Below are 57671 nucleotides of genomic sequence, written 5' to 3' on the forward strand. Positions count from 1 at the left end.
ACCATCCACGCCACCACCGCCTACGGCGACATCACCGCCCGCAGCCTCTGAACCACCACCCACCGCACCGCCACGGCGCGCCACGGCGGGCACGCCGCCCGCCGTCCCCGACCCACTTCCGACTCCGGACCCTGGAGAGACGCAACCATGACGATCATCGAGCACTCCCCCTGGACCGGCATGGTGCCGGTCGACGACACCGCCCTGGCCGTGACCGACACCGGCGGGCCCGGCCGTCCCGTGGTCTACCTCAACGGCTCCTACGCCGACCGGTCGCACTGGCGGCACGTCATCGCCGAACTCGGCGACGGCTACCGGCACATCAGCTACGACGAGCGTGCCCGCGGCAGGTCGCGGCGCGCGTCGGACTACTCGTTCGAGGCCTGTCTCCGCGACCTCGACGCCGTCCTGCGGGCCCGCGGGGTGGAGCGCCCGATCCTGGTGGGCTGGTCCTACGGCGCGATGCTGGCGGTCCACTGGGCCGCCCGGAACCCGGACCGCGTGCTGGGGGTGGTGTCCGCGGACGGCGCGCTGCCGCACGACTGGCTGGACGACGCGGCCCGGGCCCAGATCCGTACGCTGTTCCGCCGGCTGAGCGTGCTGTTCCCGGTGGCCCGCCGGCTCGGCCTGGCCGCGCGGATGAGCGCCGCGCAGCACGCCGAGATCAACATCGAGATCAACGAGCTCTGCGCCACCGCCGCCCTCGGCCCGGTCCTCGACCGGGTCACCGCGCCGACCCGGTACGTGCTCGCCTCCGGCGGCAATCTGGGCGGCGAGGCGGAGCTGATGGAGCAGATCCGCGGCAACCTCGACCCGGTGCTCGCCCGCAACCCGAACATACGGCTCAGCGCGAAGGTCCCGAGCAACCACTCCAAGATCCTGCGCAAGGACTTCCGGGCCCTCGCCGACGCGGTCCGCGAACTCACCACCACCACCGCCACCGCCCACGGGGCCGGGTGAGCCGCGACCGGTCAGCGGGCGCTGCCGAGGTTGCGGTCGGCGTCCGACCCCTCGAGCATCAGGGTGGTCTCCTCGATCCGCCGGAAGCGGCCGTCGGGGGCGAGGTCGGCGAAGACGTAGACCTCCATGCTCACGGTCGAACCGTCCTTCTTCGTGATGCGGCAGGTGTGCCGGTCGGCGTACTTGCCGCCGTCGTAGAGCTCCTCATGGACCTCGACCTCGCCGCCGGCGACGAGCGTGCGCAGGTGGGCGATGTGGTCGAGGAACTCAGCCCGGTCGGCCCACTCGCCGTCGGTGCGCTGGCGGTAGTCGGGGGTGAAGTGGAGGTCGGCGGCCGCCTCCAGGGTGATGGACTCGTTGAGGAGCAGGTCGGTGAGGGCGGCCTTGATGCCGGTGCGGGTCATGAGAAGTCCTTGGTGCGGATTCGGATCGTGGATTCGGAACGGGTGCGGGGGCTAGCGGGCCGAAGCTCAGGCGTTGGCGGCGGTGGTGTTGAGGGTGTCGTCGAGCCAGTCGTAGATGCGGGCCTGGGTCAGGCGCATGGCGCCGGGGTGGCAGTGGGCGCCGGCGCCTTCCTCGGCGGTGAACACCATCAGGGTCTTCGGGCAGGTGAGGTGCTCGAAGAGCTGCTCGGGCTGGCCCTTGAAGAACATGTCGTCCTCGGCGTCGCAGACCAGGGTCGGGCACTGGATCTGCTCGGCGATCCCGCCGGCCAGGGTGTGGTCCAGGTACGAGGCGTTGAAGGCCCGGGGGGTGTCGACACCCATGACGTACATGCCGTGGTTGATCGCCCAGCGGGCGATCGGGTCCTTGCCCATGATCTGCTCGAGGGCTGCGTCGAGCTCCGGCGCGGCCTCGGCGCGCAGGAGCCGCTCGGCCTCCTCGCGGGTGCCGGGGATGTTGCGCACGGAGGTCTCGCCGAGGTCGTAGAGGCCGTCGACGGCGACCAGCGCGGCCAGCCGGTGCTCGAACGCGGCGGCCCTGGGCGCGAGGATGCCGCCCATGCTGATGCCGAGCAGCGCGATGCGGCTGCTGTCGACGTCCGGGAGGGTCTCGGCGAAGTCGACGACGGGGGTGATCACGTTCTCCCAGTCGGGGCGGAAGACCATGTCCTGGTGGTGGCGCGGGCCGGGCATGCCGGGGCCGTCGAAGACGAGCACGGTGTAGCCGCGCTCGACGCCGGCCATCGCGCCGAAGAAGTGCAGCTCCTCGGCGGTGCCGTCGAAGCCGTTGTGCATGATCAGGGTGGGCCGCGGGGTGCCGGAGTCGTCGACGCGGTACAGGTAGCCGGGCAGGGTGGTGCCCTCGTAGGGGATCTCGACCGGCTCGATGACCGGGGTGGTGAAGAGTGCGGCCGCCGCCCGGAAGCAGGCCACGCTGCGGTCGTAGGCGTGGTCGTGGCGCGGGTCGCAGGGGTGGCCGTGCAGGAAGAACTCGGCGGAGCGGTAGTAGTTCGACGCCCGCAGGAAGCCGTCCCGGGCGCTGACCCGGTGGCCGGCCTTGAGGGCCTTCGCGGCCTCGGCGGACACCCGGTCGGCGGTGGCCAGCCACTCGGTGTACCAGCTGTCGTAGTCGCCCTCGGTGATGCGCTCGCCGGTGGCGACGACCTCGCCGAAGTCGGCGCCGCCGTAGGCGATGTGGCTCATCGAGCGCAGGGTCTCGTACCAGAACTGGATGTTGTTCGGGAACAGCAGCTGCTTCATGACGGTCTCCTCCATCGCTAAGCACCGATCTGTGCTTACGGCAGAACTGTAGACCCATCAGCCGCCGGGAAGCAAACATCTGTGCTTAGGATGTGGGTGTGACTCCGAAACAACCTGCTGAACGCATCCGCAAGAGCCCCGAACAGGTCCGCGCCGCCGTCCACCAAGCGGTCATCGACCTGCTCTCCGCCCCCGACGGCGCCGAACCCACCATCCCCGCCATCGCGCAACGCGCCGGCGTCAACCACACCAGCATCTACCGGCGTTGGGGCAGCCGGGAGGCGCTGCTCGCCGACGTCGTCACCACCCGCCTGGAACGCACCTCACCACTGCTCGACACCGGCAGCCTGCGCGGCGACCTCCTCGCCTGGGCCCGGGCCAGCGTCGACAGCATCCGCACCCCCGAGGGCCGCGTCCTCATCCGAGCCGTCGCCCTGTCCATGCCGACCGACCCCGACACACAGGGCGATCGCGAAGAGCAATTCCGACGCCGCGTGAGCTCCATCGAGCAGATCCGCCAACGGGCCACCGCCCGCGGCGAGAACCCACCGCCCCTGGAGGACATCTTCGACCAGCTCCTCGCCCCGTTCTACGTCCGCGTCATCTTCGGCATCGACCCACCGGCCACCGGCTACCCGGAACTCCTCGTGAACCGCCTGCTCGGCACCCCGGCCCCACCGGACACCGCTTGACCCGTCCGTGCGCGCCGCGCCCCACGGACACAACAAAAGGACCCCAGGCCAGCCAATGGCTGACCTGGGGTCCGACTGAGCCGCCTGCGGGATTCGAACCCGCGACCTACGCATTACGAGTGCGTTGCTCTGGCCAACTGAGCTAAGGCGGCACCGCTGCCGGCTTGTCCCCGGCCCCGGAGGGCTGAGCATCGCACCAACAACGCGGGTCAGTCTACACAGTTTCGGACCGTGCTCCGCACCGCCCCCCGACGGAGGTCCGCAGCTCCGGCCACCTCCGGGGGCGGCCCGGATGCGACCCGGATGCGCCCCGACTGCGTCAGGCGGAGGAGACCGCCAGCTTGGCCGCGAAGCCGGCGAACAGGACGGCGACGCCTCCGGTCAGTCCGGCGGACAGCCGCTTGCGGCGGCGGAAGGCGGTGGCCAGTGCCGTTCCGGCGAAGATCAGCATGGAGAGGTAGAGCACGCTGAAGGCCTGGAGGATCCCGCCCAGCAGGGCGAAGGAGAACACCGGCTGACCGTAGGACGGGTCGACGAACTGGGTGAAGAAGGAGAGCAGGAACAGGATGGCCTTCGGGTTGAGCAGGCTGATCACCAGCGCCCGCCGGAACGGCCGCTCGGAGCTCTCCCCCTCCGCCGTCCCCACCGCTTCGGACTCGGCCGCGCCCGCGCCGACCGCCGCCGCCGCCGCGCGCCGCTCGCGCCACAGCTCCCTGGCAGCCCTGAGCATGCCGAAGCCGATCCACAGCAGGTAGGCGGCGCCGCCGAACTTGACCACCGCGAACACCGCGGGGTTGGCCTTGAGCAGCGAGGAGGCACCCAGCGAGGTGAGGCTGATCAGGGTGAAGTCGCCGACGAAGACGCCGGCCGCGGCACGGTAGCCGGTGCGGACGCCCCTGCGGGCGGCCACCGAGAGGACGTACAGCGAGTTGGGGCCCGGCAGCAGGACAATAACCAGGGCCCCGAGGACGTACGTCGTGAGGTCGTTGACTCCGAGCACGGATGCGCTCCTACAGGCAGGCACGGAACAGGGGGGCGCACCATGCTAACCAGAAGGACCATCATGCTGGAACGGTCCTGACATTCCCCCCGGAGACAGCCGCGCCGCCCCCGCCTCAGGCGCCGCAGCGGGTCCCGTTCGCCGGGGCGTCGCCGCCCAGCAGGTAGCGGTTGACCGCGGTGTCGATGCACTCGCTGCGCCGCCCGTACGCGGTGTGGCCGTCCCCTTCGTAGGTCAGCAGCCGCCCCGACTCGAGCTGACCCGCCAGCGACTGGGCCCAGGCGTACGGCGTCGCCGGGTCCCGGGTGGTGCCGACCACCACGATCGGGACCGACCCGGCCGCGCGGACCGTGTGGGCGGCGCCGGTCGCCTTGACCGGCCAGTAGGTGCAGCCCAGCGCCATCCAGGCCATGTCCTGGCCGAACTGCGGCGCCGCCTTCTCGAACTCGGGGAGCGCCGCGCGGACCGCGTCCGGGCCGGTGAAGGCGGGCGGCAGGTCGACGCAGTTGACCGCCATGTTGGCGAACATCAGGTTGGGGTAGCTGCCGTCCGGCGCCCGCTCGTAGTAGTCGTCGGAGAGGTCGAGCAGGGCGCTGCCGTCACCGGCCTTCGCGTCGCTGATCGCGCTGCGCAGCTTCGGCCAGAGGAACTCCGCGTACATCGCCTGGATGGTGCCGGTGGTGGCGAGCGACTCGGTGAGGGTGCGGCCGGATTCGGTCGGCAGCGGGTGGCCGTCGATCTGCCGGAACAGCTCGGTCAGCTGCCGCCCGGCCTCCCCCTCGTCGGTGCCCAGCGGGCAGTCGTCCCGCTTGACGCAGTCCTTGGCGAAGGCCGTCCAGGCGGTCTCGAAACCGGCGGCCTGGCCCTTGTTGCCGCCGGTGGAGTCCAGCGACGGGTCCATCGCGCCGTCCAGCACCATCCGCCCGACCTTGCCCGGGTAGAGCCCGGCGTAGGTGGCGCCGAGGAAGGTGCCGTAGGACTTGCCGAGGTAGTTCAGCCGTCCGTCGCCGAGCAGCGCGCGCAGCACGTCCATGTCGCGGGCCGCCTCCACGGTGCTGACGTGGCCGAGCAGTGCCCCGGAGTGGTCCTGGCAGCCCTTCGCGAACTCCTTGTCGGCGGCGACCAGGGCGTCGGTCTCGGCCTGGTCGTCGGGGGTCAGGTCGACGGCGGTGAAGGCGTCCATCCGGGCGCCGTCGAGGCAGCGGACCGGGCTGGAGCGTCCGACGCCGCGCGGGTCGAGGCCGACCAGGTCGTACTTGGCCCGCACCCCCGGGTCGAAGGTGCGGGCGGTGCCCTCCAGGTACTCGACGGCGGAGCCGCCCGGGCCGCCCGGGTTGAGCAGCAGGGAGCCGAGCCGGTCGGCGCCGCCGGTGCTGCGCTTGCGGGCGGCGGTGAGGGTGAGGTCGCCGGCGGCCGGGTCGGCGTAGTCGACCGGGACCTTGAAGGTGGCGCACTCGAAGTCGCCGTCACAGCTCTGCCAGCCGAGCTGCTGCGCGTAGTACGTGGCCAGCGCGGGCGGGATCTCGGTGGGCAGGGGTTCGAGCGGGGTCGCGGCGGGTGCCGCGGCGGCCACGGGGCCGTGGCTGTCCGAGGAGGAGCCGGATCCGCTCACCGGCCCGTTGGCCGGGCCGGAGGTGCAGCCGGCCGCCAGCAGCAGGCTCACGGTGGCGGCCACGGGAGCGAACCGTCGCAGGGGCCGGGCAGCACGCATGGTGTTTCTCTCTCCCTCGGACGCGTACGCGGGCGCGGACGCAGGGGCGGGCTCGGAGGCGGGCACGGGAGGCGAACGGCGCCCGGTCCTGGCCCGGTGCCACTGCCGGCCTCGTGGCCGGGCCAGCCTGCCGCTCGCGGCGATGATCACCCGGCGGCTGTCCCGAGCGTATCCGGCGCGCCCCGCGTCCGCCGGACCACCTGCGGCCGGGGACGGAATCAGCACCCGGTCGCCGCGCATCCGGCGCACCCGCACCCCTCTCGGTTGCCCCCTCCCGGGCCCGCCGGCCCCGAGGCCTCAGGCGGGCTTGGCCAGGGTCTCCGCCAGGTACTGGACCGCGACCCGGACCAGCCGCAGCCGTTCCCGGTCCGGCGCGAAGTCCTCCACGATGTCGGAGATCCGTACGTCGGCCTTGGCCGCCCGGCCCTTGCCGCCGTGCAGCGTGCTCTGCAGCTTGCGGGCGGCGGCCAGGCCCTCGGTGTCCTTCTTCGCGGCGGCCAGCAGCAGGCGGGCGGGCGCCGTACCGGGGATCTCGGCACCCGCTTCGGTGAGGGCCGGGGCGTCGTAGCGGCCGGAGACTGCGGCCGCGGCCCCGTACAGGTCGGGGCGGGCCAGCCCGGCGGCGGCCGCGCAGGGTGCGCCGCCCTCGACCCCGAGCACCGCCCAGCCGCCCGGGCCGGCGGGTGCCGTGCGGAAGTTCTCGTTCACGGCGGTGCGCAGGACCGTGTCGTCCGCGACGGCCTGCGGGGCGGCGGCGATCAGGTCGCACGGGTGGCCGGTGCCGTTCGGCGCTTCGGGGGCGACCACCACGAACGGCCTGGCCTTGCCGAGCTGGACCGCGGAGGCGACGCCTTCGAAGACGTCCGGCAGCTCGCTGTCGGCGGTGCGGCCGGCGGTGCCGGAGTGCAGCACGATCACCGGGAAGGCGGCCTTCGGATCCTTCAGGTACTCGGCGGGCAGCCACACCCTGACCTTGCGGGGACGCCCGTCCGGCGCGGCCACCACGGCCTCCAGCAGGTTGCCGCCGGCCGGGTGCCCGACCGACTCGAAGCGGGTGACCACCGGCAGCAGCCCGGGGGTGGCGCCCGGCGACTCCGCCGGCGGCGCGGCGGGCCGCGGCCCGGCGGTGGCCAGCGCTTCGTCCGCGACACCCCGGACCGACCGGCCCGACAGCAGCAGCGCGACGGCCAGCGCGGTGACGCACATCCCGCAGAGCACCGCGCCGCCGGCCCGCAGCAGCATCGGCCGCTGCTCGGCGGTCAGCTCGTAGGTCTGCGCGGCCCGCAGGTCACGCCAGCGCAGCAGCGCACCGCGGGCGAGCCAGGCGGCGGCCAGCGCCGAGATCAGCAGGGGCACCACCAGGAGCGGACGGAGCATGCGCGCACCACCTCGGAGGAGGACGGGCCGCCGGTACCGCGGCGGGCTCAGCCCTCAGGGTGCAAGACGAGCAGCCCGGGCGGGCCGGGGCCGTACGGGCGGCGGGCGACGTTCACTCGAACGAGGGAGCAGCCGATCCGGCACCGGGCCCCGGCCCCGCGCGTGGGGCGCGGCCCCGGCCGGGGTGGCTCAGCCGGCCCGCAGCGCGACCGTCATCGCCTCGACGGCGAGCAGCGGGTCGACGTTGCGGTCCAGCGCGCGGCGGCAGTCCAGTACGGCCTCGATCCGGCGCAGCGTCTGTTCCGGCACCCCGGCCGCGGCGACCTTGCCGACGGCCGCCCGCTGGTCCTCGTTGGCCAGCTCTCCGGTGGCGCCGAACTGCACCGCGAGCACGTCGCGGTAGAAGCCGAGCAGGTCGTTGAGCGCCGTGCCGAGCGTCTCGCGGCGGGTCCGGGTGGCGCGGCTCTTCTGCCGCTTCTCCAGCTCCTTGACCGCGCCGGCCATCCCGCGCGGCGCCCGGCTGCCCTCGAGTGCGCCGTAGGCGGCCCGCAGGTCACCGGTCTCCTTGGCGTCCTGGGTCTCGGCGAGCGCCTCGGCGTCGGCCTTCGCGGTGTCGACCAGCCGCTGCGCCGCCATGAGGCAGCCGCCCAGGTCGGCGACGTCCAGTGGGATCCGCAGGACATCCGCGCGCCGGGCCCGTGCCTGGTCGTCGACGGCCAGCCGGCGGGCCCGTTCGATGTCGCCCTGCCCGGCCAGTGCAGCCACCCGCGCCGTCCCGGGCTCCACGCCGTCGCGGCGCACCAGCATGTCGGCGACCGCCTCGGCGGGCGGAGTGCGCAGCACCAGCAGCCGGCAGCGCGAACGGATGGTGGGCAGCACGTCCTGCACGGACGGCGCGCAGAGCAGCCACACCGTCCGGGGCGACGGCTCCTCGACGCCCTTGAGCAGCGCGTTGGCGGCGGCCTCGGTGAGCCGGTGCGCGGCGTCCACCAGGATCACCGACCAGCGGCCGCCGGTCGGGTAGCTGGACGCCCGCAGCACCAGGTCGCGCATGTCGCCGACGCCGATCGACAGGCCGTCGGTGCGGACGTACTTCACGTCCGCGTGGCTGCCGGAGAGCACCGTGTGGCAGCCGTCGCAGAATCCGCAGCCCGGTGTGCCGCCGAGTTCCAGGTCGGGGCTGGAGCACTGGAGTGCCGCGGCGAAGGCGCGGGCGGCCGTGGTCTGCCCGGCCCCGGGGGGGCCGGTGAACAGCCAGGCGTGCGTCATCAGCGAGGCGTTGGCCCCGGGTTGCGGCCCGGCGCCGCCGCGGCCGGCCAGCACGCTCGCCCGGGCGGCGCGGGCGGCCGCCTGCAGCTGCTCCACCACCCGGTCCTGGCCGACCAGGTCGTCCCACACACTCACGCCGCACTCCCTGCCGCCGACTGCCTGCCGACCCGTCCGCCCTGCCGCTCCTGCGCACCCGGCTCCGCCCACCGAGCCTAACGCCCGCCCCGGACACCTCCTCGCGTTCCGGGCGCCGCAGCGGTCCCGGACACCGTGGTGCCCCGGACGCGGACCGGTCCGGCCCCGGCGCGTACGCGGGGACCGGACCGGTGAAGGGGGTGCGGGCGGCAGCCGGGCTCAGTCCCGGCGGCGCTTGCGGAACAGGCCGCGCGGCGTCCCGGAGTCGGGCTGCTGCTCCTCGGACTCCCAGTGCGACCACTCGTCGCGCGAGCCCAGCAGGCTGTCCGTCAGGCTCGGCAGGTCGTCCATCGGGGTCTCCTCGGCCCAGTCCGGGCGCGGCCGCGGCTCGACGGCCGGCAGTTCCCGGGTGGTCTCGACGGCGGGCTCCGGGTCGGCGGCCTTCGGCTCGTCCCGCCACAGGCCGGGCGGCACCCGGTCCTGGGCGGAGGCGGCCGGCGGCCTGGGCGACGAGGGGCCGGCCGGCTCGACGGCGGGCAGCACCGCGGTCTCGTCGACGGACGGGACCTTGGGCAGGACGGCGGTCTCACCGGCGGCCGGCACCGGCGGCAGTACCGCCGTCTCGTCCGCCGGGGGCGTCTTCGGCAGTACGGCGGTCTCGTCCGCGGGCACCTTCGGCAGCACCGAGGTCCGGGCGGCCGCGGCCCGGACGGCTGCCGCCCGCTGTTCCTCGGAGATCTCCTGGGTGGTCTCCTCCGGAGCGACCGGCTCCGCCTTCGAACCGGACTCCCCCGGCTTCCCCGGCTCGACCTGCGGCAGCTCCGCGGTCACGGCCTCGGCCGCCGGGGCAGCAGCAGCAGCCGCCGCAGCGGCCGCAGCCTCGGCCTCGGCCCGCAGTCGGGCCTCCTCCGCACGCTGCAGGGCCTCCTCGGCCCGGCGGCGCTGCTCCTCCCGCTGCAGTTCGCGCCGGCGCTGGAGTTCGGCCTGCGCGGCCGCCTCGGCCTCCTGGCGCTTGCGCTCCTCGGCCTCGACGGCAAGCCGGGCCTCCTCGGCGGCGCGGCGGGCGGCCTCCGCCTCCGCGCGCTGCCGGGCCTGCTCCTCCTCGCGGAGCCGGGCCTCCTCGGCCGCCTTGCGGGCGGCCTCGGCGGCGACCCGTTCGGCCTCCAGCGCGGCCAGGCGGTCCTTCTCGGCCTGCTCGGCGCGCAGCTGCTCCAGCAGTTCCTGGCGCTTGCGCTCGGCCTCGGCGGCCTCGGCCTGCTTGCGGGCCTCCTCGGCGGCGCGGCGCTCGGCCTCCTCGCGGGCGAGGCGGTCCTGCTCGGCCTTGGCGGCGCGTTCCTGTCCGGAGAGCGGCAGCTCGCGGTCGAGCCGGTGACGGATCGCGGTGGTGACCACCGCGGGCTGCTGGCTGCCGTCGACGACCAGGTAGCGCGCCGGGTCGGCGGCGGCGAGGGCCAGGAATCCGGCCCGGACCCGCTGGTGGAACTCGGTCGGCTCGGACTCCAGCCGGTCCAGCGCCTCGGTGAAGCGCTCGCGGGCCGCTCCCGGGTCGACGTCCAGCACCACGGTGAGGTCCGGCACCAGGCCGCCGGTGGCCCAGCGGGAGATCCGCGCGACCTCGGTGGCGGCCAGGTCGCGGCCGGCCCCCTGGTAGGCGATCGAGGAGTCCATGTAGCGGTCGGTGATCACGACGGCGCCGCGGGCCAGCGCGGGCCGGATCACGTTCTCGACGTGCTCCGCCCGGTCCGCCGCGTAGATCAGCGCCTCGGCGCGGTGCGAGAGGCCGGTGTTGCCGACGTCCAGCACCAGCGCGCGCAGCCGCTGCCCGATCGGGCTGCCGCCGGGCTCACGGGTGAGCACCACCTCGTGGCCCTTGCTGCGGATCCACTCGGCCAGCGCCTGCGACTGGGTGGACTTGCCGGCGCCGTCGCCGCCCTCCAGGGCGATGAAGAAGCCGGTGCCGGTGGTGCGGTGGGCGGGCAGCGTGGTCGAGCCGCGCAGGGCCCGGACCAGTTCCCGGCCGAGCGGCACGGTGCCCCGGCGGTCGTCGGTCTTGAGCAGGACCACCCCGGCGAGCACCAGGGTGAGCAGCCCGGCGGTGGAGACGGCCAGCGCGGCGCCGCCGTGGATGAAGGTGAAGCCGCCCGGCCGGACCTCGCCGTACGCGACCTCGCCGTACGCGGCGGCGATCAGCGGCAGGCCGACCAGCGCGGCGGCCACCACGGCCCGCAGCACGGCGTACAGGTGCTCGGTGACCTTGGGGAGCCGGATCTCCTCGATCTCCTGGGCGAGCAGGGTGCGGCCGGTGGCGACGACCACGCCGGCCGCCAGTGCGGCCACCACGGTGAGCAGCAGCACCAGGACGAAGTCCAGCACCAGCCCGGCCAGGATCAGCGTGACGCCCTCGACCAGCAGCGCCAGCGCGAGCAGCCGGCGGCGGGAGAGAGCGGGCAGGGTGGCCCGGGTCAGCCGGACGCCGACGGCCGGGGCCCCGGCGGCGGCGAGCACCAGCAGCCCGTACCCGATCGGGCCGGCCCGGTGGTCGAGGGCGGTGAGCAGGCCGAGTGCGGCGACCCCGGCCATCGAGGCGTAGGCGGCGGCGACCGCGAAGGTGAAGAAGGGGGCGGAGCCGGTACGGCCCTTGCGCAGCGCCGAGCCGCCGGGGGCCGCGTCGGTGGGGGCGCGCAGGCCCTGCAGCGGGGAGCGCGGCGCGGTCGGGCCGGCCGACGGCAGCTGCTGCAGGTAGATCAGTACGGCGGAGGCGGCGAACAGCAGCGCGGCGCCGATCGCGGCGGCGGTGATCTGGTTGTCCCGCAGCCAGTCCGAGCCGAGCGCGGCGAGGACGTTGTTCAGCAGGGTGAGCGCCACCAGCGCGGTGGCGGCCAGCGGGAGGGCGGCCCAGCCGGTGCGGGCGTCCAGGGTGCGGACGGCGTCCAGGCTGGCGGCCGACGGGCGGCGCTCGGCGGCGGGCGCGTACGGGTCCGCGGCCGGGAGCAGCCCGGGTACGGCGGCGGCCTTGCCGATCGTCCAGACCCGCTCGGCGGCGCCGGTCGCGAAGGCGGTGGCGAGCAGCGCCCAGACGGCCGAGCCGGGGGCCCAGGTCACCCACCAGGGGGCGATGCCGATCAGGACGGCCCTCAGCGCGTCCGCGCCGAACAGCGACCAGCGGCCGTCGAGGCGGCCGCCCACCAGCCGGTGCACCGGTCCGAGCAGCACCGCGCCGAACAGCAGGGTGGCCAGCAGCCGGGCGCCGAACGCGGCGGCCAGCGCCAGGGCGAGCTGCCGGTACCCGTGGCCGAACTGCCCGCCCACCAGCGCGGCGATCACCGTCAGCGGCAGCAGCACCAGCAGCGCCAGCCGGTCGGCGGTGCCGCCGACCAGTTGCGCGGTCCACAGCCGCCGGTACGGGCGCAGCCGCAGCAGCGCCCGGGCGCGCTCGCCGGGGGTGCCGGCCGGGGCCACGTCTGGCAGGTCCGGCGCGCCGGGGCGGTTGGTGGGCTGCTCCTCGCTCGTCATACCGTCAGCGTAGCGGTCGGCCCAAGCGCCAGTAGGGGTGCGGGCCCCCGTGGGGCCGGCTCATGACAGGGTTGTGACGCACCGCGGGCCCGCACCGGAGGTACGGGCCCGCGACGGGAGGACGGTCAGCTCTCCTCGGACTCCGCGGCGCTCTTGGCGGCGGCGGCCGAGGTGGCCGTGGTGGTCTTCTTGGCCGCCGTCTTCTTGACCGCGGTCGCCTTCTTGACCGTGGTGGTCTTCTTCGCGGCGGTCTTCTTGGCGGCCGTCTTCTTGGCCGCGGTCTTGGTGGCGGTGGTCTTGGTGGCCGCCGCCTTCTTCGCCGGGGCCTTCTTGGCGGTCTTCTTCACCGGCCCGCGGGCCCGCTTCTCGGCGAGCAGCTCGAAGCCGCGCTCGGGGGTGATGGTCTCGACGTCGTCGTCCTTGCGCAGCGTCGCGTTGGTCTCGCCGTCGGTCACGTACGGGCCGAAGCGGCCGTCCTTGACCACCACCGGACGCTCGCTGACCGGGTCGTTGCCGAGCTCCTTGAGCGGCGGCGCGGCGGCGGCCCGGCCGCGCTGCTTGGGCTGGGCGTAGATCGCCAGCGCCTCGTCCAGGGTGACGGTGAACAGCTGGTCCTCGCTGGTCAGCGAGCGGGAGTCGGTGCCGCGCTTGAGGTACGGGCCGTAGCGGCCGTTCTGCGCGGTGATCTCCTGGCCCTCGGCGTCGGCGCCGACCACCCGCGGCAGCGAGAGCAGCTGCAGCGCGTCCTCGAGCGTGACGGTGTCCAGCGACATCGTCTTGAACAGCGAGGCGGTCCGCGGCTTGACCGCGTTCTTGCCGGTCTTCGGGGTGCCCTCGGGGAGGATCTCGGTCACGTAGGGGCCGTACCGGCCGTCCTTGGCGACCAGCATGTTCCCGCTGACCGGGTCCGTGCCCAGCTCGAAGTCGCCGCTCGGCTTGGCCAGCAGCTCTTCGGCCAGCTCGACGGTGAGCTCGTCCGGCGGCAGCTCGTCCGGGATGTCGGCGCGCTGACCGGGCTCGCCCTCGACCTGCGAGGCCTTCTCCACGTACGGGCCGTAGCGGCCGACCCGCAGGGTGATGTCCTCGCTGAGCGGGAACGAGCTGATCTCCCGGGCGTCGATCGCGCCGAGGTCGGTGACGAGCTCCTTGAGGCCGCCGAGGTGGTCGCCGTCGCCGTTGCCCGCGTCCGCGGCACCGCCCGCGGCGGGCAGTCCCTCGCCCTCGCCGAAGTAGAACCGCTTCAGCCACGGCACGGACTGCGCCTCACCGGCCGCGATCCGGTCGAGGTCGTCCTCCATCCGGGCGGTGAAGTCGTAGTCGACCAGCCGGCCGAAGTGCTTCTCCAGCAGGTTGACCACGGCGAAGGAGAGGAAGGACGGGACGAGCGCCGTGCCCTTCTTGAAGACGTACTTGCGGTTGATGATCGTGTCGATGATCGACGCGTACGTCGACGGGCGGCCGATCTCCCGCTCCTCCAGCTCCTTGACCAGCGAGGCCTCGGTGTACCGGGCCGGCGGCTTGGTCGCGTGGCCCTCGGGGCTGAGCCGGTCGGCGGCGAGCGGGTCGCCCTCGGTGACCTGGGGCAGCCGGCGCTCGCGGTCGTCCAGCTCGGCGTTGGGGTCGTCGGCGCCCTCGACGTAGGCCTTGAGGAAGCCGTGGAAGGTGATGATCTTGCCGGAGGCCGAGAACTCGGCGTCCCGGCCGTCCGCGGCGCGGCCGCCCACCTTCACGGTGACCGACTGGCCGACGGCGTCCTTCATCTGCGAGGCGACGGTACGCATCCAGATCAGCTCGTAGAGCCGGAAGTCGTCACCCGCGAGACCGGTCTCGGCGGGGGTGCGGAAGCGGTCCCCGGAGGGGCGGATCGCCTCGTGCGCCTCCTGGGCGTTCTTCACCTTGCTGGCGTAGACGCGCGGCGCGTCCGGCAGGTAGGCCGCCCCGTAGAGCTGGGTGACCTGGGCCCGGGCGGCGGCCACGGCCGTCTCCGACAGCGTGGTGGAGTCGGTACGCATATAGGTGATGAAGCCGTTCTCGTACAGCTTCTGGGCCACCTGCATGGTCCGCTTGGCACCGAAGCCCAGCTTGCGGCCGGCCTCCTGCTGGAGCGTGGTGGTGCGGAACGGCGCGTACGGCGAGCGCCGGTACGGCTTGGACTCGACGCTGCGCACCGAGAACGCCGTCTGCTCCAGCGCGGCCGCCAGCGCACGGGCCGCCTGCTCGTCGAGGTGGAGCGTGTTGGCGGTCTTCAGCCGGCCGTCCTGGCCGAAGTCACGGCCGGTGGCGATGCGCTTGCCGTCGACGGCCGACAGCCGGGCGCCGAAGCTCTCCGGGTTGGCCGCGTCGGCCGCGGTGCGCCCGGTCGAGAAGGTGCCGGTCAGGTCCCAGTACGAGGCCGAGCGGAACGCCATCCGCTCCCGCTCCCGCTCGACCACCAGGCGGGTCGCCACCGACTGCACCCGGCCGGCCGAGAGCTTCGGCATGACCTTCTTCCACAGCACCGGCGAGACCTCGTAGCCGTAGAGGCGGTCGAGGATGCGGCGGGTCTCCTGGGCGTCGACCAGGCGCTGGTTCAGCTCGCGCGGGTTGCGCACGGCCTCCTGGATCGCGTCCTTGGTGATCTCGTGGAAGACCATCCGGTGCACCGGCACCTTGGGCTTGAGCACCTCCTGCAGGTGCCAGGCGATCGCCTCGCCCTCGCGGTCCTCATCGGTGGCGAGGAAGAGCTCGTCGGACTCGGCGAGCAGCGACTTCAGCTTGGAGACCTGGGACTTCTTGTCCGCGTTCACCACATAGATGGGTGCGAAGTCGTGGTCGACGTCGACTCCGAGGCGGCGCACCTCGCCGGTGTACTTGTCCGGGACCTCGGCGGCCGTGCCGGGCAGGTCGCGGATGTGCCCGACGCTGGCCTCGACGATGTAGCCGGGGCCAAGGTAGCCCTTGATCGTCTTCGCCTTGGCCGGCGACTCGACGATGACGAGTCGCTTGCCGTGCGCGGTCTCGCTGCTCGGGGACACCTTCGCTCTTCTCTCCCGGTCGTTAATCTCTGCTGGCGGCGCCCGGCAGCAGACAGGAATCTCACCCTGTCTTCCCTCCCGGTCCGCCGTCGGAACAGGAGGGGCCCTCGCCCCGGAGGCAGCCGCTGTGCGACGGCCCCACCAGCGGAGTGTGACCGTACCCTGGCCACCCTTGTCAAACGGACGGATCCAGCTTTTTCACCGGCTAGGCCGACCGACGCCACTCGAACGGTAACCCGATGCCGTGCCTTTGCGCTGCGCAGATGGGGCTTTCCCCTCCCGGGAAGCCACCCAGGAGCACCTCGGCGGCCGAATCCGACAGGGCGGTGGCTGACGGGCGATCAGCCCGGCGCGGGTCCCTCCGAGCCGGGCGGGAGGGTCGGGGCGGCGGGGTGCGAGGGTCCGGGCGGCGGGGTGGGGGTGGTTCCAGGGCTGGGGGCGAAGGCGGTGTCGGGGCCGGGGAGGAGAGGTCGCGGGCGGCGGGGAAGCGGGTCCGGGTGGCGCGGTCAGCGGGTGAAGGCCGCACCGAGCAGGCTGAGGCCACCCGCCAGCGTGCTGGTACCGAGCAGGGCCCAGAACAGGTCGCTGAGCAGGGCCGACGCCGAAGCCGAGTCGTGGCCCGCCAGCACCACCCGCCCGGGCCGCCGGGCGTCGTAGGCGACCTGCACGTCCGTCCCGGGCACCAGACGGGCCGGGCGGCGCAACGGGGTGTGCCCGCGGGGTCGCGCGAGCACGGTCCCGGTCCCGGTCCCGGTCCCGGTCCCGATCCGGTCGTCGCCGGCCCGGCCGCCGAGGACGTGGCCCGCGCCGGAACGGTCCGCCGGGTCGGGCACCGCCCGCAGCACCCCGGCATCGGCCCGGCCGGCCACCGGGTACGCCAGCAGTGGGGCGCTGTCCAGCTCACCGGAGGCGTCGCCGTACGGCTCCAGGTACGGATCCGCGCCCGGGGTGCCATCGGCGACCACCCGCGCGGTGACACGCACGCCGTGCCGACGCAGACGGTGGCGAAGGCGCAGTTCGACGGCGCACCAGAGCAGGAGTGCGCTGCCGAACACCGCGAGCACCACCCCGGCCGCCAACGTCGTCGGCTGCTCCACCCCGCCGCTCCCGTCTCTCTGTCCACAAGCCTGTGGACAGAGAGTTCCAGCCCGCGGACAACCCCGGACCGACGTCCGACGTACACCGGGCAACGTCAAGCCGTCCAACGGGTGAACGGCACCGGCGCGCGACGCACCGCACGGTAATGACGGTACGTCACCGAGCCGCCCCGACAGGGAACTCGGGCCGGACCCTTGTCCGCCCCGTCACAGAGCGGCACCGGGCGTCACAGCCTTGCAACCGCCGCAACCTGGCGGCGGCCCCCACCCGTATCCCCGGACGACATCGGCCTTTCCACAGGGGGATACCGCCATGAACCGCCGCCACCGCCTCCTCGCCCTCGCCGCGCTGCTGGCCACCACCACGCTCGGCCTGACCGCCTGCGACCCCGACGGCGCCGCCCCGGCAGCCGGTTCCTCGGCGGCCTCCGGCGTCCCGAACCCGACCGGCGCGACCACCCCGGGCACCGGCACGGGAGGGGCGGGCGGCGCGGCCACCGGCAGCGCGAACCCCTCGGCCAAGCCGTCGGCCAAACCCTCGGCCAAGCCTTCCGCCAAGCCCACCGGGTCCCCGTCGGCCGACTGCACCACGGCCGCCCAGAAGCCCGGCCACCAGGTCCTGCACGCCACCGCCGCCGCAGCCGGCCAGCTGACCGCCCAGAAGACCGTGTTCACCTGCGGCCCGACCGTCGACAACGACGGCTACTACACCCCCCAGGGGCCGGCCGCCGCCTACCCGTTCGCCGCGGGCGCCACCGCCCGCCTGGTCGACCTCACCAACGGCAGCGGCACCCGGACCGTCCCGCTCCCCACCCTGGTCGGCCACCTCGGTGACTGCCTGGCGCACCGCACGCCGGCCGACGGCTCGAACTGCTACGGGGACTACTACGACGTCGCCCTCGACGGATCCGGCCACATCGCCGCGATCAGCGAGCTGTACCACCCCTGACCTGCGCCCGGACCGCCGCCCGGACCTGCGGGCCCGACGCCGGACCTGGCCCTCCGGGCCGGAGCCCGGGCCCCGGCCCCTGGATTCTGGATCCGGGGGCCGGCGCCGGCCGGGTCAGGCCGTGACCGGGTCGATGAATCCCTGCTCGGTGAGCATCCGCAGCGACTCCGGCACCCGGTCCCGCAGTACCACCCGCTCCTCGCCGAGCAGCTGGGCGATGGCATCGACGATGTCGCCCGCCGGCAGGGTGCCGTCGCAGACCCCGACGAAACCGGCGCCCACCGTGTCCACCTTGGTCGCCCGCCGCATGCCCCGGTTGTGACGCAGGATCACATGCTCGGGGTCCTCCGCACCGGGTGCGCCCACCTGCTCCTGGACCACGTCGTCGACCAGCACGTACTTGGCGGCCAGCAGGGCGGCGTCGTCATGTGCGCGCAGGAAGTCCTGCCGGTCGAACCAGCGCTCGATGTGCGGGCCGAGCGGCTGCTCGACCGGGTGCGGCCACTCCTCGACCCGGACCACCGGATCGGCGGCGCCGCCGGCCCGGAGCGTGATCCAGCCGAACCCGACACCCTCGACGTCCGCGGCCTCGAAGGCGTCCAGCCACTCCGCGTACCGGGCCTGGTAGTCGGCGCCGGGGCCGCGGTGGTCGCCGCCGTCGCGCAGCCACAGCTCGGCGTACTCGGCCACGTCCTGGACCTGACGCTGCACCACCCACGCGTCCAGTCCGGTTCCTGCCACCCACCCGGCCAGCCGGTCCTGCCAGTCCTCGCCCTTGACGTGCTGCCAGTTCGCCAGCAGATGGCAGTAGCCGCCGGGCTCCAGGTGGGCCGCGGCGTTGCGGACCAGGCTGCGGCACAGCCCGTCGCCCGCCATCCCGCCGTCGCGGTAGACGAAGCGGCTGCCGGGCGAGATCACGAACGGCGGATTGGAGACGATCAGGTCGAACTTCCGCCCGGCCACCGGTTCGAACAGACTGCCCTCCGCCGTCTCGGCGCCCTCGAAACCGGACAGTGCCAGGGTCAGCCTGGTGAAGTGCAGGGCGCGCGGGTTGAGGTCGGTGGCGGTGACCCGCTGGGCGTGCCGGGCCGCGTGCAGCGCCTGGACGCCGGAACCCGAGCCCAGGTCCAGCACGGACCGCACCGGCCGCCGAACGGTCAGGTTCGCCAGCGTGGTGGAGGCACCGCCCACGCCCAGGACCAGGTCCTTGCGCGCGACCCCGGCGGCCGTCTCGCCGGAGCCGATCCCGCCCGCGCCACCGACCGCGCAGCCCAGGTCGGACACCACCCAGGCGTCCGCACTGTCCAGACCGGCCACCTCATTGGCGTACGGCCGGATGTCCACGGCCGCGCGCAGCTCTCCGCCGTCCGCCACCAGCCAACCGTCGGCCAGGCAGTCGGCCACCGGCAGCGCGGCCTCGGCCGCGGCGTACGACACCGGCTGCTGCAGCAGGAACAGGCGCACCAGCGTCTCCAGCGGCGTACCGCCGCGGGTCGCCCGCAACGCGGGCACCGCCTCGCTGCGCGCCAGGGCCGCATAGCCGGTCGGCCCGAGCAGGTCGAGGCAGCCGTCCGCGGTGAACGAGGCGGCGAGCAACGCCTCGCGGAGCTTGGCGAGACGGGAGGCATCAAGAGTGGGGCTACTGGTCACCCCGCCATTGTCCCCCGCCACCGCGGCTCCCCGGCCGCAACCACGGCCACGGCCATGGCCACGGCAGGCGGGCTCACTCCGACCGGCCGGCCCAGCGCCCGGCCCAGCACCCGGCCCAGCTCGGTCGGCCGACCACTACGGGCCTGCTGGCTCGGCCTGCCGGCCGAATTCAGCTCGCGCTCGGCGACGGCGCGGCGGAGGACTGACCTGCGGCCGGGGCGGCCGGGGAGGCCGAACCGGCGGGAGGTGCGGCGGAACCGGCAGCGGGAGAGGCGTTGGGATCGGCGGCCGGCGGCACAGCCGCACCGGACCCGCCGGACCCGCCGGGGGCGCCGGTCGCGGGCGAGCCGGCGGGCGAGCCCGTCTTGCAGCCCGGCTGCTTCTTCATCGCATCGCCGAGTTCACCACTCTGCAGCCGGGCCAGCGCCTGGGTGGACAGCTGGGAGAGCCGCTGCACCTGGTCGCCCACGCTGCGCAGCCCGTCCGCGAACTTCGCCTGGTCCGTGGTGGGCAGGCCCTCGAGCTTCTTCTGCGCGTCCTGATACCCCTGGGCCGCCTGCTTCAGTTCGCCGACCGCGTCCTTCTGCATGGCCGCGCCGTCGGTGACCTTGGGCGCACCGGCCTTGTCGATGGCGTCGGCGAGCTCCTGGTTGGTCTTGCCGAGCGCCGCCAGGTCAACCGCGAGCCGCTTCTGGAGATCCGCCGGGGGCTCGGCGGGCTGGACCTTGGCGGTGTCCGCGAGAGCCGTCCGGGACTGGGCGATCGGCGCCTGCGCCGCGTCGCAGACACCCTTCGCCCAGGTGCCCAGCTGTGCGCTGTTGTCGTCATCGCTGCACGCGGCGGTGCCCAGCGCGAGGACCGCGCCGAGTGTGGTCACGGCCAGCAGTCGCTTGTTCACCAGTGGGCCCTTTCGGCGGTCCGGGTCATCGACCTGCGAACCTACACGGCCGTCCGCCCCCGCCGCACAGGCCAGGGGCCGGACGGTACCGAAGCCGCAGATCAGACGCCGGTCAGACGCCGGATACCCGTTCCACCGGCTCCACCGGCCCGGCCCGCTCGACCCTGATCGGATCGCCGCTGCGCACGGTCCGAAGGACCTGCGCGTCGCCCTCCAGCGCACCGAGGACGTTGCAGGGGCCGGCGAGTCGACACTCCCCGCCTCGCGAGATCGGGGTCGGCCCGTACGGCAGTGCCAGGCTGTCGCCGTCCGTCCAGAACGCCACCGTGCCCGGCTCGACCACCTGCTGCGCATCGGCCTCCTGCGGCACGCGGACGGGCGTGCCGAAGTAGACCTCCTCGCCCCAGGTACTGGCAGAGGAAGCGATCGGCAGCGCGGCCCAGAGCGCCTCGGAGGTGGGGGTGGAGCGCAGCACGGCGGTGGCCTGCCCTGCTGGCCAGAGAATGCGTATCCGCATGGGGTGTCCTCTCCCGGACGTGGTGAGACCTCACCGATCGCGCCGGGGAGCAGCGAACCGCCTGCTTCAACAGATTGTCAATCAATGCCCGAAGGGTGGGCGCCTGCCCAGGCATCCGTGCGCCCCGAGGGCACAGCGATTCCGCCTGACACGCACCCACTCGACGCGGCACAGCCGACCGACACCGACCGACTGCGAAGCACGGAGAGCCGCAGGCTGACCCACAAGGGCCGGAGCCAGGGTGGGACGGCAGGGTGTCAGGCCTCGACCGGAACGTTGGCGATCGGCCAGCTCATCTTGACCAGGCCGCCCTCGGCGCCGTTGTCCACCTCGACGTCCTCGACCAGGCCGGTGATCACGGCGAGGCCGAGATCATCCTCACCAGCCTCGGGTTCGGCGCCGGCGTCGCGCTCGGCCGTCAGGATCGGACCTGCCTCGTCCTCGACCTCGATGAGGAAACGCTTCTCCAGGTCCGTCAGAGCGACCCGGATCGTGCCCTCGACGCCGCTGCGCTGGTGCAGGCCGACAGCGCGCGAACACGCCTCGCCGACCGCCAGTCGGACCTCGTCCAGCACCGACTCGTCGACCCCGACACGTCTCGCGACAGCTGCCGCCACCAGGCGGGCCGTGCGCACATGCCCTGGGAGCGCGCTGAATCGAAGTTCGACGGTTGCCATCAATCCCCCTCCGGGGTTGCACCCCGTGCGCGGCGGCGGAACGCTCGGCTCCGGACCGACACGGGCAGAGTCGGCTCCCGGACCGGCGGGGCGGCGGACAACGCCGCGCCCCGCCGGTATCCGGAGAGCGATCAGTCGGTCGCCGAGACAGCCTCTTCCACAGAGGTGTGGATCGGGAACACCTTGGTCAGACCGGTGATCCGGAAGATCTTGAGGATTCGCTCCTGGTTGCACACCAGGCGCAGCGAGCCCTCGTGCGCCCGCACCCGCTTCAAGCCGCCGACCAGCACACCGAGGCCGGTCGAGTCCAGGAAGTCAACGCCTTCCATGTCGACGACCAGGTGGTAGCTGCCGTCGTTGACGAGCTCGACCAGCTGCTCGCGCAGCTTCGGGGCGGTGTACACATCGATCTCGCCGCCAACCTCGACGACCGTGCGATCGCCGACTGTACGGGTCGACAGGGACAGGTCCACGGAACCTCCAGCACCTTGCCTTGCTACGTCATTGCGATCTTCGGCCAGGTGGCCGCCACCGCGTGGTCGCAGGCCAGGGGCGTGGCAAGCCGCGGCTCGGCCTCGACTTTGCGACCCTCGGCCATGCGGCCGTCACGGCCTCATTCAACCACTTGTGACCATGCCCGCACGATGGCTTAGGGCGATTCTCCGTCACGCCGGTGACACACTGGGTCCTCATGCCGCCCCGTCATCACCAGCCCGAGGCTCTGCTCGAGACCCTGTCCACCGACCGGGGCCGAGCGGACCGCCTCACCCATACGGAGCATCTGCCCGCCCGCGCCGCACGTTACGCACCCTGGCCTCAGGGAATCCGCGCGGAAGTGGTGGAGGCCGCCGCCGCCCTTGGCGTGTCGCAGCCGTGGACGCACCAGGCGGAGGCCATGGACCTCGCCCGGTCGGGCCGGTCCGTGGTGATCGCCACGGGTACCGCCTCCGGCAAGTCGCTCGGCTACCTCGCCCCCGTTCTGAGCGCCCTGCTCGACGGCACCGAGGCCCGCAACGGCCGCGGCGCCACCGCCCTCTACCTGGCCCCGACCAAGGCCCTGGCCGCCGACCAGCGCCGGCGCGCGGCGGAGCTGGTGCCCGGCCGGGTACGGGTGGCGCTGTACGACGGCGACACCCCCGGAGAGGAACGCGAGTGGGTCCGCCAGTACGCCTCCTACGTGCTGACCAATCCCGACATGCTGCACCGGGGGATCCTTCCCGCCCATCCTCGTTGGTCCTCCTTCCTCAAGGCGCTCGAGTACGTCGTCATCGACGAGTGCCACAGCTACCGGGGGGTCTTCGGCTCGCACGTCGCCCAGGTGCTGCGTCGGCTGCGGCGGCTGTGCGCCCGCTACGGCTCGAACCCGACCTTCCTGCTCGCCTCGGCCACCACCGCCGAGCCGGCCGCCACCGCCGAGCGGCTCACCGGTCTGCCGGCCGTGGCCGTGACGGACGACGCCTCCCCCCGCGGCCCGCTGGTCTTCGGGCTCTGGGAACCGCCGCTCACCGAGAACGTCGGTGAGCACGGCGCCCCGGTCCGGCGCACCGCCACAGCGGAAGCCGGGCACCTGCTCACCGAGCTGGTCCAGGCCGGCACCCGGACCGTGGTGTTCGTCCGCTCCCGGCGGGGCGCGGAACTGGTCGCGCTCCAGGCCCAGGACCAGCTCGGCAGCCCGCTGGCCGGGCGGGTCGCCGCGTACCGGGGCGGGTACCTCGCCGAGGAACGGCGGGCGTTGGAGAGCGACCTCCAGTCCGGGCGGCTGCTCGGGGTGGCCTCCACCTCCGCGCTGGAACTCGGTGTCGACGTGTCGGGCCTGGACGCCGTGCTGATGGCGGGCTACCCGGGTACCAGGGCCTCGCTCTGGCAGCAGGCCGGGCGGGCGGGCCGCGAGGCCCAGGGCGCGCTCGCCGTGTTGATCGCCCGGGACGACCCGCTGGACACCTACCTGGTGCACCACCCGGAGGCACTGTTCGCGACCCCGGTCGAGGCCACCGTGCTGGATCCGGACAACCCGCACGTGCTGGCCCCGCATCTGTGCGCCGCCGCAGCCGAGCTCCCGCTGAGCGAGCCCGACCTGGCACTGTTCGGCCCGTCCGCCGCTCCCTTGCTCCCCGTGCTGGAACGACGTGGCCTGCTGCGGCGCCGCACGGACGGCTCCTGGTACTGGACCCGTCGCGAGCGGGCAGCCGACCGGGTGGACCTGCGTGGCAGCGGCGGAAACCCCGTTCAGATCGTCGAGGCGCCGACCGGCCGACTGCTCGGCACCGTGGACGCCGCAGCCGCCCACACCACCGTGCACACCGGTGCCGTCCACCTGCACCAGGGCCGGAGCTACCTGGTGCAGGACCTGGACCTGGAGACCTCGGTCGCCCTGGTCGAACGGGCCGACCCGCCCTACACCACGGCCGCCCGGGACATCACCTCCATCTCGATCCTGTCCACCGACACCACCGAGGAGTGGGGCGAGGCCCGGCTCAGCTTCGGGTCGGTGGAGGTGGTCAACCAGGTGGTCGGGTACCTGCGCAAGCGGATCTCCACCGGAGAGATCCTCGGCGAGAGCAAGCTCAACCTTCCTCCCCGCACTCTGCGAACCCGGGCCGTGTGGTGGTCCGTCACCGAGGACCAGCTGCTCGACGCCGACATCCCCGTCGACCAACTGCCCGGCGCCGCCCACGCTGCGGAGCACGCCTCGATCGGTCTGCTTCCGTTGTTCGCCACCTGCGACCGCTGGGACATCGGCGGCGTGTCCGTGCCGCTCCACCCGGACACCGGCCTGCCGACCGTCTTCGTGTACGACGGCCACTCGGGCGGCGCCGGGTTCTCCGAGCGCGGGTTCCGGCGGGCGGTGGAGTGGCTGACCGCCACCCGCCACGCCATCGCCGCGTGCGAGTGCGAGCGCGGCTGCCCGTCGTGCGTCCAGTCGCCCAAGTGCGGCAACGGGAACGACCCGCTGGACAAGGCCGCGGCCGTCCGCCTGCTGGGCATCCTGCTGGCGGGTGCGCCGAACCACCGGGAGGCCTCCGGCGGGGCACGGCCGAACGACGACGCGCGGGCAACGACGACGGACCAGGCAACGGCGGTGCGGGCGGGGGAGGAACAGCCACCGGCGGAGCGGCCTGCGGTGGAGCAATCGGCGGCCGAGCAACCGGTGGACGGATCGGCGGGCTGAACCAGGCAGGCCGCGGGTGGGTCGGCCGCCGCTGGCCCCTGGCCGGGCGGTCCCAGCGGACTCTGGGCCCGAGCCGGCCCGTGGGCCAGCGGCTTGGCCGGTGCCTTGACGGGCGTCTTGGCGGGTGTTTCGTCGGGCGGGAGCGGGTACGTCCGGGATTCGACCGCCCCCGTTCCCATCGCCCACACCGGGCCGGCCCGTGACCGCGCGGTAGCCGGTCCGACCGGCACGGACAGCCCTCGCACCGGGACCTGGACCTTCACCTCGACGCTGTCGTCCTCGGTCGAGGCCGAACAGGACACCAGTTCGGCCTCCTGGAGTCGGGCAACCAGCGCCGCGTGCCCGCAGCCTCCGTCCGGGTCGATCAGCAGACGGTCGGCGGCGGCCAGCGCCGCCAGATCGGCCGCGGACTCGGCCCGGTGCCGAGCTGCGACCACCGCCCCGACCTCCACGCTGACGGCGAAGAGGGCACAGCCGAGCAGGCCCACGGCAACCAGCCAGATGGACGCCGATCCCCGGTCCGCGGCCGCGGCGCCCCACCGAGTGGCCCGTCGGGCGCGGAACCGGCAGCCGGCTCGGGCCCAGCCTGTTCCGGCACGCCTGGGCGTCGGCCTCCGAATCAGCGTCGGTATCGGCATCGGCACCCGAATCCGTGTCGGCCTCCCACTCAGGACGGCCATGCGGCGCCTCCTCCGTCCGAACCGATGACGTCCTCACGCGCCGCGACCGCACTCGCCCCGAGCCGCACCGCGAGGAGGGCTCGCAGGCTCCCTGGCCCGGGCCACGGCGCCTCCACCGTGACCCGGACGGTCCGGTCGTCGGTCACCACGCGGACCTCGGCTCCGGCCGGGGCCGCTTGCCTCGCCAGCGCCTCCGCATCGGGATCACCGCGGGCGGCAGCCCGCGCGGCGACCCTGGCCGCGTCGACGCAGCGGATCTGCCCCGCGGCAGCCACCACCCCCCACACGAGCATCACGGCGAGCAGGACCAGCGCTGGAAGCGCCACCGCGGTCTCGGCCGTCACGTACCCGGCGTCCCGTCCCGACCGGCGCAGTCGGTCGCACCGCATGGAGCGCCCGGTCGAGGACGTCGGACAACGCACCCGAGACGGTGTCACTGGTCACCACCCGGTACAGGATCGCCGCGAAGGCACAGGCGGCGACCGTTCCGATGGCGTATTCGGCGGTGGTCATGCCGGCGTCCCGGCCGCCCGCCCTCATCCGCCGCAGCCCGGACCGAGGCCAGGATGTCAGGCGTCCGAGGACGCGGCTCAGGGTGTGGGACAGCTGGCGCGGACCCTGGATCTGGGACATGGCGAAGCTCCTTCAACAGTCGTAGGAGGCTGTCGGCCGGCCGGGCTGCTGGCCGGGTATCTGGCTCGGCATCGGCTCCGGTCCGGCCGTCAGATCCGCCGGGCGAAGAGGGTGGTCAGTCCGACCACGACCGGGACGACACCGATCAGGACGAAGGCCGGCAGGAAGCACGCCCCGAGCGGTGCGGTCGCAAGGACCCCCGCCCGGCGGACTCTGGCATGTGCCGCACGGCTCGCCGCGGCTCGTTGGGCGTGGGCGAGTCCGCTCAGTGCCTCGGCGGGTGGGGCACCGCTGAGACTGGTGCGGATCAGGCATCTGGTCAGCGGGGCCAGTGGCGGACAGTCGGCCGCCAGCTGCCCCCAACAGTCCTCCGGCGCAGCGCCGAGGGAGAGCTGTGCCGCCACTCCCCCGAGGCGTGTGCTCATGGGGGCGCCGACGCTCCGGGCGACTGCCGCCGCGGCCTCGGCCGGTGACGGGCAGGTGCCCAGGCATGCGGCCAAGAGGTCTGCGGTCAGGGGCAATTGCCGGACGATGCCATCCTGCTCGCGTGCAGCTCGGCGGGCGGACGGCGAGCGGATCGCGGGCGCCCACCGCCACAAGGCCAGTCCGACCAGAGTTCCGGCCGGCAGGCCCAACCGGCCGCCGAGCAGGGCGGCCGTCCCGAGCAGCGCGACCAGTGGCATAACCCAGCGGTTCGCCAACACCGCGCCCGCCCCGTCCTGCAGCGACCCGGCACGGCGCACCCAGCGGTGAATCGGTCGCCGCTGCGGTCGGAAGGACCGACCTGGCCGCAGGATCCACGCCGCTCGGGCACGGGCCTCGCGCCTCCTGACGACCCGATGGGCCTGGACGGCCGTGCCGGCCAGCCCGGCAAGTCCGGCCGCTGCGATCAGCCCGACCGGCAGAAGCGCCACGGCATGCCGCCAGGGGGCACCGGGCGAGGGCGACGCGATGATCAACTCGGCTCCTTGACCAGCACGGCCCGGGTACGGGCCAGCCCGCACCCCGACGGAGCGCCGGAGCCTGCTGCGACCACACGCCGTTCGCCGGCCCCGTGCCGTAGCGGCTCGGCGCCCTGCACGGCCTCCGCTCCCCGGATGATCCGCGCGGTCCAGTACAGTCCTGCCGCCTCCAGCAACACCCCGCCGAGCAGGCACGCCAGCCCCGCGGGGGTGTGCAGCAGGATCCGCACCGGCTGCACACCGAGCGCGAACCCGAGCAGCATCCCGACCAGGGGTAGAGCTGCGAGCATCGCGACCGTCGCCCGCGGCCCGGCGAGCTCCCCGGCGATCTCCTCTGCAAGGGCCCGCTCGGCCCGCAACGCGTCCGCGACGTGTTCCAGCCCAGCAGCCAGGCCTGTCCCGCTCTCGGTGGCGACCTGCCAGCAGGCCGCGACCGCCGCGGCACCACTGCCGCCGGGCAGCTCTGCCACCAGCCGCAGAGCCGCCGGTACATCGGCGCCGTACGGGGCTGCGGCCAGCCGGGTGGCCGGTTCCGCCCCGAGGCTGCGGCGCAGCCGTGCCCCGGCTCTGGCGATGACGGCCTCCAGTGCCTGTCCTGCGGTCGCGCCGCTGCGCAGCTCGGCGGCAAGCCCGGCGCAGAGGTCGATCACCGCGGCCGACCTGCGCCCGGCCTCGACTCTCGTCCGACGTCGGCGCCGGTAGCCGTGGAGTGGCCGGATGCTGGCGAGTGCGCCCAGTACCGGTACGGACGAGCGGGCGAGCACGCCCAGCAGCAGGCCGGTGGGCAACAGAAGCAGCTCGGGTACCAGCCACCGCGGTCGGGTGGCCGACAGCCGCCCCCACAGCCGTACGGCTCGAGCCGACAGGCCGGAACCGGCGGCGGGGACGCGGCCGAGGAGCAGCCGGGTGCGGCGCCTCGCCCGGGCTCGCTGCCGTAGGCCGCCCAGCCCGATCCGGAAGCCCACCACGACGCCTCCGATACCCGCGATGAGCGGTAGCGTCCCGACCGCGGGGGCCGGGGTCACCGGATCCCCCTGACGGCCGAACGCAGCAGCCACCAGGCGGTCCCTGCCACCGCGCAGAGCAACACCGAACACAGCAGAGCGATCTGGCGGTCGGTCATCGCAGGCTCCTCGGCAGCTCGACGCCGCGGGCCTCGCACCGTTGCCGCAGTCCGTCCCATCCGGGTCCGGGCACGCTGGTGCCGTCCGGGCCGAACCCGACCGCGAGCGTGGTCCGGGCGAGTCCGTGGTCGTCGTCGGTGAGGGTGTGCAGGGCGGTGACCCGGCGGGTACCCGTTGCCGGGTCGCGGGCCAGGTGGACCACCACGTCCAGCGCGGCTCGGAGCTGGCTGTGCAGCGCCGGGCGGTCCAGGCCTGCCAAGGCGCCGAGCGCCTCCAGCCTGACGGGGACATCGGAGGCGGAGTTGGCGTGGACGGTTCCGAAACCCCCGTCGTGCCCGGTGTTCAGGGCAGCCAGCAGGTCCACCACCTCGGCGCCGCGCACCTCTCCGACCACCACCCGGTCCGGACGCATCCGAAGGGCCTGCCGGACCAGATCCCGCAAGGTGAGCTCGCCGAGGCCCTCCTGGTTGGGTGGACGGCTCTGCAGCTGGACCACATGGGGGTGGTCGGGCCTGAGTTCGGACGAGTCCTCGGCCAGGACGATCCGCTCGTGGTGGGCGACCAGGCCCAGCAACGCCGAGAGCAGCGTGGTCTTCCCCGTGCCGGCGCCGCCGCTGACGAGCACCGAGAGCCGGGCCCTGACGGCCTGCGCGAGGAGCTGTGCACCGGTGGGCGGCAGCGATCCGCAGGCCACCAGGTCGTCCAGGGTGAAGGGTTGCGGGCGGCTGGTCCGCAGCGAGATGTGGGTGCATCCGGCGGCGATCGGCGGGATCACCGCGTGCAGCCGGGTGCCGTCCGGCAGTCTGCCGTCCACCCACGGCCGGGCGTCGTCGAGCCGTCGTCCGGCTGCCGAGGCCAGCCGGTGGGCGAGCCGCCGGACGGCGTCGGGGTCGGGGAAGCGGATGTTCGGCACCCGTTCCAGGCCCGCGCCGCGGTCGACCCAGACCTGGTCCGGCGCGTTGACCAGGACGTCGGTGACCTCGGGTGCGGAGAGCAGCTGGTCCAGTGGACCGGCGCCGATCAGTTCGGCGCGCAGCCGCCGGACGGCGTCGAGGGTGTCCCCGCCGCCCAGCGGCGGGCGGGCCGATCGCAGGGCGGCGGCCACGGATCCGGCGGTCGGCCGAGCGCCCGTCTCGGCGAGTCGGAGCCGGACGGCATCGACCAGTGCCGCCGTCCGGTCCGTGTCCCCTTCCGGCCGGAGCGGGGCGGATCGGGACAGCCCGGGGCCGATCACGACGGGCCCGACGGGCACCGGTCCGGCGGAGCCACGAGTTGCGCGGCTCGGCCGGCCTCGGACCCGGCCCGCCGCGACTGACTCGCGCTGCTCCCCGGCCTCGTCCCGGCCCTCCACGGCGCCACCGGCTCCTGGGGGGCCGGGTACGGCGTCGGCGGACGCGGAGCGGTCCTCTGCGGCGGCCTTCGCCGTGCCGCTGGCTCCGTCCAGGTCTTTCCGCGCCCGCCGGGCGGCTCCGGCCGTCGCGTCCACGGGCGGGGTCAAGCCGGGCGCGTCCGCCGTCCGCGCCACCACGGCCTTCGCAACAGCCTCCCCCGTGTCCACCGTTCTTCCGTCCGGCTCTCCCCCGGAGGCGGAGCGCGGGGCTACGGGCGCCGGGGCGAAGGGGCCGAACGGCCTGGCCCGGTTCCTGTGCTCGTCCCCGGGTCCCCGTCCGATGGGGCGGCGGGACAGCGTGACACCTCGGTGCGGCGCACCGGGGCTCCGGTCCTTGGCGCTCTTCCGCAGGCTGGGCCTGCGCAGACGATCGGTCACTGGGCACCTCCTCCGGCCGCTGCCACCGGGGGCAGGGCCTCGTCCAGGAAACTGCTGCAGAAGCGGGCAAGCGGGCCGTGTTCCCTGCTGCCCGGCGGCGCGCCCCGCTCCACGTCCACGGTCAGACCCGGCTCCAGTGGCAGCTCCCCGGCCAACCGCAGGCGAAGTCCCTTGGCGATCTCGCTGCCGGCCAGGCCGACCGGCCCCGGCACCCGTACCACCGCACGCAGGTCGGACAGCCGCATCCGCGCGGCTGCTGCCACCCGGTCCGCGGCCGCCATCGCGCGCAGCTCGGCGGGGATCACCAGCAGGCCGGTGTCCGCCTGCTCCAGGGCTTGTCCCGCGGCGGCATCGAGGTGGCGCGGCAGGTCGAGAACGACCAGTCCCCCGCGTCTGCGGGCGGCGGCGAGGACGCTGCGCATCGCCTCGGGCGGGATGGACAGCAGGTCGCTGCGGTCCCAGGACAGGGTGGTGAGGCGGTGGAGCTCGGGGAGCGCGCCGGCCAGTTCGGCGCCGCTGACCCGGCCGCGGGATCCGGCGAGGTCCGGCCAGCGCAGTCCGCCGGCCTGTTCGGCTCCGAGCATCACGTCCAGGCCCCCGCCGAGCGGGTCGGCGTCGATCAGCATGGTGCGGTGTCCGGCTCGGGCGGCAGTGACGGCCAGTGCGCAGGCGAGCGTCGACGCCCCGGCGCCGCCGCGGCCACCGAGGACGGCCACGGTCAGTGCCGGGGGGCCGACGCCCTCGGCCGCGTCGGCGATCCGGTCCAGCAGCCAGGTCTGTGCGTCCGGGAGGAACAGCACGTGCTCCGCGCCGAGTTGGACCGCGCGGACCCAGATGTCGCCGTCGTCGAGGTCGAGGCCGAGCAGGAGTACCCCGCTCCGGCGGGTGAGGCCGGCGCAGCGCTCGGCGAGGTCGTCGCCGACCATGACGAGGGGCGCGCCCTCCCACAGGTGCCGCGGTGGCGGGGCTGCGGACAGCAGGTGCGGTTCGGTGCCCGCGGCGGCGCAGATCCGCACCAGATGCTCGGCGAGCGCCTCGTCCCCGGTGACGATGAGCGGCCCCGAGGGGGTCGGCTGGTCGGCGAGGTCGTGATCGGTGATCGGTGTCGACATGACGGTCTCCCCCGGTGAGGTGGTGTCCGGTTCCGGCGGCCGGAACCGGCCGACGACGGGGCGCGGCCGCTTCCCTCGGCGAGGGTTGCGGCGGCTGCCCGGGCACCACGGTGCTGGGCGGAGCGGATTCCGTCATCCCCTTTCCGAATCCCTGTGGACAAGTCGGGGTTGTGGATAACTTTGTTCACTCGCCAGGGGGGTATTGGCATGCAGAATTGACGCGCGAAGGCGTCGGAGAACGATCTCGGAGCCCCACGGGCGCCACACAATGGGGCATTGACTCTGATCACTTAGCGTGATGCCCCGATCCCGATCGGACGGGGCTCGAAGATCATCGCTCGACTTAGCCGGGGCTGCCGTCAGCTCTCCCGGACCGCCCCCAACTCGCCGGTAAAACGGCCCCGGACGTGCGACGACCCCCGCCGGGGGGGAGAGCGGGGGTCGTCTATCCACGGCCCGACTCGGGGGGGGAGGAGCCGGACCGGGTTAGCACGGTCGCGAACGATCCGTGACTTCAATGGTGTACCCGAGCGGCCAGAAACACAAACCCGCGCGCCTACGAGTACGCCGAATGGCGGGGTCCCGGGGCGCGCCCTCTATCCTCAGTTCCCGTGGACACCACCGAGAACGCCGACATCGCCGACCAGGGCGGGAACACGCCACCGGGCACCGCGAACCGTTCCTCCTCGGAAAGCACCGAGCCTTCCGCCGGACGGCGCGCATATCCGGCGCCGCGCACCGCGGCCTTCTTCGACCTCGATAAAACGATCATCGCCAAGTCGAGCGCGCTTGCGTTCAGCCGCCCGTTCTACCAGGGCGGTCTGATCAACCGTCGAGCCGTCCTGAAGAGCGCCTACGCCCAGTTCATGTTCCTGCTCGGCGGCGCGGACCACGACCAGATGGAGAAGCTGCGCGCCTACCTGTCCACCCTCACCAAGGGCTGGAACGTGCAGCAGGTCCGCGAGATCGTCGCCGAGACCCTGCACGGCCTGATCGATCCGATCATCTACGACGAGGCCGCCTCGCTCATCGAGCAGCACCACGCGGCCGGCCGGGACGTGGTGATCGTCAGCAGCTCGGGCTCCGAGGTCGTCGAGCCGATCGGCGCGCTGCTCGGGGCCGATCACGTCATCGCCACCCGGCTGAAGGTCGAGGACGGCCGGTACACCGGCGAGATCGAGTACTACGCGTACGCCGAGAACAAGGCCTCCGCGATCCGGGAGCTGGCCGCGGTCGAGGGGTACGACCTCCCCAACTGCTATGCGTACAGCGACTCGTCGACCGATCTCCCGATGCTGGAGGCGGTCGGCCACCCGTCCGCGGTCAACCCCGACCGGGCGCTGCGCAAGGAGGCGCTGTCCCGGGAGTGGCCCGTGCTGGTGTTCAGCCGCCCCGTGGAACTCCACCGCAGGCTGCCCGAGTTCCACGCGCCGAGCCGATCGGTGGTCGCGACGGTCGCGCTCGGGACGGCCCTGCTCACCGTGGGCGTGCTCTGGTACGCGTCCCGACGGCGCAGGTCACAGGCCTGATCATGGAAGCGGGGCGGGCCTTCGGGGCGGCTCCGACACATCCTTGAGCATCGAAACGGACAAAAAGTAAAAGCTTCGCCATTTCGGGTTCCGCTTTCACCCAAAGCGCGATACAAAGGACATAACGGCCCGCGAGACCCGGTCAGGACCCTACGGGGTCGCTCCGACAACGCAGTTCAGGCCCACGGACCGAGTACGGATGACTGAGAACCCACATGCAGCCGACCCGCTGTCGGGCCGCCGCACCAGGTGAACGGGCAGGATCCCCGCCTGATGGGCACTTTCCGGTGCATGCTTGGTAACCCGGCATCCGTGCCAGCGGCGGCACCAGGCAGGATCAGGTGCCGCCGCAACCACGTTCGGACCAGGACGCACACCACGGGCCGCCCCTCACGGGGCGGCCGCCGGCTCAGACCATGCCGCGCTGCATCGCCTCGCAGACCGCCGTGCTCTCCCGGACGCCGAGCCTGAGCGCCGCGCCGCAGTGCGTGATCCAGCGGGCCATCCCCTCCGGCGTCCCACCCAGGTAGCCGAGCAGGGCGGTGCGGTAGGCCTCGGTGCCGAGTTCGGCGAATCCCACCTCCGCCGGGCAGATCGCCTTGGGGTCCAGCCCTTCGGTGATCAGGACGATCCGCTGCGCGGCCCGCGCGATGACCCCGTTGTGCTCCCCGAACGGCCGCAGCGCCAGCAGCTCACCGTGCACGACAGCCGATACGACCAGCGCCGGCGTTCCGCTCGCGGCGCCCTCCGTCCGCGCTGCCAGCAGTTGGGACAGCTGGTCCAGCCGCGCCGCAGCCTCCTCGGGCGACGGTGCCGGCGGCAGTTCACCGCCCCGTTCCACGGCCTCGGCCGGCTGACCGCCATCACCGAACACGCCTTCGGCGGCCGGGAGCTCCACCGGGAACAGCACGCCCGCCGACTCCCCCGCGCGGCGCGGCCGGCCTGCCGACGGATCGGCATCCCCGACCGCCAGCAGGTGCAGCCTGGCCAGCACCTGGAGCGGGGAGTGCCGCCAGGTGCTGAGCAGCTGCCCCGCCTCGGCGGAGATCCGCAGCGCGCCGCCGACCGTCCGGGCCTGCGGATCGGCACTGAAGTCGCTGCGCCGGCGGACCTCCTCCAGCGGCCAGTCGGCCCCGTCGAGGGCCGCCGAAGCCCGCGCACCACGGAGCGCCGCCTCCGAGGTCACCTCCTGGGCGCGCCGGCGCATCACCCGGTGGCCGTAGAGGCGGTCCACCGCCTTGCGCACCTCGACCACGGCTTCGGGCACCCCGGGGAGATCGGCCAGCGGGGCGAGGGGATCAGTTCCAGTGCTCACCTACCCGAGGGTAATGACCCCCCGGTCGACTCCTGCACAGCAACCCCGGCGTCACCCGTTCGAGGCAATCCGACTTTCCCGCATGTATCGCACCCCGAACCGCCGCTAGCATGCCACTATCGGTGACGATAACGATTTCCAACAGCCTTCCAGCCTGCCGCTCGGAGCCGCAGCCCGCTGGAGCGAGAGCCGGAGACCCAGATGAAGATCGCCTTCGTCGGCAAGGGCGGCAGCGGGAAGACCACGCTGTCCGCACTGTTCATCCGCCACCTGGCCGCCGCGGGCTGCCCGGTGATCGCCGTCGACGCGGACATCAACCAACATCTCGGCCCGGCACTCGGCCTGACGGACGCCCAGGCGGCGGAACTCCCGTCGCTCGGCGCCCACCTCCCGCAGATCAAGGAGTACCTGCGCGGCAGCAACCCGCTGATCGGGTCGGCCGACGAGATGATCAAGACCACGCCGCCCGGCCGCGGTTCGCGGCTGCTGCGGATCGTCGAGGAGAACCCGGTCTACGCGGCGTGCGCCCGGCCGGTCGCGCTCGACGAGGGCTCGGTCCGACTGCTGGCCACCGGCGCCTTCACCGAGGAGGACCTCGGCGTGGCCTGCTACCACTCGAAGGTCGGCGCGGTCGAGCTCCTGCTCAACCACCTGATCGACGGTCAGGACGAGTACATCGTGACGGACATGACCGCGGGGTCGGACTCCTTCGCCTCCGGCCTGTTCACCCGGTTCGACCTGACCTTCCTGGTGGCCGAGCCGACCCGCAAGGGCATCTCCGTCTACCGCCAGTACAAGGAGTACGCGCAGGACTTCGGCGTCCGGCTGCGCGTGGTGGGGAACAAGGTGCAGCACCCGGACGACCTGGCGTACCTGCGACGCGAGGTCGGCGACGACCTGCTCACCTCCTTCGGGCAGTCCGACTGGGTCCGCCGCCTGGAGCGGGGCGAGGAACCGGCACTGCAGAGCCTGGAGCCGGCCAACCGCGCGATCCTGGAACGGCTGCGGGCCGAGGCGGACGCCACCCACGAGCGGCGCGATCCCGAGCGGTACACCGCCCAGGCCGTCCACTTCCACCTCCGCAACGCGGAGAGCTGGGGCAACGCGAAGGTCGGCATCGATCTCGCCGCCCAGGTGGACAAGGGATTCGTGCTCTCGGCGGACGGAGCCGACGCCGCCGCGTCAGCCCGCGCCTGACGCCGGATCCCCCACGGACGACGGCCGGTGGCACCCCGGGGGCGGGGCGCCACCGGCCGTTGCCGACCCCTGAGTTCCCGGCCGGTTCGCGCACCACTCATAGGAGTGAATGCCGGGGACCGACCTTCCGTTCGACTGTACGCTGTGCAAAGGTTTCATTACTCTCAGTTTACCGACTCTTGATGGTCGCGGGCCGCCCACGGAGACTCACCGCTGCTGCGCCCAAGCCATCCCGCCGTACCGTCGCGACCCACGACAGCCACTCCGACCCCGAGTTCCACCGCCGGACCTGACTGCGTTCGTTCCCCGGACAGACGGGAAGACCATGACCCTCGACATCTCCAGCGCCCCCACCCCCTCGGACACGACCGACCACGCACCGCCGTCGGCACCGACCGGGCCGCCCCCGCCCGGAGCGCGCCGCGCACAGCTGCTGCGCGATGTGCCCGCCTCGCTCGCGGTCTTCCTGATCGCGGTCCCGTTCTCCCTCGGCATCGCACTGGCCACCGGGGCGCCGCTCACCGCGGGCCTGGTGTCCGCCGCCGTCGGCGGGCTCGTCGTCGGCCTGCTGGGCGGCACCCCGCTCCAGGTGAGCGGCCCCTCCGCGGCACTGACGGTGGTCACCGCCGGACTGCTCGCCCAGTACGGCTGGCAGATCGCCTGCGCCGTGACCGTCGCCGCCGGGCTGCTCCAGCTGCTGCTCGGCTCGCTGCGGGTCGCCCGGGCGGCCCTCGCGGTCTCCCCGGCCATCGTGCACGGCATGCTCGCCGGGGTCGGCCTCACCATCGCCCTCGCCCAGCTGCACGTCGTCCTCGGCGGTTCACCGCAGAGCTCCACGGCCGCCAACCTGGTGGCGCTGCCGGCCCAGCTGGCCGGCCCGCACCTGCCCGCCCTCGCGGTCGGTCTGGTCTCGATCGCCGTGCTCTTCGGCTGGCCCCGGCTCGACCGGCTCCCCGGGCGAGCCGGCGAGCTCGGCGGACGCCTGGCCAAGATCCCCGCCGCCCTGGCCGCCGTCGCCGCGGCCACCGCGCTCGCCGTCTTCGCGGGCCTGCGGCTGGCCCGGGTCGAGCTGCCCGAGTGGGACCACCACGTACTCGCCTCTATGCCGCCCGCATCGCTGCTGGCCCAGCAGTGGCCCGCCCTGGTCGCCGCGGTCCTGACGGTCACCGCGGTCGCGAGCGTCGAATCGCTGCTCTCCGCCGTCGCGGTGGACCGGATGTCGCACAGCAGCAGCGACCTCGATCGAGAGCTGCGCGGCCAGGGAGCCGCCAATCTGCTGTCCGGCCTGCTCGGCGGTCTTCCGGTGGCCGGCGGAGCCGTGCGCAGTACGGCCAACATCCAGGCCGGGGCGGCCACCCGGATGTCCACCGTCCTGCACGGTTGCTGGGTACTGCTCGCCGCGGTGGCGCTGACCGGCGGGCTCCGGCACATCCCGCTCGCGGCGCTGGCCGCGCTGGTGCTAGTGGTCGGCGTGCAGATGGTCAGCTTCGCGCACATCCGCCGGGTGCACCGGCACCGCGAGTTCCCGGTCTATCTGGCGACGGTGCTCGGCGTGGTCCTGCTGGGGGTGCCCCTCGGCGTCACCATCGGCGGCGCGGTCGCCGCGCTGCTCGCCCTGTACCGGCTGACCCGGGCACACGTCGACGTGGTGGCCGAGGCCGACGGGTCGTACGCGGTCCGCACCCACGGCCCGCTGACGTTCGCCGCCGTGCCCAAGCTGAGCCGGGCGCTGGCGCGGATCCCGGTCGGATCCTCGGTCACGGTCTGCCACGACGGTTCCTTCCTCGACCACGCCGCCTACGAAGCGCTCCACGTCTGGCGGGCGGGCCACCAGGCCACCGGCGGCCGGGTCGCGATACTGACGAAGCGGCAGGAGGGCGAGGTCCTCGATCCCGACGGCACCCTGCGCTCCGGAAGCTCGACCGGTCCGCACCGCTGCCGGGCGTGGACGCCCTGGGTCGGCCATCACTGCATCGAGCAGGGCTCCGACGATCCGCACGGCCGGCTGCTCGACGGGGTACGCGGGTTCCAGCAGCACACCGCCCCCCTGGTCCGGAAGGAACTGGCGCGGCTCGCGCGCGACGGCCAGACACCGTCGCAGCTCTTCCTGACCTGCGCCGACTCCCGGATGGTGACCAGCATGATCACCAACAGTGGCCCGGGAGACCTGTTCACGGTCCGCAATGTCGGCAATCTCGTGCCGGCACCGCACGAGCCGGGCGCGGCGGACGACTCCGTGGCGGCCGCGGTCCAGTACGCCGTCGAGGTCCTGGAGGTCGGGTCCATCACGGTGTGCGGGCACTCCGGCTGCGGGGCGATGAAGGCACTGCTGGACGGCGTCCACGAGCAGCCCGGACCGCCCACCGCGCTGACCCGGTGGCTGCGCAACGGACGCGGCTCGCTGGCCCGGCTGCGCCGGGTCCCGGCCGAGTTCGAAGGGCGCCCCGTCGTGGACACGGTCGAGCAGCTCTGCATCACCAACGTGGTGCAGCAGCTCGACCAGCTGCTCGCCAACCCGGCGGTCGAGCGCCGGGTGGCCTCGGGGGAACTGCGCCTGGTCGGGATGTACTTCGACTTCGCCACCGCGCAGGCCTACGTCCTGGATCAGGACAGCGGCCGGTTCGTCCCGGTCTCCGCCGGCCCGGCCGGGCTCCCCGAGGGGCAGGACGGCCCGGACGGCCAGGCGGAGCAGGAGCTCGCCGCCTAGGCGCCGGCGCCACCGGTGTACGCCCGGAATGCGTGCGGCGCGGCCGGCCGGACCACCGCGGCCCGGTCGGCAGCGCGACACGAAAGCGACATCCGAGCTCAGCAACATCCGGGCGAGGCTGCAGCCGGTGGACGCCGCAGCCGGCAGAGGCGGTTTCCGGCGGCCCAACCGGCTGCCGGAAGCACCGGCCGGAGAGCCGGCACCGGCCGTAGCCGCCACCCCCGGCAGCAGCAGCTCCCAGTTCAGAGGACGGTCAGGAGGTGTGGCCCAGCAGACGGTTGACCAGATCGGCGGGCGTGACGTAACCCGGCCACCGCCCATCGGCGAACAGCCGGACCCCGGCGTCCTGGTAGCACTGGTCGACCAGTTGCGAACAGATCATGTGCTTGGTCGACGCCACATAGCCCTTCACCAGCGGACTGATGGGCAGGTGGAAGCGGTGGGTCGCAAGCGCCGCGTAGTCCGCGAAGCTGTACGGGACACCCAGGTAGCCGCGTGCGGCGGTGACGATCGCCGCCCGTTGCCCGTCGGTCAACGGGACGATGCCGGTCGACCACAGGATCGGGTGGTCCTGGTAGGCGCTGAGCGGCAGCAGCTGAGCGCCTCCGGGCTGGGCCTCGACCAGTTGGTCGTCGTCGACGAGGACGAAGGCGTGCTCGAAGTCGGCGAACCCGTCGCCGTTCAGCCACTGGCCGACCCGGATGAGGCGGCCGACGCCGCCCTTCATCCGGACCGCCGCGAAGTCGCCGGCGCGGGGCAGGAGGGGAAGGAGGGGAGGGATGGCAGGTGTTTCGGGCATGGCTCGACCCCCGGAGGAAGGAGGGAGGGCTGAGACGCGGGCCGCCTCGGAAGCGGTGGGCCCGCCGTGCTCCACGAGGTCCTGACCACCTCTGGAACTGCTACTGGCACGACTTACCAGTGAGGTACCCGAAAATGCGCTCTCCAAGGCCTTGAGCCGATTGATCGTCAGATCTGGTTGCGGCAGGGCCCCCAGGCGCCTTGCACCGCCGCACACCTGCCCCTCCCCGCCCGCCCGGGGCCGGCCGGGCGCCGACGCGGCAGATCTTACGGAAAAAGGTCTACACCAATTCTCGGAATCTCCTCTTGTCAACAGACCCGTTCGCCTGGTGAGCTGTGCGCTGGGACACAAGGGACAATCCCTCCGCAGGGATGCCCTGAAGAAGAGAACTCGATGAGGAGTACGCGTTGAGCAACGAGAGTCTGGCGAACCTGCTCAAGGAGGACCGCCGTTTCGCGCCGCCGGCGGAGCTCGCCGCGGCCGCGAACGTGACCGCTGCCGCGTACGCGCAGGCTTCCGAGGACCGGCTCGGGTTCTGGGCAGAGCAGGCCCGTCGACTCGACTGGGCCGTCGAGCCGACCGAGACCCTGGACTGGTCGAACCCGCCGTTCGCGAAGTGGTTCGCCGACGGCAAGCTCAACGTCGCGTACAACTGCGTCGACCGCCACGTCGAGGCCGGCCACGGCGACCGGGTGGCGATCCACTTCGAGGGAGAGCCCGGCGACTCCCGCGCCCTCACCTACGCCCAGCTCAAGGACGAGGTCTCCCGCGCCGCCAACGCGCTGCTCCACCTCGGCGTCACCGCCGGCGACCGCGTCGCCGTCTACCTCCCGATGATCCCCGAAGCCGTCATCGCGATGCTCGCCTGCGCCCGCATCGGCGCCACCCACTCCGTCGTGTTCGGCGGTTTCTCCGCCGACGCCGTCGCCTCCCGGATCCAGGACGCCGACGCCAAGCTCGTCATCACCGCCGACGGCGGCTACCGCCGCGGCAAGCCGAGCGCGCTCAAGCCCGCCATCGACGAGGCCCTGACCAAGGTCGACGGCGTCGAGCACGTCCTGGTGGTGCGCCGCACCGGCCAGGACACCCCCTTCACCGAGGGCCGCGACGTGTGGTGGCACGACCTGGTGGACAGCCAGAGCGCGGAGCACAACCCCGAGCCGCTCGACGCCGAGCACCCGCTGTTCATCCTCTACACCTCCGGTACCACCGGAAAGCCCAAGGGCATCCTGCACACGTCCGGCGGCTACCTCACCCAGGCCGCCTACACCCACCACGCCGTCTTCGACCTCAAGCCCGAGACGGACGTCTACTGGTGCACCGCCGACATCGGCTGGGTCACGGGCCACTCGTACATCGTCTACGGCCCCCTGGCCAACGGCGCCACCCAGGTCATCTACGAGGGCACCCCGGACACCCCGCACCAGGGCCGCTTCTGGGAGATCGTCCAGAAGTACGGCGTCAGCATCCTCTACACCGCGCCCACCGCGATCCGCACCTTCATGAAGTGGGGCGACGACATCCCCGCCAAGTTCGACCTGTCGTCGCTGCGCGTGCTGGGCAGCGTCGGCGAGCCGATCAACCCCGAGGCGTGGGTCTGGTACCGCGAGCACATCGGCGCCGGCAAGACCCCGATCGTCGACACCTGGTGGCAGACCGAGACCGGCGCCATGATGATCAGCCCGCTGCCCGGCGTCACCCACACCAAGCCCGGCTCCGCCCAGCGCGCCCTGCCCGGCATCAGCGCCACCGTCGTCGACGACGAGGCCAACGAGGTCCCCAACGGCTCCGGCGGCTACCTGGTCCTCACCGAGCCGTGGCCCTCCATGCTGCGCACCATCTGGGGCGACGACCAGCGCTACATCGACACCTACTGGTCCCGCTTCGCCGGCCGCTACTTCGCCGGCGACGGTGCAAAGAAGGACGAGGACGGCGACATCTGGCTGCTCGGCCGGGTCGACGACGTCATGCTGGTCTCGGGCCACAACATCTCCACCACCGAGGTGGAGTCCGCGCTGGTCGGCCACCCCGCCGTCGCGGAGTCCGCGGTCGTCGGCGCCACCGACGCCACCACCGGCCAGGCCATCGTCGCGTTCGTCATCCTGCGCTCCACCGCCACCGACAGCCCCGAGCTCATCGCCGAGCTGCGTGACCACGTCGGCCGCACCCTGGGCCCGATCGCCAAGCCCAAGCAGATCAAGGTCGTCAGCGAGCTGCCGAAGACCCGTTCCGGCAAGATCATGCGCCGTCTGCTCCGCGACATCGCCGAGGGCCGTGAGGTGGGCGACACCACCACGCTGGCCGACTCCTCGGTGATGAACCTGATCCAGGCCCAGCTGCCCACGGGCGGCGACAGCGAGAGCTGATCCGGTCCTGCCCGGCCCCGATCACCGTGTGTGGCCCGCTCCGAGTCCCGGAGCGGGCCACGCACGTCTCCGCGCTGTCCCCCTCGCCCGACCCGCCGAGCACCGCGTCCGACGCGCCAGTGGACCAGCGGGCCGACGGGCCGACGGACCGGCGGACCGAACGGCCAGCGCCGGTCAACAACCGTCAGCGCTGCTCGTCCGCCAGCCCCAGGAGTGCCTGGTAGGCCGCCTGGGTGAACTTCCGCCGCGAGGACGGGTGGGTGTTCGCCATCGCCACCAGCCCCACCTGCGCCGTCCGGTCGAAGCCCGCGAACGTGGAGCAGGTGCGGGTCGAGCCCGCGCTGTAGAACAGTTCGCCCTCCGCGAGCTGCCGCTGATCCCAGGTCAGGCAGATCCGTGGCCCGGAGCGGCGGCGGGCCACCCGGGGGAGGCAGACGTCCTTGAGGGCGGCCCGCAGGCTGGTCGCGGCGCCGCCGCGTTCGGGGATGGGTACGACGTCGACCGCCAGGTGTGCCTGGAGGTACCGGAGCATGTCGTCCGCGGTGGAGCGCAGAGCGGCGGCGCCCGGCAGTGCGGGGATGCGGAAGGAGGGCAGGTTGCGTCCGCGCCGGTAACTGGTGACCTCCTCCCCTCCGGTTCCGCAGGAGGTGTCGATCAGGCCGAGCGGGCCGCAGATCCGGCTGCGGAGCAGATCCTGGTAGCGCTGCCCGGCGGCGTTCGCCAGGACCAGGCCGAGCAGTCCGGTGCCGAGGTTGGAGTACCGCACCTGGGCGCCGGGGGTGCCGCGGACGGGCGTTCGCGGCAGCGCGCGCAGTAGGTGCGCCGCGCTGAAGGTGGCGTACGGATCGGTGAACCAGCGCGGTACGGCCGCGGGCACCAACCCGCCGGGCAGTCTCGGCAGCCCGGAGGTGTGGGTGGCGAGGTGGATCAGAGTGATCGGCCGCTCGTGCGGGTACCCGGGAACGGAGCCGGCCGGCAGGTAGCGGTCGATCGGGTCGTCGTAGCGCACTTCGCCGCGGGCGACCATGTCGGCGAGCAGCAGCGCGGTGAAGGTCTTGGTGACCGACCCGAGCTCGAACCGGGTGTCCGCGCGGACCGGGCGTTCGGCTGCCCGGTCGGCGTAGCCGCGGCAGGACACCGTGCGTTCGCCGCCTCTGATCACGGCGAGGGCGATGCCGCCGCTCGGGGAGACCGCGGCGAGCAGGGGGCGCAGGCGGCGCACGAGGTCGGGGGCGAGTTCGTCGGCGGGTCCGGGCGCGACGGCGCTGGCCCCTGCGGGGGCCGGGACGGTCCGGGTCGGTTGGGGTAACAGGGGCGGGGCGCTCTGGGCATCATCGCCGCCCGTCCAGCCCTCGCCCTCCGTCCGTATCGGCTCGGTCTCCTGGCTGTGCATGGGGTTCCTCCGTACGGGAGCGGGCCGCCCGTGGTCGGGCAGCGGTTGTCCCCGACGCTAGGGACCGGCACCGGGTCCTGCATCCGGCCGAGTCCGTTCGGGTGGAAGGCCGGTCCGCATCCGAAGGATCGTCCAACCATCGCACCCGACCACCGCACCCGACCCACGTATGCGACCGGCATACCCGGCCCCTGGCCGACGCGGCACGCGCGAGCGGCACCGCACAAGGGTCGGCATAAAATAGGACGAATCGGATAGCACGACGACCAGCCCCGTAGACTGTCAACAAAACATCAAAGGTCTCTGAGGCGCGCCGGGAAGTCTGGTCGGCACTGCACCACCGGTGTATCCATCCGCCGCCTTCAGGAGGTCCTCACCCGTGGCCACGCCGTCGCCACCGCAGCCCACGCCGCCGCCCTCGTCGTCCTCGTCCGGGACCGGCGGGCGCCGCCAGTTCCTCGGTCTGCTCCCGTTGCCCGAGCGGCGGTTCATCACCGCCGCGCTCCGCACCGAGACCGTCGGCGGCATCCTCCTCCTGGCCGCCGCGGTGGTCGCACTCATCTGGGCGAACGTGTGGCCGCACGCGTACGAGACGGTGTCGGACTACACCATCGGACCCTCGACACCGCTGCACCTGGACCTCAGCCTGGAGACCTGGGCCAACGACGGGCTGCTGACCATCTTCTTCTTCGTCGCCGGGATCGAGCTCAAGCGCGAGTTCGTGGCCGGTGAGCTGCGCAGCCCGAGCGCCGCCGCGCTGCCGGTGGTGGCGGCGCTGTGCGGTGTGGCGCTGCCGGCGATCGTCTACGCGGTGGCCAACAGCGGGCCCGGCGGGCATCCTGCGGGCTGGGCGATCCCGACCGCCACCGACATCGCCTTCGCGCTCGGGGTGTTGGCCGTGGTGAGCAGTCACCTGCCCTCCGCCCTGCGGGCGTTCCTGCTCACGCTGGCGGTGGTGGACGACCTGATCGCCATCCTGATCATCGCCGTGTTCTACAGCTCGGGGATCAAGTTCTGGGCGCTCGGGCTGTCGCTCGCGGGTCTGGTGCTGTTCTGGTTCCTGCACCGGCGCGGGGTGCACGGCTGGTACCTGTTCGTCCCGCTGGCGCTGGTGATCTGGGCGCTGATGCACGAGAGCGGTGTGCACGCGACGGTCTCGGGCGTGGCGATGGGGCTGATCCTGCGCTGCCACACCGAGGGGGACGAGAAGGAGTCCCCCGGCGAGCACATCGAGCATCTGGTCCGGCCGCTCTCGGCCGGGTTCGCGGTGCCGGTGTTCGCGCTGTTCGCGGCCGGTGTGGTGGTCTCCGGACCGACGCTGCGCGAGGTGTTCACGCAGGCGGCGCCGCTCGGCATCGTGCTGGGGCTGCTGGTCGGCAAGACCGTCGGCATCTTCGGCGGCACCTGGCTGGCCGCCCGGTTCACCCGGGCCGAGCTGAATCCGCAGCTGAAGTGGGCCGACATGTTCGCGGTGTCGACCCTGGCCGGCATCGGCTTCACGGTCTCCCTGCTGATCAGCGAGCTGGCCTTCCCTGACGACCTGGCACTCGCGGACCGTTCCAAGACGGCCGTCCTGGTCGGCTCGCTGCTCTGCGCGGTGACCGCGACCGTGCTGCTCAAGCTGCGCAACCGGCACTACCGGCAGCTGTTCGAGGACGAGAACCGCGACTCCGACGGGGACGGGATCCCCGATGTCTACCAGCAGACAGGCTGACGCCGGTTCACCGCTCCGGCCCGGGCGGGAGTCTCGGGCCCGGGTGGAACGCTCCGGCCGGGGCGAGCGACTGCCGACGGGGCGACGCGCCGTCCCCCCTGAGCGGCCCCGGAGTGGTGCCTGACTGACCGGTAGAGGCATGATGCTGAGCTGTCGATCGAGTGAGTAGCCGCGCAAAGGAGAACAGCTGATGGCCGCAGGAGCCGCAGACCCAGGCAACGGCCGGGCCCCCTACGACGGTGAGCGTTCGGTCGGGCAGCTGTTCGCCGCGGCCACCGCCGATCTGTCCGCCCTGGTGCACGACGAGATCGCGCTCGCGAAGGCGGAGATCCGGGCGGACGTCAAGCGCGGCGTCACCGGCGGCGTCTCGATCTCGGTGGCGGGCGTGGTGGCGCTGGCCGCCATCCCGATGCTGAGTTTCGCCGCCGCGTACGGGCTGCAGGCGCTCGGGCTGACGCTGGGCTGGTCCTTCCTGATCGTCGGCGGAGCGTACCTGGTGCTGGCCGCGCTGCTCGGGCTGCTGGCGATGCGCTCGTTCAAGAAGATCGAGAAGCCGCACCGCACCATCGAGGGTGCGCAGGCCACGGCGGACGTGCTGAAGAACGCCCGGCCGCGGCCCGCGACCAAGGAGGAGATCGACCGGGCCCTGGGCCGCATCCCGTAACAGTCCGAGTGGGCAGCGGGGGGACGGACGGAGGACGCCGGGAAGAGTGCCGGGGACGTGTCCGTGGCGCGGGTATGACAGGCTCTCCGTATGCCGCTGGACCAGAAGCCCGTTCCCACGCCGCCGCCCGTCACTCCCCGGCCCGCCGAGGCCGGGTGGGACGTCCGCTCGGCCGGACCGTGGATCCACCGCGATCTGGCCGCGAACGGCGCCCGCTTCCACATCGCCGAGATCGGCGAGGGGCCGCTGGTGCTGCTGGTGCACGGCTGGCCGCAGTACTGGTGGGCCTGGCGGCACCAGCTGACCGCGCTGGCCGAGGCCGGCTACCGGGCGGTGGCGCTCGACCTCCGCGGTATGGGCGGCAGCGACCGCACCCCGCGCGGCTACGACCCGGCCAACCTGGCGCTGGACATCACCGGCGTGATCCGCTCGCTCGGCGAGCGGCGGGCGCACCTGGTCGGCCACGCCACCGGCGGCACGCTGGCCTGGGTCGCCGCCGTGATGCGCCCGTCCGTGATCAGGAGCCTGACCGCGGTCTCCGCCGCCCACCCCCGCCACCTGCGCCGGGCGCTGCTGACGGACCGTCGCCAGATCGCCGCCTTCGAGCACGTGCTGGGCTTCCAGCGCCCGTGGATCCCGGAACGGCAGCTGGTCGCGGACGACGGCGCCCTGGTGGGCCGGTACCTGAACGCCTGGACCGGGCCGAGCCAGCTGGATCGGGAGGCCGTGACGGCCTACCGGAAGGCGATCCAGATCCCCAGCACCGCGCACTGCTCGATCGAGCCGTACCGCTGGCTGATGCGCTCGATGGCCCGCCCGGACGGCATCCAGTTCGCCCGCCGGATGAAGAAGCCGATCACCGCGCCCACCCTGCACGTCCAGGGCGCCGCGGACCCGGTGCTGCTGGCCCAGACCGCGCTCGGCGCGGGCGAGTACGTCGAGGCGCCGTACCGCTGGCGGCTGCTGCCCGGGGTCGGGCACTTCCCGCACGAGGAGGTGCCGGAGGAGTTCACCGCGGAACTCGTCAACTGGCTGGGGCAGCACAAGGACTGAGCTCCGGACCGGCGGTCCGGACCGGGTCCGGGGCGGGCTCGGAGTCGGGTCCGGAGTCGGGTCCGAAGTGGTCCGATGCCGAGCTGACGCAGATTCATATGACAATCGCACATGACAGATGCCCGGTTGGATGCGATTACTCCGCTCGGCCCAGGGGCATTCATCAGGTATGACCTGGATGCCCGATCGCGAGCCCGCCGCGCGCCGTCACCGGACCGGCAGCAGCTCGCAGAGCCAGTCCGACCGGTCCCCCCAGCGCGGCGAGCGGGAGCACGCGCCCGAGTGGCCCTACGAAGGCGCCGGCAGGCCCCCGCGGGCCGGGGCGCACCGGATGGGCATCCCGCGCATCCTGGGGCGCCGCGCCCGCTGGGTGGGCGCTCGGCTGCGGCGCGAGGCCTGACCCCGGTCGGCCCGCCGGGCGGTCCGGTCAGCGGGCCGGTCAGCGGGCCGGTCAGCGGGCTGGTCAGTGGGCCGGCCGGCCGAGCACGGCCGGGGAGAGCGCCGTGTACCAGAGCAGCACGAAGGTGGCGGCCGTCATCACCGGGACCAGGACCTTGGTCTCCACGCCGTTGCCGGTGCGCTTGATCAGGACCAGTTCGTAGCGCTCCCGGTGCGGCCACAGCAGCGGGGCGCCCTGCTTGGTCAGACAGTCCCCGAGCAGGTGTGCCAGGGTCCCCAGTGCCACCGCGTACGGCAGCCAGCCCGGCGCGCTCGGCATCCACCGGTCCAGGGCGGCCGTCCCGAGGGCGGCCAGGCCCATGGTGGTGATCCACGCCGTCGGGCCGTCGCCTGGCGGGTGCAGCCGTAGCGCCCGGATCGCCAGGGCCAGCAGGACGAAGGTCAGGCCGAGGGTGAAGTTCCGGCCCAGGTAGGTGATCCCCGCCCAGGCGCCGGCGCCCGTCAGCGCGACGAACAGCAGTGAGTGGGTGGCGTGCCGGTGCCCGCCCGAGAGCCACCCCACCAGGCGGCAGAGCAGCCGGGACACCGGCCCCAGGAAGTGGGCGATGGTGCCGTCGTGGTGGTCCAGGTCGGGCAGCAGTGCCGCGCCCGCGCAGAGCACGGTGCCCATCAGGATGTCGGCCGGCCGCAGCTCGGTGCCGAGTAGCAGCGGCGGCAGGAACGGCGCCGAGGCCGCGTAGAGCAGTGCGCCGCTGACCGCGTGCGAGTGACCCATCATGTCGGCTCTCCACCCTCCCGCCGGACCGCCCGGTCCCGCGCCGTCGACACCCCGGTACCGCGGCGCGGTGCGCGGGACGGGTGAGCGCGGGGTGACGCCACCAGCCGGGCCCGGCCCGCCGGGTCCGTCAGAGCGCGCATCCCTCGGTGTCCACCCTGGCCGTCGCGGTGGCACCCGCCACCGCGTCGTCCCGGACCTCGGCCGCGGTGAGCACGTACCCCGTGTCGGAGCTGTCCAACGACTTGGCGAAGACCACCCCGTACACCTGGCCGTCCGGGGTCAGCAGCGGGCCGCCGCTGTTGCCCTGGCGGACCAGCGAACGGATCGAGTACACGTCGCGGACCACCTGGCCGCGGTGGTAGATGTCCGGTCCGTTGGCCTGGATCCGGCCGCGGATCCTGGCCGGCTGGACGTTGAAGGCGCCGTTCTCCGGGAAACCGGCCACGATGGCGCTGTCGTTGGTCCTGGCCTCACCGGCGAAGGTGAGCGCGGGGGCGTTCAGCTTGGGGACGTCGAGGACGGCGATGTCGCGCTGCCAGTCGTAGCGGACCACGGTGGCGTCGTAGAGCTGGCCGGCGCCGCCGATCTGCACGGTCGGCTCCTCGACCCCGCCGACCACGTGGGCATTGGTCATCACCCGGTGCGGGGCGAACACGAAGCCGCTGCCCTCCAGGGTCTTGCCGCAGGCCGTGGCCGTGCCGACCACCTTGACCAGGCTCGGCCGGGCCCGCTGGACGGCGGCGCTGCCGGCCAGCGCCGGGTCGGGGGCCTCCACCTCGGTGATCGGCTCGTGCTCGAACGGGTTGAAGACCTGGGGGAAGCCGCTGCGGGCCAGTTCCTTGCTGAAGTCGGAGAACCAGTTCGGCGCGTCGTCGGGCAGGACGTCCTGGACCCCGCCCAGCACCGCCGAGGTGCGGACCTGCTTGGAGACGGTCGGCAGCGAGGTCCCCGCCAGCGCGGAGCCGATCAGCCAGGCCACCAGCAGCATCGAGATCACGTTGACCACCGAGCCGCCGATCGCGTCCAGGGTCCGGGCCCGCCGTCTGCCGATGTGGCCGCGCAGCTTCCAGCCGAAGTGCGTGGTGACGGCCTGCCCGATCGCCGCCAGCACGATCACCACCACGACCGCGACCACCGACGCGGTGGTGCCAGGCCCGATGTGCCTCAGCAGCAGGGGCAGCAGCTGCACCGCGATCAGGCCGCCGCCGAGGAATCCGAGCACGGACAGCACACCGACCACGAAGCCCTGCCGGTAGCCGGACACGGCGAAGCCCACGGCGGCGGCGATCAGCAGCAGATCCAGGACGTTCACCCGGATACCCTCCCATGTCCCCGGCGGCTGGTGGGCACAGTCCTGCCCGGTCCTTCCCGGTCGCTCACTCGGTCCACCCGGCGGGCACGGTGCCCGGAGCACTGGAAACGTCTGATCGGAACACCCTCACCACCAGCGCGGACGACCGGCCCGGGAGGCAGGAATGTGGGATGCCAGTACCGCAGTGGAGGCCGAGTGGCTGCCCCCGCTCGACATCCCCGAACCGGGTCCGCAGAGCCGGATCACCGTGTTCCTGCGTGCACTGCTGGCCATCCCGCAGCTGATCGTGGTCTGGCTGCTGAGCATTGCCGCCTTCGTGGTCGTGGTGATCGGCTGGTTCGGAGCGCTCGCGCTCGGCCGGCTGCCCGACTTCGCGGCGAGCTACCTGGCCTCCTACGTCGCGTACGACACGCGGGTCGAGGGCTACCTGATGCTGCTGGTCGACCGGTACCCGCCGTTCCGGCTCCAGGCGGACGACTACCCCGTGCGGATCGAGGTACGCCCCGGGCTGCTGAACCGGCCGGCGGTGTTCTTCCGGCTGATCCTGATGATCCCGGCCGCCATCGTGCAGAACCTGCTGGTGACCGGGTGGTGGGTGCTGGCGTTCTTCAGCTGGCTGGTGGTGCTGGTGCTGGGGCGGATGCCGCGGCCGCTGTTCGAGGCGACGGCGGCGGTGCTGCGGTACCGGATGCGGTTCTCGGCGTACCTGCTGATGCTCACCCCGGCGTACCCGAAGCGGCTGTTCGGCGACCCGCAGGCGGTGGCCGAGCCGCCACTGCCGCCGGTGCCGCCGGCCCCCGGCCGGCCGGACCGGGAGGGCGCGCCCGGGGCCGGTACGGGTGCCACGGCCGCCGGTACGGGGGCTGCAGCGGCCGGTACGGGGGCTGCGGGGGCCACCGGCGCCCCGGGGGGCGGAGCCGGTGGCGTCGGGGGGCCTGGGGCGGCCTGGGGGGCTGCTGCGGCGGGTGCGGCCGGCGGGGCCGGTGCGGCCGGCGGGGCGGGAATGGCGGGTGGGGCTGGTGCGGCGGGTGGGATCGGGGGCCCGGTCAAGGGGCCGGGGGCGGTGTCGGCGACCCGGCCGCTGCTGATGAGCGGCGGGGGGAAGGCCCTGCTGGTGCTGTTCCTGGTCGCCGGGGTGGCGTCGTCGGTGGTCAGCTCGGTCACCCGGGACTACAACTACGACGATGACAACGACCACGTCTACGGGACCGTGTCGGTCATCCGGCAGGTACCGAACACCCTCTACGCGCTGACCGGCGACCGGTAGCCGCCCCGGCGTCCGATCGACGGCCGGGTCCGGCGGGTCCCGCGCATGGGCGGGCCCGGCGGGCCGGGGAGCGGCGGACGGCTCAGCCGCGTTCGCCGCTCAGGCCGCGGGTGGCGAGGCCGAGTGCGTCGTCCGACAGTGCGATGGTCCGCGAGGTGTCCCACGGCAGTGCCAGGCCGCTGTAGTGCAGCACCCGGTCGATCACCCCGGCTGTGAACCCCCAGACCAGGCGCCCGGCCACATCGAAGACCGGCCCGGTGAAGCCCGAGGGGTGCCGGAGCCGGGCCCGGTTCGCGGGGTCGGTGAGCTCGGCCAGCGGTACCCGGAAGACCGCGCCGGTCTCGGCCAGGTCCACCGGTGCGACCGGGCTCTCCCGCCGCCACCAGCCCAGCACCGGCGTCACCACGAAGTTGCTCACCGGGATGAACAGCGACGGCAGGGTCGCGAAGACCTGCACCCCGGACGGGTCGAGCCCGGTCTCCTCGGCCGCCTCCCGCAGCGCGGCCCGCACCGGCCCGGGACCGTCCGGGTCACCGTCCTCCGGGTCGAGCGCGCCGCCCGGGAACGAGGGCTGCCCCGCGTGCGACCGCAGCGAACGGGCCCGCTCGATCAGCAGCAGGTCCGGCCCGAGCGGCCCCTCGCCGAACAGCATCAGGACCGCCGACGGCCGCCCGCCCTCCGGCGGCGGCAGGAAGCGGCTCAGCTGCTCGGGCAGCACCCGCTCGGCCGCGGCCCTGACCGGCACCAGCCAGTCCGGCAGTCCGTCCGGATCGATCGCCCCCGTCATGCCACCCCGTCCGTTCCAACGATTTCGGTGTCCGCCGCGTCGGTGTCGGCGGTCGCCGTCCCGGTCCCGGTGCCGGCTGCGGGTGCGGCCCGGCCGGGGTAGTCGGCCGGCGGGCGCAGCCGCTGGCCCGGCTGGCCGCCCAGCTCGTACTTGAGCAGCTTGGCGGCCTTCTCCGGGTCCGTCTCGCCCGTGCCGTACGAGGGGCAGAGCGGGGCGATGGGGCAGGCGCCGCAGGCCGGCTTGCGGGAGTGGCAGACCCGGCGGCCGTGGAAGACCACCCGGTGCGAGAGCATCGTCCACTCCGACTTGGGGAAGATCTCGGCGACCGCCGCCTCGACCTTCTCCGGGTCCTCGTCGGTGGTCCAGCCGAAACGGCGGGCCAGCCGGCCGAAGTGGGTGTCCACGGTGATGCCCGGGACGCCGAAGGCGTTGCCGAGCACCACGTTGGCGGTCTTGCGGCCGACACCCGGCAGGGTCACCAGGTCCGCGAGGCGCCCGGGGACCTCGCCGTCGAAGCGGTCCCGCAGCGCCGTCGACAGCCCGATCAGGGACTTCGCCTTGGCGCGGAAGAAACCGGTCGGCCGGATGATCTCCTCCAGCTTCTCCGGGTCCGCCGCCGCCATGTCCTCCGGGGTCGGGTAGGCCGCGAACAGCGCGGGCGTCGTCTGGTTCACCCGCAGGTCCGTGGTCTGCGCGGACAGCACGGTGGCCACCAGCAGCTCGAACGGCGACTCGAAGTCCAGCTCGGGGTGCGCGTACGGGTACAGCTCCGCCAGCGCCCGGTTGATCTTCCGGGCCCGCCGCACCATCGCCAGGTGCGACTCCGGCTTCCTGGGCTTCGCAGCCACCTTCACCGCCGGCGCGGCCGTCGCCGCGGCCTTCCGGACCTTGCTCTCTGCCATGCACGAAGGCTACGCCGAAGCAGCGGACGAACGGCGACGAATCAGGTGGAGCAGCCTCCGTCACCGCACAGGCGGCCGTCGGGCCGGGCCGACTCGTTCGCGGGTCGAGTTGAGTACCTGTACGGATACCGGTTGTCATCGACCTCGCTAGCTTCGGCGGTCACGTCACCGAGGAGATCCTGATGCCCCGTCAGCCACCCCGGGTCCGAGCTGACGCAGCACGCCCCCCGGCGGGGGTAAACCCCACCCCCGGGACGCCTGCGGCCACCATGGTCGTCCGACCTTGCGATTTCTAGCGTGGAGTACGTCATCCACCGTTGGAGGAAGGGTCCCCATGGCACTGCGGCGCGAACGCCCACGTACCGATCGTCCGCAGGCCGCGCACCCGGCCGTCGAGCTGCGTGCGGTGCGGCGGAGCTACGGGCGGGGGGATTCGGCGGTCCATGCGTTGCGCGGCATCGATCTGGCCCTGGGGCGCGGGAGTTTCACCGCGGTGATGGGTCCGTCCGGGTCCGGGAAGAGCACGTTCCTGCAGTGCGCGGCGGGGCTGGACCGGCCCACCTCCGGTGAGGTGCTGCTGGGCGGGGAGGAGATCACCGCGCTGAGCGAGAACCGGTTGACCCGGCTGCGCCGCAGCCGGATCGGGTTCGTCTTCCAGTCGTTCAACCTGCTGCCCTCGCTCTCCGTGCAGCAGAACGTGCTGCTGCCGCAGCGGCTGGCCGGTGGCCGTCAGGACCGGCGGCTGGCCAAGGAGTTGCTGGCCCGGGTGGGCCTGGCGGAGCACGGTGGGCGCCGTCCCGGTCAGCTCTCCGGCGGGCAGCAGCAACGGGTGGCGATCGCCCGGGCGTTGATCACCCGGCCCGAGGTGGTCTTCGCGGACGAGCCGACCGGCGCGCTGGACACCCGTACCGCGCACGAGGTGCTCGGTCTGCTGCGGCAGGCCGTGGACGAGATGGGTGCGACCGTGGTCATGGTCACGCACGATCCGGTGGCCGCCGCCCACGCGGACCGGGTGCTGTTCCTGGCCGACGGTGAACTCGCCGACGAGCTGCTGCGGCCCGATCCGCGGACCGTCGCCGACCGGATGGTCACGCTGACCGCCACCTCGGGATCCGGTCGGACGGGCTCCGGTCGGGCGGGCTCCGGCCAGGTCGGGGCAGCGGCATGACGAACGGACTCGCGCGGGCCTCCGTCCGTTTCCGGCCCGCCTCCTTCGCCGGCAGCTTCGTCGCCCTGTTCTTCGGCGCCGCGGTCATCATGGCCTGCGGGACGCTGCTGCAGACCGGCGTGCTCGCCCACATCGCGCCGGTGCGCTACGCCGGCGCTCCGGTGCTCGTCGCCGCCTCACCAAACGCCGAGATCACCGTGGGCAGCGGCGAGGACCGGGACACCGAGCAGGCCGCGCTGCCCGAACGGGCCCGGGTCGACGCCGGGCTGGTGGCGAGGATCGCCGCCCGGCCGGGGGTCGCCTCGGCGGTGCCCGATACGGCCTTCCCCGTCCAGTCCGGGCCCGGCACCGCCCTGCCGCCGCTGACCGGCCGGGGCTTCGCCGCCACCGCGATCACCGGTCCGGCGGGCTCCACGCTCGTCCAGGGCCGTGCCCCCGGCGCCGGGGAGGTCGTCCTCGACGCCACCACCGCGCAGGCCGGGCAGCTGGCCGTGGGCGGCAGCGTGCGCCTGGTCGCGCCCGGCGCGAGCGGCAGCTACCGGATCTCCGGGCTCGCGGCCGGCCAGGACGGCGGGCCCACCGCCTGGTTCGCCGACGACGCCGCCGCGCAGCTCTCGGGGCACCCCGGCAAGGTCGACGCCATCGCCGTCCGGCCACGCGAGGGCGTCAGCGCGACGGCACTCGCCCGGCAGGTCGAGCAGGCCGTCGGCACCGACGCCGAGGTGCTGACCGGCGACGCCCGCGGCTCGGTCGAGCGGCCCGGGCTGGCCCAGGGCCGGGAGGTGCTGGTCGCGCTCGGCGGTTCCTTCGGCGGGATCGCCGCGATGACCGCCGTGTTCGTGGTGATGGGGACGGTCGCCCTCGCCACCGGGCAGCGCGCCAGGGAGTTCGCGCTGCTGCGCGCGGTCGGGGCGACGCCTCGTCAGATCCGGCGCACCATCGCCACCGAGGCCGCGCTGCTCGCCCCGGTCGCGGGTGCGCTCGGTGTGCTGCCGGGCCTGGCCCTGGCCCGCTGGTGGTTCGGCCAGCTGGTCTCGCGCGGCGCCGTACCCGCCGAGGTCTCGCTGAGCGTCGGGCCGGTGCCCGTCGCGGTGGCGGTCGGCACCACCCTGCTGGCGGCACTGGCGTCCGGCTACCTCGCCTCCCGCCGGCCCGCCCGGATGCGTCCGAGCCAGGCGCTCGGCGAGGCCGCGGTGGAACGGGCGCGGACCGGCCCGGTCCGTACCGTCCTCGGCCTCCTCGCGCTGGCGGGCGGCGTGGCGCTGGCCGCCGTCGCCGCCGGACTGAACGGCTCGGACGCGGCCAACACCGCGCTCGGCGTGGTGATGAGCTTCCTGCTCGCGGTCGCGCTGCTCGGCCCGCTGCTGGCCAGGCTCGCCACCGGCGTCCTCGGCCTGCCACTGCGGGCGGGCGGCGCCACCGGGTCGCTGGCCGCCGACAACACCCGCGCCAACGCCCGGCGGCTGGCCTCCGCGATCACCCCGATCGTGATGGTGACCGCCTTCTGCGGGACGCTGCTGTTCATCCAGAGCACCGTCGCGCACGTCACCGCCGCGCAGCTGCGCGCCGGCCTGGTCGCCGACCAGGTGATCGGTTCGAACGGCCCGGGCCTGCCGACCGGCACCGCCGGACAGATCGCCCGGCTGCCCGGCGTGGACGCGAGCATCGGCGTCCTGCGCAGCAGCGCCCTCTACCGCTCCGGGGACGTGCTGGTCTCAGCGACGGCGCTCGGCGTCTCGGGTGACCCGGCCGGGCTGCCCAAGGTGCTCGACCTCGGTGTCAGGGACGGCTCGCTGGCCGCGCTCGGCGCCTCCGCCGACACGGTGGCCCTCGACACGCACCTCGCCGACGACCTGGGGGTCAAGGTCGGCGACCGGGCCCCGCTGTGGCTGGGCGACGGCACCACGGTCCGCCCGACGGTCGTCGCGACCTACGAACGCGGCCTGGGCCTCGGCCAGTTGCTGCTGCCGCGGGCCGCGCTCACCGGCCATGTGACCGGCGGCTTCGACACCGAGGTCATGGTCTCCGCCGCGCCGGGTGCCGACCGGGCCGCGGTGGCCGGTGCGATCGCCGCCGCGGTGACGGAGTTCGGCCCGCCCGGGGTGACCGTCACCGATGCGGCCGGCTACACCACCCGGGCCGACCGGGACATGGAGATCAACTCCTGGGCGAACAACGTGATGGCCGGGGTCCTCGGCGGCTTCGCGGCGGTCGCCTCGGCCAACACCCTGGTGATGACAGCACTGGACCGGCGCCGCGAGGTCGGGCTGCTGCGGCTGGTCGGGACGACGCGCCGCCAGATCCTCGGCATGATGCGCTGGGAGGCGCTGCTGGTGGCGGTCGCCGGGCTGGTCCTGGGCGGCCTGATCGCCTGGATCACCCTGGTCCCGATCGCCCGCGGACTGACCGGCTCGGCCCCGTACGTGCCGCTCGGCACCGCCCTGCCGCTCGCGGCGGGCACGGTCGCCCTCAGCCTGCTGGCGACCGCCCTGCCCACCCGCGCGCTGCTGCGCACCCGCCCGGTGGAGGCGGGCGCGGCCCGGGCGTAGCGCCGGCCCCACCGGGCGGGTGCGGCGGGTGACGGGGCGGCGGCGGGCGGGTCGTCAGCCCTGCTCCACCGGAAGCGCGGAGGGCAGGCCCCACTCGCTCCACGAACCGTCGTAGACCGCGAGGTCGCGGTAGCCCGCCAGGTCGGCGCCGAGGGCGAGGACGCAGGCCGTGACACCCGAACCGCAGCTGAAAACCAGCCGTTCACGCCCGTCGGCCGCGGCGGCGAACATCGGGCGCAGCTCCTCGGCCGGGCGCATCCGGCCGTCCGTCTGGAGGTCGGTGAACGGCAGGTTCGCCGCGCCGGGCATGTGGCCGCCGCGCAGGCCCGGGCGGGGCTCGGCGGCCGCACCGGTGAACCGTTCACGGGAGCGGGCGTCGACAACCGCCGCGCCGTCGTCGGCGAGTGCCCGCAGGACCGCGGCACTGTCGACGATGAGTTCCGGGCGCGGGCTGGCAGTGAAGTCGCCTACGGGAGAGGCCTGTTGTTCGGCGGCCCGGGGCACCACGGAGTGCCCGGCCGCGGTCCAGGCCGGCAGGCCGCCGTCCAGCACGGCGGCCCGGTCGAAGCCCATCGCGCGCAGCATCCACCAGGCCCGGGCGCTGGAGTAGACACCGGCACCGTCGTAGGCGACGACGGTGCTGCGGTCGTCGATCCCGAGCGCGCGCAGGTGCGCGGTGAGGTGGCCGGGCCCGGGCATGGTGTGCGGTACGGGGCTGGTGTGGTCGGACATCACGCCGTCGATGTCGAAGGCCAGCGCGCCGGGGATCCGCAGTTCGGCGTCGCGGTGGGCACCGACACCCGCGTCGAGGACCACCAGGTCGGGGTGGTCCAGGTGCTCGGCCAGCCAGTCGACGTCGACCAGGGGGCCCGGGACGGGCAGGGAACTCGGGGAACTCGGGGAACTCGGGGAACTCATCGTGCGGCCTCCTCGGTGGACGGGTTGGCGACCACATCCTCCCCCGCCTGACCGGTCGTCGGTCCGAGTGGGCCCGGCTCAGTGGCACGCCGGCGCGTACCCGTGAACGGCGCACGCGGTCGACGCGGGGACGTCCGCGGCCAGGCTCCGGAGCACCGGGGAGAGGCGACCGGGCAGCACACAGGTCGGCCCCGGCCGATGCCGTCGGTGGCGGCTGCCGGGAAACGACGGGCGATCTCGGGTACGGGCGGGTGCGGGCGGGTACGCACGACCGCGGCTGCCGGCGGCTCGGGCCCGGTCACGGGGGCCACCCGGAGCCGGTGGGCGCTGCGGTGGCTCCGGGCGGCGGATCCGGGTATCGGCTCCCCGGGAGGCCCGACGGCACCGGGCCGGGCCCGTGCGGCCCGTCCTCCGGCCCGCCGTGCAGGGCGGCCCGGCAGGCCGTCGGCGGGTGTCCGGCGGAGGTCCGGGCCGCACGGATGGGTACAAATGGCCCCGTACGGTGTCCAGCAGGTCACCCCCTCCTCATATGATCGGAGTGACATGCGTCATCCTTGGTGGTGAGTAGCACTGCCCAGACACCAGCAGGAGGAAGCTCGTGGACGACGTTCTGCGGCGCGCCGCGCTCTTTGCGGCTCTCGACGACGACCAGGCTGCCGAGCTGCGGGCTTCCATGACCGAGGTGACCCTCGCCCGCGGTGAGTCGCTGTTCCACGAGGGCGACCCGGGCGACCGGCTCTACGTCGTGGTCGAGGGCAAGGTGAAGCTGCACCGCGCATCGCCCGACGGCCGCGAGAACATGCTCGCCGTGCTCGGCCCCAGCGAGATGATCGGCGAGCTGTCGCTGTTCGACCCGGGCCCGCGCACCGCCACCGCCACCGCACTGACCGAGGTCAAGCTGCTCGGCCTCGGCCACGGCGACCTGCTGCCGCTGCTGCACGCCCGGCCCGAGGTCTCGATCGCGCTGCTGCGCGCCATCGCCCGTCGACTGCGCCGCACCAACGACGTGATGTCGGACCTGGTCTTCTCCGATGTCCCCGGCCGTGTCGCCAAGGCGCTGCTCGACCTCTCCCGCCGCTTCGGGGTGCCGTCCGACGAGGGCATCCACGTCGCGCACGACCTCACCCAGGAGGAACTCGCCCAGCTGGTCGGCGCCTCCCGCGAGACGGTCAACAAGGCGCTGGCCGACTTCGCGGGCCGCGGCTGGCTCAAGCTGGAGGCGCGCGCGGTGGTGCTGATGGACGTCGAGCGGCTGTCGCGCCGCTCGCGCTGACGCCGGCCGGCGCACCGGGAACGCCGGGCGCACCGCGCCGGGAACGCTGTACCTGCCGAGGGCCCGTGGGACGACTCCCGCGGGCCCTTCGGCGTTCCCGGTCGCCGGGCGACGCCGAGCGGCGGCGGGCGGGCGCCCGGGCGGGGCGGCGGCCGGGCGGCGGGCTCAGATCAGCCCGCGGTCCTCCAGGTAGCTGAGCTGGGCGCGCACCGAGAGTTCCGCGGCCGGCCACAGCGCCGGGTCCACGTCCGCGTACACCCGGGCGACCACCTCGGCGGCGGTCCGGCAGCCGGCCTCCACGGCCGTCTCGACCTGCGCCAGCCGGTTGGCCCGGTGCGCCAGGTAGTAGTCGACGGCGCCGAGCGCGTCGGCCAGCACCGGCCCGTGGCCGGGCAGCACGGTACGCACGCCGTGCTCGGCGGCCATGGTGTGCAGGCGACGCAGCGAGTCGAGGTAGTCGCCGAGGCGCCCGTCGGGGTGGGCGACCATGGTGGTGCCGCGGCCGAGGACGGTGTCGCCGGTCAGGATGGCGCCGTCGGCGGGCAGATGGAAGGTCAGCGAGTCGGAGGTGTGCCCGGGGGTGCCGACCACCCGCAGCTCCAGTCCCCCGATGTCGAGCACCTGGCCGTGGTGCAGTCCCTCGTCGCCGAGCCGGTGCGCCGGGTCGAGCGCCAGCACCTTGCTGCCGGTCAGCTCGGCGAAGCGCGCGGCGCCCTCGGCGTGGTCGTGGTGACCGTGGGTCAGCAGGGTCAGCCCGATCCGCTGCCCCTGCCGTTCGGCGGTCTCGACGACGCGCCGCAGATGCCCCTCGTCCAGCGGACCCGGGTCGATCACCGCGGCCAGCGCGGAACCCGGTTCGGACAGCAGCCAGGTGTTGGTGCCGTCCAGCGTCATCGGCGAGGGGTTGGGCGCCAGCACGCACAGCGCCCGGGGGGTGCCCCCGCCACCGACGGTGGCGGCGGGGTCACCCG

General features: G+C 73.6%; 43 protein-coding genes, 1 tRNA gene and 3 pseudogenes (1 of these 47 running past the window's edge). 16 read left to right on the top strand and 31 right to left on the bottom strand.

Going from position 1 to position 57671, the window contains the following annotated elements; genetic code table 11:
* The first annotated feature begins 147 nt into the window (after nt 1-147).
* Nucleotides 148-960 (top strand): alpha/beta fold hydrolase, encoded by an 813-nt coding sequence (locus AB0D08_RS06900; protein WP_359886674.1) that lies wholly within the window; start codon nt 148-150, stop codon nt 958-960.
* An 11-nt stretch (nt 961-971) separates the two neighbouring features.
* On the opposite strand, the gene AB0D08_RS06905 is transcribed toward AB0D08_RS06900, so the two are convergent.
* Both AB0D08_RS06905 and AB0D08_RS06910 read right to left on the bottom strand, forming a co-directional pair.
* Nucleotides 972-1364, bottom strand: a complete 393-nt coding sequence (locus AB0D08_RS06905; RefSeq protein WP_033819756.1) for a nuclear transport factor 2 family protein — start codon at nt 1362-1364, stop codon at nt 972-974.
* A 66-nt stretch (nt 1365-1430) separates the two neighbouring features.
* Entirely contained in the window at nt 1431-2663 is a 1233-nt protein-coding gene (locus AB0D08_RS06910; RefSeq protein ID WP_359886677.1) for an alpha/beta fold hydrolase, read from the bottom strand.
* Between the two features lie 98 nt (nt 2664-2761).
* On the opposite strand from AB0D08_RS06910, the gene AB0D08_RS06915 reads away from it, so the two are divergent.
* Nucleotides 2762-3355, top strand: coding sequence for a TetR/AcrR family transcriptional regulator (locus tag AB0D08_RS06915; RefSeq protein ID WP_051812129.1), 594 nt, complete (start codon nt 2762-2764; stop codon nt 3353-3355).
* Nucleotides 3356-3433: 78 nt separating this feature from the next.
* Here AB0D08_RS06915 and AB0D08_RS06920 read toward each other — a convergent pair.
* From AB0D08_RS06920 to AB0D08_RS06955, 8 genes are all read right to left on the bottom strand, one after another.
* Nucleotides 3434-3507, bottom strand: a tRNA-Thr gene (locus AB0D08_RS06920).
* 167 nt (nt 3508-3674) lie between these two features.
* A complete protein-coding gene (gene leuE, locus AB0D08_RS06925) occupies nt 3675-4355 on the bottom strand; it encodes a leucine efflux protein LeuE (RefSeq protein WP_359886680.1) in 681 nt (226 codons plus the stop codon).
* Between the two features lie 115 nt (nt 4356-4470).
* Complete coding sequence (locus AB0D08_RS06930; RefSeq protein ID WP_033822960.1) at nt 4471-6066, bottom strand: alpha/beta hydrolase; 1596 nt, start codon at nt 6064-6066, stop codon at nt 4471-4473.
* A 297-nt stretch (nt 6067-6363) separates the two neighbouring features.
* Complete coding sequence (locus AB0D08_RS06935) at nt 6364-7443, bottom strand: alpha/beta hydrolase-fold protein (RefSeq protein ID WP_033822959.1); 1080 nt, start codon at nt 7441-7443, stop codon at nt 6364-6366.
* Between the two features lie 189 nt (nt 7444-7632).
* Nucleotides 7633-8847 (bottom strand): DNA polymerase III subunit delta', encoded by a 1215-nt coding sequence (locus tag AB0D08_RS06940; protein ID WP_033822958.1) that lies wholly within the window; start codon nt 8845-8847, stop codon nt 7633-7635.
* A gap of 219 nt (nt 8848-9066) precedes the next feature.
* Nucleotides 9067-12360 carry a dTMP kinase gene (tmk, locus tag AB0D08_RS06945; protein ID WP_359886684.1) on the bottom strand — a complete coding sequence of 1098 codons (3294 nt, stop codon included), beginning with the start codon at nt 12358-12360 and terminating at the stop codon, nt 9067-9069.
* A 125-nt stretch (nt 12361-12485) separates the two neighbouring features.
* On the bottom strand, nt 12486-15374 hold the full coding sequence (gene topA / locus AB0D08_RS06950) for a type I DNA topoisomerase (RefSeq protein WP_359886687.1): 2889 nt from the start codon (nt 15372-15374) through the stop codon (nt 12486-12488).
* A 506-nt stretch (nt 15375-15880) separates the two neighbouring features.
* Nucleotides 15881-16471: a hypothetical protein gene (locus AB0D08_RS06955; RefSeq protein ID WP_359886690.1), complete on the bottom strand. Its 591-nt coding sequence runs from the start codon at nt 16469-16471 to the stop codon at nt 15881-15883.
* 313 nt (nt 16472-16784) lie between these two features.
* Here AB0D08_RS06955 and AB0D08_RS06960 point away from each other — a divergent pair, with 313 nt between their 5' ends.
* Nucleotides 16785-17420 carry a hypothetical protein gene (locus AB0D08_RS06960; RefSeq protein WP_359886693.1) on the top strand — a complete coding sequence of 212 codons (636 nt, stop codon included), beginning with the start codon at nt 16785-16787 and terminating at the stop codon, nt 17418-17420.
* 114 nt (nt 17421-17534) lie between these two features.
* Here the strand turns inward: AB0D08_RS06960 and AB0D08_RS06965 are convergent, their stop codons facing one another.
* From AB0D08_RS06965 to bldG, 5 genes are all read right to left on the bottom strand, one after another.
* On the bottom strand, nt 17535-19070 hold the full coding sequence (locus tag AB0D08_RS06965; RefSeq protein WP_359886695.1) for a class I SAM-dependent methyltransferase: 1536 nt from the start codon (nt 19068-19070) through the stop codon (nt 17535-17537).
* Nucleotides 19071-19239: 169 nt separating this feature from the next.
* Nucleotides 19240-19968 carry a small secreted protein gene (locus AB0D08_RS06970; RefSeq protein WP_359886698.1) on the bottom strand — a complete coding sequence of 243 codons (729 nt, stop codon included), beginning with the start codon at nt 19966-19968 and terminating at the stop codon, nt 19240-19242.
* Nucleotides 19969-20080: 112 nt separating this feature from the next.
* On the bottom strand, nt 20081-20485 hold the full coding sequence (locus AB0D08_RS06975; protein ID WP_359886700.1) for a cyclophilin-like fold protein: 405 nt from the start codon (nt 20483-20485) through the stop codon (nt 20081-20083).
* Between the two features lie 257 nt (nt 20486-20742).
* Nucleotides 20743-21162 carry an ATP-binding protein gene (locus AB0D08_RS06980; RefSeq protein WP_033822952.1) on the bottom strand — a complete coding sequence of 140 codons (420 nt, stop codon included), beginning with the start codon at nt 21160-21162 and terminating at the stop codon, nt 20743-20745.
* Between the two features lie 131 nt (nt 21163-21293).
* Nucleotides 21294-21635: an anti-sigma factor antagonist BldG gene (gene bldG / locus AB0D08_RS06985; protein ID WP_033822951.1), complete on the bottom strand. Its 342-nt coding sequence runs from the start codon at nt 21633-21635 to the stop codon at nt 21294-21296.
* A 218-nt stretch (nt 21636-21853) separates the two neighbouring features.
* On the opposite strand from bldG, the gene AB0D08_RS06990 reads away from it, so the two are divergent.
* Nucleotides 21854-24331 (top strand): DEAD/DEAH box helicase, encoded by a 2478-nt coding sequence (locus AB0D08_RS06990; protein WP_359886704.1) that lies wholly within the window; start codon nt 21854-21856, stop codon nt 24329-24331.
* Nucleotides 24332-24531: 200 nt separating this feature from the next.
* On the opposite strand, the pseudogene AB0D08_RS06995 reads toward AB0D08_RS06990, so the two are convergent.
* From AB0D08_RS06995 to ssd, 7 genes and pseudogenes are all read right to left on the bottom strand, one after another.
* Nucleotides 24532-25011, bottom strand: a pseudogene (locus AB0D08_RS06995) (Rv3654c family TadE-like protein); the annotation flags it as partial.
* Nucleotides 24999-25355 carry a TadE family type IV pilus minor pilin gene (locus AB0D08_RS07000; protein ID WP_359886706.1) on the bottom strand — a complete coding sequence of 119 codons (357 nt, stop codon included), beginning with the start codon at nt 25353-25355 and terminating at the stop codon, nt 24999-25001. The pseudogene AB0D08_RS06995 and the gene AB0D08_RS07000, both read right to left, overlap by 13 nt.
* A gap of 40 nt (nt 25356-25395) precedes the next feature.
* Nucleotides 25396-25551 (bottom strand): annotated as a pseudogene (locus AB0D08_RS07005) (DUF4244 domain-containing protein); the annotation flags it as partial.
* Between the two features lie 182 nt (nt 25552-25733).
* Nucleotides 25734-26603 (bottom strand): type II secretion system F family protein, encoded by an 870-nt coding sequence (locus tag AB0D08_RS07010; protein WP_051813480.1) that lies wholly within the window; start codon nt 26601-26603, stop codon nt 25734-25736.
* Nucleotides 26600-27631, bottom strand: coding sequence for a type II secretion system F family protein (locus tag AB0D08_RS07015; protein WP_063794448.1), 1032 nt, complete (start codon nt 27629-27631; stop codon nt 26600-26602). The genes AB0D08_RS07010 and AB0D08_RS07015 overlap by 4 nt, the downstream gene beginning before the upstream one ends.
* Before the next feature lie 94 nt (nt 27632-27725).
* Complete coding sequence (locus AB0D08_RS07020) at nt 27726-28949, bottom strand: TadA family conjugal transfer-associated ATPase (RefSeq protein WP_051813505.1); 1224 nt, start codon at nt 28947-28949, stop codon at nt 27726-27728.
* Between the two features lie 545 nt (nt 28950-29494).
* Nucleotides 29495-30610: a septum site-determining protein Ssd gene (ssd, locus tag AB0D08_RS07025; RefSeq protein WP_359886710.1), complete on the bottom strand. Its 1116-nt coding sequence runs from the start codon at nt 30608-30610 to the stop codon at nt 29495-29497.
* A 611-nt stretch (nt 30611-31221) separates the two neighbouring features.
* Between ssd and AB0D08_RS07030 the strand changes: the two genes are divergently transcribed.
* A complete protein-coding gene (locus AB0D08_RS07030) occupies nt 31222-32139 on the top strand; it encodes an HAD-IB family hydrolase (protein ID WP_255369527.1) in 918 nt (305 codons plus the stop codon).
* Between the two features lie 409 nt (nt 32140-32548).
* On the opposite strand, the gene AB0D08_RS07035 is transcribed toward AB0D08_RS07030, so the two are convergent.
* A complete protein-coding gene (locus AB0D08_RS07035) occupies nt 32549-33454 on the bottom strand; it encodes an oxidoreductase (RefSeq protein WP_359886713.1) in 906 nt (301 codons plus the stop codon).
* A 201-nt stretch (nt 33455-33655) separates the two neighbouring features.
* Between AB0D08_RS07035 and AB0D08_RS07040 the strand changes: the two genes are divergently transcribed.
* Nucleotides 33656-34651, top strand: coding sequence for an ATP-binding protein (locus AB0D08_RS07040; RefSeq protein ID WP_359886715.1), 996 nt, complete (start codon nt 33656-33658; stop codon nt 34649-34651).
* A 325-nt stretch (nt 34652-34976) separates the two neighbouring features.
* A complete protein-coding gene (locus AB0D08_RS07045; RefSeq protein ID WP_359886717.1) occupies nt 34977-37358 on the top strand; it encodes a SulP family inorganic anion transporter in 2382 nt (793 codons plus the stop codon).
* Nucleotides 37359-37611: 253 nt separating this feature from the next.
* Here the strand turns inward: AB0D08_RS07045 and AB0D08_RS07050 are convergent, their stop codons facing one another.
* Nucleotides 37612-38157 (bottom strand): hypothetical protein, encoded by a 546-nt coding sequence (locus tag AB0D08_RS07050; protein ID WP_359886719.1) that lies wholly within the window; start codon nt 38155-38157, stop codon nt 37612-37614.
* 407 nt (nt 38158-38564) lie between these two features.
* Here AB0D08_RS07050 and acs point away from each other — a divergent pair, with 407 nt between their 5' ends.
* A complete protein-coding gene (gene acs, locus AB0D08_RS07055) occupies nt 38565-40523 on the top strand; it encodes an acetate--CoA ligase (protein ID WP_359886721.1) in 1959 nt (652 codons plus the stop codon).
* Nucleotides 40524-40707: 184 nt separating this feature from the next.
* On the opposite strand, the gene AB0D08_RS07060 is transcribed toward acs, so the two are convergent.
* Nucleotides 40708-41916 (bottom strand): serine hydrolase domain-containing protein, encoded by a 1209-nt coding sequence (locus tag AB0D08_RS07060; RefSeq protein WP_051813474.1) that lies wholly within the window; start codon nt 41914-41916, stop codon nt 40708-40710.
* 463 nt (nt 41917-42379) lie between these two features.
* On the opposite strand from AB0D08_RS07060, the gene nhaA reads away from it, so the two are divergent.
* The 4 genes from nhaA (at nt 42380) to AB0D08_RS07080 (ending at nt 45747) form a co-directional block, all read left to right on the top strand.
* Nucleotides 42380-43630, top strand: coding sequence for a Na+/H+ antiporter NhaA (gene nhaA, locus AB0D08_RS07065; protein ID WP_359886796.1), 1251 nt, complete (start codon nt 42380-42382; stop codon nt 43628-43630).
* A 190-nt stretch (nt 43631-43820) separates the two neighbouring features.
* Nucleotides 43821-44294, top strand: coding sequence for a phage holin family protein (locus AB0D08_RS07070; RefSeq protein ID WP_033822945.1), 474 nt, complete (start codon nt 43821-43823; stop codon nt 44292-44294).
* A gap of 90 nt (nt 44295-44384) precedes the next feature.
* Complete coding sequence (locus AB0D08_RS07075) at nt 44385-45347, top strand: alpha/beta hydrolase (protein WP_359886724.1); 963 nt, start codon at nt 44385-44387, stop codon at nt 45345-45347.
* Between the two features lie 178 nt (nt 45348-45525).
* On the top strand, nt 45526-45747 hold the full coding sequence (locus AB0D08_RS07080; protein WP_033822944.1) for a hypothetical protein: 222 nt from the start codon (nt 45526-45528) through the stop codon (nt 45745-45747).
* A 63-nt stretch (nt 45748-45810) separates the two neighbouring features.
* On the opposite strand, the gene AB0D08_RS07085 is transcribed toward AB0D08_RS07080, so the two are convergent.
* Both AB0D08_RS07085 and AB0D08_RS07090 read right to left on the bottom strand, forming a co-directional pair.
* Entirely contained in the window at nt 45811-46524 is a 714-nt protein-coding gene (locus AB0D08_RS07085; protein WP_033822943.1) for a metal-dependent hydrolase, read from the bottom strand.
* Nucleotides 46525-46651: 127 nt separating this feature from the next.
* Nucleotides 46652-47836, bottom strand: a complete 1185-nt coding sequence (locus AB0D08_RS07090; protein ID WP_033822942.1) for a MarP family serine protease — start codon at nt 47834-47836, stop codon at nt 46652-46654.
* A gap of 163 nt (nt 47837-47999) precedes the next feature.
* On the opposite strand from AB0D08_RS07090, the pseudogene AB0D08_RS07095 reads away from it, so the two are divergent.
* Nucleotides 48000-48587 (top strand): annotated as a pseudogene (locus AB0D08_RS07095) (DUF4389 domain-containing protein); the annotation flags it as partial.
* Nucleotides 48588-49185: 598 nt separating this feature from the next.
* Here AB0D08_RS07095 and AB0D08_RS07100 read toward each other — a convergent pair.
* Both AB0D08_RS07100 and nth read right to left on the bottom strand, forming a co-directional pair.
* Nucleotides 49186-49890: a CoA pyrophosphatase gene (locus AB0D08_RS07100; RefSeq protein WP_033818545.1), complete on the bottom strand. Its 705-nt coding sequence runs from the start codon at nt 49888-49890 to the stop codon at nt 49186-49188.
* A complete protein-coding gene (gene nth, locus AB0D08_RS07105) occupies nt 49887-50792 on the bottom strand; it encodes an endonuclease III (protein WP_051811874.1) in 906 nt (301 codons plus the stop codon). Before nth ends, AB0D08_RS07100 begins: the two co-directional genes overlap by 4 nt.
* Nucleotides 50793-51126: 334 nt before the next feature.
* On the opposite strand from nth, the gene AB0D08_RS07110 reads away from it, so the two are divergent.
* The gene (locus tag AB0D08_RS07110; RefSeq protein WP_051811875.1) at nt 51127-51960 is read left to right on the top strand and encodes an ABC transporter ATP-binding protein; all 834 of its coding nucleotides are present in this window, start codon (nt 51127-51129) and stop codon (nt 51958-51960) included.
* Complete coding sequence (locus tag AB0D08_RS07115; RefSeq protein ID WP_359886729.1) at nt 51957-54509, top strand: FtsX-like permease family protein; 2553 nt, start codon at nt 51957-51959, stop codon at nt 54507-54509. The genes AB0D08_RS07110 and AB0D08_RS07115 overlap by 4 nt, the downstream gene beginning before the upstream one ends.
* A 54-nt stretch (nt 54510-54563) precedes the next feature.
* On the opposite strand, the gene AB0D08_RS07120 is transcribed toward AB0D08_RS07115, so the two are convergent.
* Nucleotides 54564-55427, bottom strand: coding sequence for a sulfurtransferase (locus tag AB0D08_RS07120; protein WP_359886731.1), 864 nt, complete (start codon nt 55425-55427; stop codon nt 54564-54566).
* A 598-nt stretch (nt 55428-56025) separates the two neighbouring features.
* Between AB0D08_RS07120 and AB0D08_RS07125 the strand changes: the two genes are divergently transcribed.
* Nucleotides 56026-56700, top strand: coding sequence for a Crp/Fnr family transcriptional regulator (locus tag AB0D08_RS07125; RefSeq protein WP_033818547.1), 675 nt, complete (start codon nt 56026-56028; stop codon nt 56698-56700).
* Nucleotides 56701-56865: 165 nt separating this feature from the next.
* On the opposite strand, the gene AB0D08_RS07130 is transcribed toward AB0D08_RS07125, so the two are convergent.
* Nucleotides 56866-57671: the 3' portion of an MBL fold metallo-hydrolase gene (locus AB0D08_RS07130; protein ID WP_033817593.1), read on the bottom strand. It continues 16 nt past the right edge of the window; 806 of the gene's 822 nt are visible here — the last part of the coding sequence; its start codon lies off the right edge, out of view; it ends in the stop codon at nt 56866-56868.

The sequence above is a fragment of the Kitasatospora sp. NPDC048540 genome, from assembly GCF_040651175.1.
Classification (GTDB): domain Bacteria; phylum Actinomycetota; class Actinomycetes; order Streptomycetales; family Streptomycetaceae; genus Kitasatospora.

What these genes read in the sequence shown, in the direction of transcription:
- AB0D08_RS07080 (WP_033822944.1), top strand. Translation starts at nt 45,526, where the DNA reads ATGCCCGATCGCGAGCCCGCCGCGCGCCGTCACCGGACCGGCAGCAGC.
- AB0D08_RS07100 (WP_033818545.1), bottom strand. Translation starts at nt 49,890, where the DNA reads ATGACGGGGGCGATCGATCCGGACGGACTGCCGGACTGGCTGGTGCCG.
- AB0D08_RS06960 (WP_359886693.1), top strand. Translation starts at nt 16,785, where the DNA reads ATGAACCGCCGCCACCGCCTCCTCGCCCTCGCCGCGCTGCTGGCCACC.
- AB0D08_RS07040 (WP_359886715.1), top strand. Translation starts at nt 33,656, where the DNA reads ATGAAGATCGCCTTCGTCGGCAAGGGCGGCAGCGGGAAGACCACGCTG.
- AB0D08_RS06935 (WP_033822959.1), bottom strand. Translation starts at nt 7,443, where the DNA reads ATGCTCCGTCCGCTCCTGGTGGTGCCCCTGCTGATCTCGGCGCTGGCC.
- AB0D08_RS07110 (WP_051811875.1), top strand. Translation starts at nt 51,127, where the DNA reads ATGGCACTGCGGCGCGAACGCCCACGTACCGATCGTCCGCAGGCCGCG.
- AB0D08_RS06910 (WP_359886677.1), bottom strand. Translation starts at nt 2,663, where the DNA reads ATGAAGCAGCTGCTGTTCCCGAACAACATCCAGTTCTGGTACGAGACC.
- AB0D08_RS06905 (WP_033819756.1), bottom strand. Translation starts at nt 1,364, where the DNA reads ATGACCCGCACCGGCATCAAGGCCGCCCTCACCGACCTGCTCCTCAAC.
- AB0D08_RS06900 (WP_359886674.1), top strand. Translation starts at nt 148, where the DNA reads ATGACGATCATCGAGCACTCCCCCTGGACCGGCATGGTGCCGGTCGAC.
- ssd (WP_359886710.1), bottom strand. Translation starts at nt 30,610, where the DNA reads ATGTCGACACCGATCACCGATCACGACCTCGCCGACCAGCCGACCCCC.
- AB0D08_RS07060 (WP_051813474.1), bottom strand. Translation starts at nt 41,916, where the DNA reads ATGCACAGCCAGGAGACCGAGCCGATACGGACGGAGGGCGAGGGCTGG.
- AB0D08_RS07120 (WP_359886731.1), bottom strand. Translation starts at nt 55,427, where the DNA reads ATGAGTTCCCCGAGTTCCCCGAGTTCCCCGAGTTCCCTGCCCGTCCCG.
- AB0D08_RS06975 (WP_359886700.1), bottom strand. Translation starts at nt 20,485, where the DNA reads ATGCGGATACGCATTCTCTGGCCAGCAGGGCAGGCCACCGCCGTGCTG.
- AB0D08_RS07050 (WP_359886719.1), bottom strand. Translation starts at nt 38,157, where the DNA reads ATGCCCGAAACACCTGCCATCCCTCCCCTCCTTCCCCTCCTGCCCCGC.
- tmk (WP_359886684.1), bottom strand. Translation starts at nt 12,360, where the DNA reads ATGACGAGCGAGGAGCAGCCCACCAACCGCCCCGGCGCGCCGGACCTG.
- AB0D08_RS07070 (WP_033822945.1), top strand. Translation starts at nt 43,821, where the DNA reads ATGGCCGCAGGAGCCGCAGACCCAGGCAACGGCCGGGCCCCCTACGAC.
- AB0D08_RS07085 (WP_033822943.1), bottom strand. Translation starts at nt 46,524, where the DNA reads ATGATGGGTCACTCGCACGCGGTCAGCGGCGCACTGCTCTACGCGGCC.
- AB0D08_RS06930 (WP_033822960.1), bottom strand. Translation starts at nt 6,066, where the DNA reads ATGCGTGCTGCCCGGCCCCTGCGACGGTTCGCTCCCGTGGCCGCCACC.
- AB0D08_RS07075 (WP_359886724.1), top strand. Translation starts at nt 44,385, where the DNA reads ATGCCGCTGGACCAGAAGCCCGTTCCCACGCCGCCGCCCGTCACTCCC.
- AB0D08_RS07115 (WP_359886729.1), top strand. Translation starts at nt 51,957, where the DNA reads ATGACGAACGGACTCGCGCGGGCCTCCGTCCGTTTCCGGCCCGCCTCC.
- AB0D08_RS06980 (WP_033822952.1), bottom strand. Translation starts at nt 21,162, where the DNA reads ATGGCAACCGTCGAACTTCGATTCAGCGCGCTCCCAGGGCATGTGCGC.
- nth (WP_051811874.1), bottom strand. Translation starts at nt 50,792, where the DNA reads ATGGCAGAGAGCAAGGTCCGGAAGGCCGCGGCGACGGCCGCGCCGGCG.
- AB0D08_RS07045 (WP_359886717.1), top strand. Translation starts at nt 34,977, where the DNA reads ATGACCCTCGACATCTCCAGCGCCCCCACCCCCTCGGACACGACCGAC.
- AB0D08_RS06990 (WP_359886704.1), top strand. Translation starts at nt 21,854, where the DNA reads ATGCCGCCCCGTCATCACCAGCCCGAGGCTCTGCTCGAGACCCTGTCC.